Below are 56776 nucleotides of genomic sequence, written 5' to 3'. Positions count from 1 at the left end.
CGCCGTGCGGAAATTTTTATAAGCATTGTTCTGGTCGTTGCTACGATAATATGCTTCGCCAAGTGCAAGGTATGCCGGGGCATATTTAGCATCTTTAGCTACAGCCTTGTTAAGCACAGCAATTGCTTTTGCGTAATCAGGCGTATCAGCAGTGGTGTAAGCCTTACCTATGTATACAAGTTGCTCGACATCCTTCTTCTTAAGGTTTTTTTCAACCGCGTCAAATTTAGTTTGCGCAGCGGCGGCACTACCGTTGTTAAGGTCAATATGGCCAAGGCCTATAGTATTATAATCAGCATCGTTTTTAGCCTTAGCTCCTTTATTAAAATACATCGCGGCAGAATCCTGCTCCGTTTGGGTAAGATAAACTTCGCCTAATAAAAAGTAGTTTTTACCTTCATCCGGGTTTGAGCTTATCAGCGATTTTAATGTGGTTTTTGCTTTTTGGTACTGCTCAGCATCAATTGCTTTTTTGGCATCGTTAGCATCCTGGGCGTGTGCCATGCCAACAAGCATTAATGCTAAACCGAGGAATTTAAATTCTTTAATCTTAGTCATTTTAATTCTTCTTTTAATATTTAGTGTTTACTGTTTATCTAATCTCTATCTCCCTGTAGGGCATCGTTTCGGGTACCAGCCCCGACTTTAAAATAATACGCTGCCCCTCGGGTGCACTGATGTAATTTGCAAAACCCATGCCTAACGCCCTTTTTCCCTGATAATTTAACAAATAGAGTTTACGGGTAAAAGGGTATAAACCTGTGGCTATGTTGCTTTGGGAAGGCTTATAGTACTTGGCAGTATCCCCTTTCCCTTTAACATTATTAACGCTTAGCACGCGAATGTTTTCTACAAGCTTTGTCATATTGCCCGGGGTTTGCACAAGCCAGTTAACGCCAATAAAACCTACCGCATTAGGGTTGTTACTTACAAATGTAAGCACTTCAGCAGTATTTTTTAGCGCATAAACGTTTTTTAACGGGATTTTATCTACACCGGCTTTATCCATAATATAGCGTAATGTACTTGAACCGGGATTATCAAAAACCAGCTGTGTGCCGGGAACTGTAGAATCACCACGCATGATGCGGTAGATGTCCTCAATGTCGACGATAGTATCAGCAGCATTTTTAGCGGAAACAAGCGCAAGGGCGTCAGTAGCGAAAAGCGTACTGCGGGTTTGTATGCCCTTTTTGGCGAAGTGTGCCTCCTCACCCTTGGTAAGTTCACGGGTTAGCACGGCAACATCGGCAGAATCATGAAGGAGCGCGTTTACAATATCCGTTTCGCTACGGTTTATCTGCGTAATTTTTGCGTTTGTATATATGCTTTGAAACACAGCGGTAACATCTTCTGCAATGGGCTGCACGGTGTTATCCACCTGCAAGGTAACAGTGCCCGACGTTTCGGTTTCCGTCACTTCCTGAGTGCCGGAAGCTTGTTTACAGGCAATAAACGAAAAGATACTTATCACGGCCAGAAGAATAACTATGCGGATATATTTCATTTGGTATTCATTACTTTTTAAAGGATTTCCCCAAAATAGTTTCCGGTGGCAATTACACAATTATTTGCCTTACCTAAATTTTGATAGTACCGGAATACAACTCCCAGTGCCTATTGAAAAACCTGCTTGTGTTAATCTACTTCTTTAAATTTTTGCCATGACCGTATAAAACGCGTTATAGCATATATAATCATTATCGCGGCCATACCCAGCCTGCCATTGTAACTTATGTTGAGCTCTATGTGGCGGGCAAATATTAAAAACAACGCGAAGCCTATAAATGTAAGGATAATGCACAGGTGTAAAACGAACAGAAATCGCCTGTTGAGCGATTTCTGTGAGTCATAGCGCTGCGTCCTTCTTCTGTAAGATGATGCCATCGCCGTATTAATTTAAGACCTGATATTGATGGTAATAGGAAGGTTGTATTGTGCCCTTACCGGCTTACCATTCTGAATACCCGGAGACCATTTTGTTTTTAAAGATTTAAGCACACGCTCTGCTTCCTTACCAAGGCCAAAGCCCGGATCCCTAAGCACTTTAATAGCGGTAAGCGTACCGTCTTTCTCAACAACGAATGACACATATATCTTAGCTGTCATATCGTTATCTAATTCAGGAATCCTGAAGTTTTTGTTTACATATTTGTAAAAAGCCTCTATACCACCCGGATACTCAGGCTGTACCTGTAGTCCCGCAGAATTGTATACAGTAACATCGGGAGCCTCAACACCTTTATCAAGGTCGCCCGCAGGCTTGCCTATCACAATGTCTCCCATGTTAGGGTCAGCCTCTTTGTTACGTGAACTTGGGTCAGCTTCCTTAAACTGCTCTATCTTAGGAGGGTCTTCAGGAACTTCTTCTTTCTTAGCAGCTTCAAGCGGCTTAAATTTTACCTCATCCACTACAGATTTCGGCGCCTGGTATACCTCTTCCACCGGTGGTGGTGGTGGTGGTAGCGGTTCCTCTTCCTTTGGTGGCTCTACTATCTCGGCAAGTTCTACTTCCTTAACCTGCTCTTCGGCCACCTCACCCTTAGGTAGGCTGCTTATAATGATAGGCGCGGCAATAGCAAGCGAAAAAAAGATAGAACCGGCTATAAGGGCAAGAACGGTAGTCTTAGGGTTCTCTTTCCTAAGCGCATATGCCCCGTATAGTTTATTGCGGCCTTCGAAAACCATATCGATCCACTGGCCGCTAAAAATATTAATATTTGCCATAATTCATTCTTTATAGGTGGTTAGTACAGTCCTTTTTCCTTTAAAAGGTCTACTTCAGGCGTAGTAATATCGCCAATAGCGTATAACTGTACCTTATTAATAGCCATTTCATCAAGGATATCCACAAGGTTTTTGTAGTTAGACTTGTCGCTGGCTTTAATGTTCACAATAAGCCCTTCATCCGGTTTCTCCGCATGCTGTTTGGCATAGGCTGTATTCTGGATAATTACTTTCCTGATACCGTCTTTCCCATAGGCAGCCTCTGTAGGAGCCATCCTCGGTGTAGCAAACTGCCCCATATACCATATAAGCTTGTTGTCCTTACCTATCAGTATGGTCATCATCCTGTCTTCAGGAACTTTAGTGTCTGAATCAGGTTTATTCGGTTCATCAGTTTTATCCGGCATTGCCAAAGGCATCGACTGTGGTTTTGACAGCGTAGTGGTAAGCATAAAGAAGGTAATCAACAGGAACGCAAGGTCCACCATTGCGGTAAGGTCAACCCCGGGGTTGCTTTTCTTACTCCTTACCTTTTTACCATCGCCGCCACCGCCGCCGGTATTTAATTCTGCCATGTTATGTTATGGTTTAATACAGTTATTAAAAATCTTCGTTACGTAATCCTGTCACAAGAAAAAACCTGTTTTTATGTTGTGCCTGCAGGATGTCAATCACTCGCTTAATGGTAGGGTAGCTTTCTTTAGCATCCCCCTTAATAGCGATATCAAGGTCTTTAAATTTCACTTCGGTATCACCCGCTGCAATCTTATCGTTAAGATACTGCTTGTTAGCTTCCCTCGCCTGCTCTACCCACATACCTAACTGGTCGTTTATAGAGTCAAACGGTATACCTTCCTGTATACCCGGCCTGTTCCTTGCTTCACCTTTAAGCTCCAGCAGCGATTTTAGCTTGCCCAGCGGCACACCAAAACCTTCAAGGCCGTCAAACTTTTTATAGTCCGTCTCACTAAAAGAAACCTTTTTAAGGTCGGCTACCCTTTCAAGGGTACCTCTCCTGATGCTCCTGGGTATTGTAAAGAACACCGAGCTATCGCCCACGGTAATAACAGCCACTCCATCTTCCGGAAGCTTATCTATAACCGTAGAGGCAGGTGTATCTACCGGTTTGGGCTCAGGCTGCTTAGCGGTAGCCGTCATAACAAAGAAAGACAGCAAAAGGAATGCCACGTCGCACATCGCGGTCATGTCTATCCTGGTACTCTTTCTGGATATTTTATGTTTAGCCATTATTATTATGTTTTTCAGCTTACTGAAAGCATACCTTAAAGATATGCTTTCCCGCTGTATTATTTAAAACTTTTAACTCTTTAATTATGCGTTGTTTGCACGAGCCCTAAACCTTCTGTATGTTTGGGTAATTGCAAAACCAGCCTCATCGATAGAGTAGGTAAGTTTGTCAATTTTAGTTGTGAACAGGTTGTAAGCGATAATTGACACGGTAGAAGTACCGATACCTGTAGCCGTGTTAATAAGCGCCTCAGAGATACCTACCGCAAGCTGGGCTGAATCGGGAGTAGAACCTGCACCCATCGCAGAGAACGCCTTAATCATACCTGATACTGTACCAAGAAGGCCAACAAGTGTACCAATTGATACAAGTGTAGAAAGGATAACAAGGTTTTTCTCAAGCATTGGCATTTCAAGAGATGTAGCCTCTTCTATTTCCTGCTGGATAGCAGCTTCTGCCCTTTCACTATCAAAACCTTCGCGTTTTACTTCTTCATATTTAAGAAGGCCGGCTTTTACCACGTTAGCTACTGTACCTTGTTGCTTGTCGCACTCAGCAAGAGCCTGGTTAATATCGCCATTTTTAATCTGAGACTGTACTTTAGCTACAAAACCTTCAACATTGCCTTTACCACCTGCTTTAGAAATTACCATAAACCTCTCTATAGAGAACACAAGAGCCATTAATAATAAGCCTAAAAGTACGGCAACGATAGGACCACCTTTAAATACTGTACCTAAGAACCCTAGTGGATGCCCATCGGTAGTGCCACCCTCAAAATTGTTAGGGTTACCCATGATAAAATACCATACACCACCACCTACTAAAAGACATATAGCTATTGCGAGTCCTGCAAATATATTAGACCCCTTAGAAGCTTCTTTTTTTTCAACTTTCTGAACAGATGCGTTTGCCATTTTTTTTAAAATTTAGTTTTCTGATTTTTTAATAATAGTTCTTATTGTTAACTTTATTTCCATAAGATTGGCAAATTTATATTATTAGGTGGTAAAAAAAAACAAATTCTATTTTTTTATGCATCCTTAACAATAATTTGTTGGACTTTTTTGCCAACCCCTCCCTGCAACAGGGAGGATTTTTATTACGCAAATTCAATTTTTAGCAATATACCCCATTATCGATTAATAAATTATCCCTTTTACGTTTGTTTGCGTATAAATAACACAAAATGCATTGGTTTATTGTATAGCGCACACGATTTAGTAAAAATAACCTTTTATATTGGTAAAAGAGACTATAAGTACTCAAAAAAATCGATAAAGTGATGTTGATTGACGACGAAAAACTGCTAAAAAACGTTTGAGCAGCCCTTGTTTTTATTCCGGTGTCCCTACCGGGTCATAACCCTGCACTTCCCATGCCGGGTTAATCAGGTCTACATAATAGTAGTGCACGGCGTCGTTCTTATCAAAAGCTCCATTCTTGTTGATATCCTCAAGCGTGCGGAAATAAATGCGGCTTTGCGCCTCTACAAGGCTCCAGTCTACCAACTCCTGCACGTCGCCGCTTAGTTTTTTAAAGCCGGCCCCGCTGATGTTGCTTATGTAAAGCGACTTTATATCATTAGCATCTACTTTGCCATCCTTATTGGTGTCGCTATCTACAAGGGCATACAACAGTAATTGCCTGCCTGTTTTAGCTGCAACGGTGTTAAGGTAGGTTACCGTTTGTATCTGCACTTTCTTATCAGTAAGCGGGCGCAGCGCGGTACTGTCTGTATGCTGAAATTTAAGGTTCTGCAAGTACCCGGTTATCTCAAAGCGGTTGTAGTTAGATATGGCATAGCTTACCTGGCCGCCGGTACGGCTGCTACCATAGCTGCGGTTGCTGTCATCATATATACGGATGTCGCCCACAGGGTGTATAAGGTATTTTGTGCCTTCCATGTGCACGGGCAGGTCGGCCACTTTTATCTGGGTAGAATCCGGTTTTTTAGGCGCGGGGGTTTCCTTATCCTGGCTGTAGGCAACTTTAGGCTTGGGCTTTTCCTCCTTGCATCCGGTAAGGGAAAGGGCAGAAATCACGCACACTATAAGGCTGTATTTTTTCATAAGCATGGGTTGTGTACCAAAAGTAAGAAAAACTTTTACACTAACTATATTTTTGCCGACAGCTTAAGGCTGAAAACACGGCTGGTAAGGTAGTTTGGTATACCATAAGAAGCCTTAGTATATACGTCGCGCACCCAGGTGTTTGTTATGGCGTTCTGGTTATCAAACAGGTTAAATATTTCAAGCCCCAGCGTAAGCTGTTTAAAGCCTTTTAACCAGTTTGCTGTTTTTGGCGTAAGCTTATCATCATTACGGTCTATAATTACATACGAAAAACCGGCATCAGCGCGGCGGTAGGCATTAAGCCTGCTCTGGTACAGGTACGAATCCGCATACGATGGCGACCCGCCCGGCAGCCCTGTGTTGTATACCATATTGAGGTACACGCGCAGGCTGGGTATATTAGGCACATAATCCTGAAACAGTACCGCAAAGCGCAGCCTTTGGTCGGTAGGGCGTGCTATATAGCCTTTATCCCGGTAGTTTTCTTCGGTTTTCATATAGCCTACCGTAACCCAGGATTCTGTCCCCGGCACTAACTCACCGTTAAGGCGAAGGTCGGCACCATAGGCATAAGCGGTAGCGTCATTATTGGCGCGGTAGCGAATGCGCACGTTTTCGAGCGTATAGGTATTTATATTATCCATCATTTTATAGTAGGCTTCGGCTACCAGCTTAAACTTGCGCTGCTTACTGTTAGTAAAGCTATAATCGGTACCCGCCACGATATGGTAGGAGTTTTGTGCTTTTACATTTGGCTGTACCGTGCCTGTAGAGTCGCGCAGCTCGCGATAAAAAGGCGGCTGGCTGTATACCCCGCCCGAAAGGCGGAACAGCATATCCATATCCCAGTAGGGTTTCAGGGCAAGTTGCGCGCGCGGGCTTACCACCACCTGGCTCTTACCTTTCTCTGCGGCACCATCTACCTTCCATTGCTGTATGCGGGTGCCTGCATTTATAAACAACACTGCCTTGCCCACATCAAACCTCCTGCCCCACTGCGCGTAGCCAGAATAGCGGTTTGTGGTAACAAAATTTGTAGCCCGTGCACTCTGGTACGGCACCAGCGGCCCGGAGTAGGCATTATACGGCTGGTCGTTAGGTATGTAATCTATAACCGGCGGGCGTATTGAAAACCCTGCCGAATCTATCACCTCCCACTCTACCAGGCGGTCGCGGAAGTCTTCGCGGGTATACTTGGCACCCCACTGTATGTTATTTTTTCCAATTTTATGCTCGCCCTTTACTTCAAAATTATTAATAAGCCCATCGAGGTCGTTACGGGCATGGTTAAGCTGCGAGCCTACCGCACGGGCAAACTGTATATCCCCAAAGGTGTCGCTTCCTATATTCGTATCTACGTCGCCCAGCGCATACTGTGCAAGGATATCAAAATATTCCTGCTCCTGCGTATGGTAAACTGACGATATAAACTTGAGCTTTGACTTTTCAGAAAGGATGTATTCTGCCGTTAGTGCCCCGAAGAATGTACGGTATTCGTCTTTCTCCTGGCCATCATAAACAATCTGTAAGGCTATAGGTTCGGATATCGTACCAAAATTCGTCTGGCGGAAAAAGGGCTGGTAGTTATAGGTATTCTGCGAAATGTTGCCTATAAAATTAAATTCCCATTTTTTACCGGGCCTGTAATTTACAACGCTTTGCACATCGGCAAAGGTAGGCTTGTAGTTGCTCTCAGTCTGCTGGCTGTTAACCAGGAGGCTGTTGTTGCGGTAACGCCCACCCACCATAGCGCTCCATTTTTTATCTTTTGATATGGCATCAAAGGTAAGGCTCCCGCCAAGGAAGCTTGCTTCAAGCTGCGCGCCGTAACTGGTAGGGCGTCGGTAGGTAATATCTAAAACTGACGACATTTTGTCTCCATATTTTGCCTGGAAGCCCCCTGCCGAAAAGTCTACATTGCGTATCATAGCCGTATTAGTAAAGCTTAAGCCTTCCTGCTGGCCGCTCCTGATAAGGAACGGGCGGTATATTTCCACATCGTTTACATATACCAGGTTTTCATCATAGTTACCGCCGCGGACTGAGTATTGAGTACTAAGTTCATTACTTCCCGTTGCCCCACCCATCAGCTTTACAATATTTTCTACACCCTGGCTAAGCCCCGGAATATTCTCAATAACTTCACGGGGTATTATGCTAATACCTTCCAGTTCTTTCCTGCCGGTATCTCTGTCAATTATAACATCCTTCAGGATGGTCTCAGAACTAAAATTAAACTCAATTGCTTCGCCTTGCTGCATGTGTTCTAATTCTACGAAGAGTTCTCCCTTAAAAGATTTATGGGCAAACCAAACAACCACTTTCCGCTCTACCGGAAGGTCAAGTTTATAAAAACCGGTGCGGTCGCTGTAGGTTTCATGCCGGCCATCGACATCATCATAATATATTTTTGCCTGTTCCAGCGGCTGGTAGCTCTGGTCTACAGCTATACCGTAAATCATGGGTTGCCTTTGGGCTAAAGCTATACACGAGCATAGCAAAACGGTAAGCAGTAGTAGCTTATTTTTTATCGTCTTCAACAGGGTTAGTGTTTTGTGTTCTGAAAAAATGTGTTTCAAAGGTAGTGGAATTTCCAACATTATCGGTTACCACCACTTTTAATTCGTTGCGCCCCTCGCCTACTATGCCATCACTAAAGTGGTGCGAAAGGGTTTGCGTTTTATATTCGTAATGCATAAGCGCCCACTTGCCGTTTATAAAAGCATCGTAGGTGGCAATACCGCTAAGGTCGTCGCTAATTTTGCAGCCTATACTGTCTACGCTTGAAAGCCATGCGCCCTCTTTAAAGGTAAGCCCAAAAATGCGTGGCGCGGTGGTATCCTTAGCCAGCTTAAATTCTCCCATCGTTTTCACCTTGGCAGTAAGGCGGCCGTCTTCCATATAGCTGCTGTTGTAATTAAAGCGCTTGCCCGCATAGCCTGCTATAAAGGTTTTGCCAAGTTCCTCCTTACTTAAATGGCTCACATCAAAAGATACCTGCACATAAGAATGCACCGGTACCGTGGGGTGGTGCAGGTACAGCACAGAATCTTTAACATCAAAATCCATATAAAAATCATCATAAAAGGCACCGGCGGGCACAAACACAGAAACGCCGCCTTTAGTGTAATTATTGTCGTTGCCCACTTTTACATAATATGGAGTAATATGTTTTGGCTCTGCCACCGAGGCTGGGGCATCACTATATTGTATACTCCCGTTTACAATGGCCTTGTTGCCGTGGTAGTCGCTTACCTCTATACGGTAATTTTGCGTTTCGCCGGGTTTCACTTCATACTGCCCGTTACTACTATTGTGCTGCAGCAGCGAAAGCGGATAGGGCGTTTTTACAAAAAGGCGCTGGCAGCGCTGGCCCGTGCGGTAATAGCGCTCATAATCTATATATGCGTTTACATAGCGCGACTCACTAAACGCAAACGTGTTAAACTCGCAGCTAAAATGCGGGCTACCGTTAAAAAACGTCTCAGCCTTATAAATGCCGTTATTGCCGGAGCTCCCGGTAGAACTGTCGGTAGCATTAACCCCAAAGCCTATCTTGCCCCGGGCTACAATTTTATCGGCCAGGTAGGTGCCGTCTTTTTGTGGGTGCAGGTTTACCAGCATGGGTGTTTTGCTGCCGTCGGCCACGGCGTCATCACTTACAGGGTACACAAGCAAACTATATATCTTAGGTACCTTGGTATCCTTCATTTTTTTATTAAGGCCAAAAAGCAGGGGGTTGATAATCATCTCGGTCTTGGTATCGCGGTACTCAAAATGAAGGTGCGGCCCTCCTGAGCCCCCGGTATTACCCGAAAAGGCAACTGTTTCGCCCTGCGTTACGGGCAGCTCTCCCGGTTTGGGGAACAACTCGATTTCAAACGACTTTTTTTCGTACTGCTTTTGGCGCACATATTCCTCTATTTTAGGGCCATACTTTTTAAGGTGGCCGTATAAGGTAGTATATCCGTTAGGGTGGTCTATATATAAGGCAACGCCATAACCGTATGTAGACACTTTTATACGGGAAACATAACCGTCTGCCGCAGCAAATACCGGATAGCCCGTTTTTTGGTTGGTACGGTAATCAAGACCGGCATGAAAGTGATTAGTACGCAATTCGCCAAAGGTGCCCGATGGGTGTACGGGCAAATCGAGCGGCGAGCGGAAGTAATCCTGCGGGTATTTGTTTTGTGCTGAAAGGCTTAGGGTGGCTAATAAAAATATATAGTAAAGTCTCATGGGGCTAAAATAAAAAAATGTGCCAAACAATTAGCATCATTTAGCGTAATCTTAATAACTGTTGTTTGTAGCAAATAGTACGTTTTATTGAAAAAAACAGCAATTTTTTGCATTACCTATTGTTTGTAATTAAAGTAATATTAACTTTGTGGAATGATGTAATGAAAAAACGCTGCCATGGGTGCATTATCTGAAATTGTTGAATCTCTGGAAAGTAAACTTGCAAAGGTTCAATTAAAAATGGAAATGCTGCAAACAAAAAACCATGACCTTGAGCAGGCTGCAGCAAAAGCAGCCCATCAAATTAGCAGGCAGGATGAGGAGATAGCTGCTTTAAAACAGCAAAATGAATCTTTACGGATGGCCAATTCATTACTGGGCAGTGACGATAATACGAGGGAGACAAAACTCAGGATAAATTCATTAATCCGCGACATTGATTACTGTATAGCGCAACTTTCAGATTAAGGAAGTGATGGACGACAAGCTGAAAATAAAAATATCAATTGCAGACAGGGTGTACCCGCTAACGGTAACCCCGGAGCAGGAAGAAGGCCTGAGGGCCGCCTCAAAAAAAATTGATGCGATGATAAAACAGTTTGAAGAAAGCTACGCTGTGCGCGATAAGCAGGACGTTTTAGCAATGTGCGCTTTGCAGTTTGCGGCACAATCAGAACAAAAGGTGCTGGACCGCTCCGGTGAAATAGAAGACGCGGTGGCAAGGCTGAAACTGATGGATGAAAAACTGGGTAATGTCCTTTAAAAATATAATAAATACGTTCTTTACATAGTACACAATACTGCCTACATTAGTACCTATTTGATAAACTCAACGCCAATTCTTTAAAATGGGCGAATCGCCGCTACTATAGCATGCTGCCACGCCGCAGATCCTTGAACAGCGGGTTAGCCTAAAACTTGTCTTTTCGAGTTTATACAATACCCTCTAATGTAGGCTTTTTTATATACATACAACAACGAAAAATATGGACACAATACTACCAATAATTCTCGCAATCGCAGGCCTGGCAATAGGGTTTTTTATTGCAAAAACTCTTGAAAAGAAAAGCGCGGCGAGCCTTACCGCCGAGGCAAAGAAAGAAGCAGCATCTATTATTAAAGATGCCACAAACCAGGGCGAAAACCTTAAAAAAGAAAAAGAGCTGCGCGCTAAAGAGAAATTCCTGGAGCTAAAAGCAGAACATGAACAGGTAATACTTGCCAAGGACAGGAAAATTGCAGAAAGCGAAAAACGCGTTCGGGACAAGGAAAGCCAGGTATCGGGCGAGCTCGCTAAGAATAAAAAGCTTAGTGATGAGCTTGAACATAAAATTGCCGACTATAACAACCGGATTGAACACCTTGAGAAAAAACAGCTGGAAACAGACCGCCTGCACAAAAGCCAGGTAGAACAGCTTGAAGTGATATCAGGCCTTTCGGCAGAGGATGCAAAAAGCCAGCTGGTAGAAAGCCTTAAGGCAGAAGCGAAAAGCAGCGCCATGGCCCACATTCAGGACACAATTGAAGAGGCTAAGCTTACCGCACACCAGGAAGCTAAAAAGATAATCCTTAATACCATACAGCGTGTAGGCACCGAAGAAGCCGTAGAAAACTGCGTATCGGTATTCAATATTGAATCGGATGACGTTAAGGGGCGCATTATTGGCCGTGAGGGCCGTAACATCCGTGCCCTTGAAGCCGCTACCGGTGTAGAGATAATTGTAGACGATACGCCTGAGGCGATTATATTAAGCTGTTTTGACCCGGTACGCAGGGAGATCGCCCGCCTGTCATTACACAAGCTGGTAACGGATGGCCGTATTCACCCGGCACGTATTGAAGAGGTGGTTGCCAAAACCGCCAAGCAAATTGAAGACGAGATTATAGAAGTAGGTAAACGTACCGTTATAGACCTGGGCATACACGGGCTTCACCCGGAACTTATTAAGATAGTAGGCCGTATGAAATACCGCTCGTCTTATGGGCAAAACCTGCTGCAGCACAGCCGCGAGGTGTCCAAACTGTGTGGTATTATGGCTGCAGAGCTGGGGCTTAACGTTAAGCTTGCAAAACGCGCCGGACTACTGCACGATATAGGTAAAGTGCCAGACGCCGAGAGCGACCTTCCGCACGCATTACTTGGTATGCAGTGGGCTGAAAAATATGGTGAAAAAGAAGAGGTGTGCAACGCCATAGGCGCCCACCACGACGAGATAGAAATGAAATCGATGCTATCGCCTATCATCCAGGTGTGTGACGCTATAAGTGGCGCAAGGCCGGGTGCACGCAGGCAGGTGCTTGACAGCTACATACAGCGCCTCAAAGACCTTGAGGATATCGCTTATGGTTTCCAGGGAGTTAAAAGCGCCTATGCCATACAGGCAGGCCGTGAGTTACGTGTAATTGTAGAGAGCGAAAAAGTATCTGATGACTTAGCCGCAACGCTTTCTTTTGAAATATCGCACAAAATACAGACTGAAATGACCTACCCGGGACAGGTAAAAATTACTGTAATCCGTGAAACAAGGGCGGTTAATATCGCTAAGTAATCATGGTTATGGTTGTTTACCATCGGGGTATTTGATACTAAGGCTGCTTTTCGCAGCCTTTTTTTATTAGCTTTGCTTCAATCTAATAAGCCGCCTAAACCAAAATATGCTGTTTCACTCCATAGATTTTGCCTTTTTCATCCCGCTGGTTTTTTTCGGGTATTGGTTTGTTTTTAAAAACCTCAGGCCACAAAATGTTTTTCTGCTTGCGGCGAGTTACTTCTTTTACAGCTTTTGGGACTGGCGTTTTTTATTTTTATTGTTGTTCTCTACCCTGCTCGATTATTTTTCAGGAAATAAAATACAGTCGGCCCACGGTACCGGAAAAAAAATGTGGCTTACTATAAGCATTGTATGCAACCTTGGCTTCCTTTTCTTTTTTAAGTATTACAACTTCTTTGCTGAATCGTTCAGGGATGCCTTTTCGGTTTTTGGTTACAGGCCATCGCTGGCAACACTAAATATCATACTACCCGTAGGAATATCATTTTACACCTTCCACGGCCTTTCATACGTAATAGATATTTATAAAAACAGGATAAAGCCTGAAGCCAACTTTACAAATTATGCACTATTTGTTTCATATTTCCCGTTGCTCGTGGCAGGGCCTATAGAACGCGCTACACATTTGCTTCCCCAGTTAAAAAAGAAAAGGGTATTTAATTACGTGGTGGCTACCGATGGGTTACGGCAATTTTTATGGGGATTGTTCAAGAAAATGGTAATTGCAGATAATTGTGCACTATACGCCGATAAGGTATTTTTGCATCCTGAAGGGTTTAACGGAAGCAGCGCGCTGCTTGCTGCTTTTTTCTTTTCCATTCAAATTTATGCTGATTTTTCAGGCTATACTGATATGGCCTCGGGCGTTTCAAAACTATTCGGGATACAATTGCTCCGAAATTTTCATTACCCTTACTTTTCGGTAAACATAGCTGATTTTTGGCGTAGGTGGCATATTTCACTCTCCTCCTGGTTCAGGGATTATGTGTATATCCCATTAGGAGGGTCGCGCGGCAGCATGGTTAAAAAGCTGCGAAATGTATTTATCATATTCCTTCTGAGCGGCTTTTGGCATGGCGCTAACATTACTTTTATACTGTGGGGGTTTGTGCATGCATGCCTGTTTATACCATTGCTGCTATTGAACCGCAACAGGCAATCGGCCGGCAACACACCCGAACTGAAAGATGCTATACCTATATTATTTACATTTATACAGGTTAGCCTTGCATGGGTGTTGTTCCGCACCCTGAACTTGGGAGATGCAATGGTAATCTATAAAGAGATTTTCTCGTTATCATTATTCAGTTACCCTGAGTTCTTGCCAAAGAAATTCCTTATCATAATTACCATTTTCATGGCAGCAGAGTGGATGGGGCGGCGTAGTGAATACCCTTTGGCCGATATTGAAAAACGGCTGCCTCCTGTTGCCAGGATTTTGGTATATTATTTGTTAATTGCGTTCATCTTGCTGTATATGGGCAATGAGGCACAGTTTATTTATTTCCAGTTTTAGATGAAAAAATTTATACTGCGACTGTTATATTTCCTTTTACCCATTATTGTGGGGTGGATGGGTATTGAAGCAATGTACCGCTTTGTGCCAAATAATTATTCCGTAAAGTATGAAGGCTTGCGGAAGAATAAGGATGCCGAAGTTTTTATCCTGGGCAACTCGCACTCATTCTACGGCCTCTACCCAGAACTGATGAGCATTAAAACTTATAACGCGTCTAACATCAGCCAGCCGTTAATTTGCGATAAACTGCTTTTTGAGAAATATATAGCGAACAATACCAATGCAAAAGCAATTGTATTAACTATAGATAATTTTAGCTTTAGCGAAGGGATAGACGATGTTGAACTCTCGTGGAGGCGCTACTTTTACCGGGATTGCATGTATATTGATGTGCCGGGAACAAGCCATGCCGACCCAAAGGGATACAGCCTTGCACTTGCGCCACGGTTTAACATAACAATGGAAAGTATAAAACTTTACTTTAAAACAGGCACACTCGTGCAATGCAATGACCGTGGGGCAGGCCGAAACGAAGGTGTCAGCCCAGAGTTTAATAATGAAAAGATAGCCAAAATAATAGTGGGCAAACATTTATCAGCCGATGGAGAAATGGCCCCGAATATTAATATACTGGAGGAAATAATAACAACGGCAGCTGATAAAAATATTAAGGTGCTGATAATTACCATGCCGGTAACAAGTTATTATTCCCGGTTTTCCGATAAAAATAAAATGAAAAAAGTGAGTACAATCTGTACGCAGATGGAACAAAAGCACCCAAACGTTACTTACCTTAACCTTTTTACAGATTCACGCTTTAACAATAATGATTTTTACGACACAGACCACCTCAATGAAAGTGGGGCCCACAAATGTACTACCATTACAGACAGCACACTAAATGAAATACTTAAGCGTAAATGAACTACGTTTTAAGCTTCTTTTTCTTGGCTGCCGGAAACAGCACGTTGTTTAAGATAAGCCTGTAGCCGGGCGAATTAGGATGCAGATCCAGCACGGTAGGAGCGTCCCCTACCCTGTGTTGGTAATCTTCAGGGTCATGCCCTCCAAAGAAGGTAAACATTCCCTTACCTTTAGTACCGTGTATATAGCGCGCCTCGCTGTTCTGCTTGTTTTCACCCATCACCAGGATATTTGACTTTACCATACTACCTGCAAATGCCGTGGTTTGCCCCATAAATCCTTTAACCAGCTGGGTATGGTTTTGGCACAGCATAGAGGGTATAGGGTCCCACTTGGCGCTGTATTCCATCAATGTAAAATAGTCGTCATCCGGCAGTATACCGCGCTTTGTAGTGGTATCTATATCGCTAAACTCATAAACCACGGGGTTGCGCTCGAGCGTAAAATCCTTAAAGGCAAAGGTGTTGTTGTAATCTATTTTGCCCTGGTAGTTCGCATCGCTGGGGTCGTTGTCAAACATAGGTTCGCAAATGTCCACACCTTCCGCGGCAAGCGCTATGTCAAAACTATCCGTGGCCGAACACATGGCAAACATAAAGCCGCCACCCACTACAAAATTCCGTATTTTAAGCGCCACAGCCAGTTTTTCTTCAGAAACTTTGCCGTACCCCAGTTTTGTTGCTAATGCTTCCGCCTCGCGCTTCTGCTCTATGTACCAGGGTGCGTTGCGGTACGCCCCAAAGAACTTGCCATACTGGCCGGTAAAATCTTCGTGGTGCAGGTGCAGCCAGTCGTATAGCAGCAACTGGTCGGTAAGTACTTCTTCATCGTATATAGCGGTAAACGGAATCTCTGCATAGGTTAGTACCATAGTTACGGCATCGTCCCAGGGTTGTTTTCCTGGCGGCGTGTAAACGGCAATCTTGGGCGCTTTTTCAAGGAGTACGTTCTCCATGTTTTGTGACGGGCTGCTTATTTCATCCAATATACCATTGGCTGCGCCGTCGCTAAGTACCTCAAAACTCACACCTCGTATCTGGCATTCGCGCCTTATCTCCTGCGCATCGGGAAGCAGGAACGACCCACCGCGGTAGTTGAGCAGCCAGTTGGCTTTTATGCCTTTGTTAAGTACCCAGTAGGTAATGCCATAGGCTTTAAGATGGTTTTGCTGGCTAACATCGTCCATGGGCAATAAGATCATCGAGGCCCTGGCCCCAAACGAACTTATCAACAGCAACAGTATATAGATTTTTTTGAACTGCATTGTAATGTAACTTTTATCCAAAGATAACGAATAATGTGCCAAAGTGGTATATTGTCAGATGGTAAGTATACCAGAATTTTAGGCTCTATGGTTATAACCTTAACTACCATGTAAAATATCAGTATCTACTATAAGAGCTTAAATTTTCATCTTTACCTGCCCATCGTGTAGCATATACAGCTTGGCACAGGCACGCGCGTCGCTAAGGGCTTCGTGGTGGTTAAGGGAAATACCGTTGCGGTCAGCGCAGTATTTAAGGTTGGCTTTAGGGTAGCCTTTTGAGCGGTAAATTTTTACGGTACATTCCCAGCGGTCGGCTATTTCGAGTTCGTCATAATATAAGCCGTACCAACGCATGGTTTTTGCCAAAACATTACGGTCGAAGCTCTCGTTATGGGCTACAACCTTTCTGCCAAAAAGCCGCCTATGTATCTCAGGGAAGAGGCCGTCAAAAGTGGGGATATTAAGCGTATCGGCCGGTTTTATGCCGTGTACCATAATGTTGCGGTACCAGTATTCATTGTCCGGCGGCTGTATCAGGGTGTGGAATTCTTCGGCAATTATGCCATCTTCAACCGTAATGATACCTACTGCACAGGCACTGTGGGAGTGTCCGGTTGCGGTTTCAAAATCTATGGCGGTGAAGTTCATAATCAATATAGAGATATTTGCTTAAGTTATAGCACAGAGATACTCGGAGCACACACAGAGATGCACAGAATTTATGAAAATTTAGAGATTACGCCTATAGCGTGAGATAACAGAGGTGTAGGCTTAGCTCTGTGGTCTTGCACCTAAGGTGCTACCTCTTTTTTCCGTGTGCCTGCCTCTGTGTGTCCTCCGAGTATCTCTGTGCTACAGCCCTTACCCCCCTAAGGCCTATTTTATCGAGCTGATAATATCGTGTTTTGTAATAATATGGTATTTGCTTTCGCCAAGGTCAACGAGTACGGCCTGGTTGTCTTTGCCTATCAGCTTAGAAATTTCTTCCAGCGATGTAGTGGCTTTTACAATTGGGTACGGCCTGCCCATTACATCCTTAATAGGCTTATCGGCAATATCTTTATCTTCCACGTAACTGCGAAACAGGTCGGTTTCATCAACCGAACCCACAAACCCGCTGATATCTACCACCGGAATCTGCGAAATTTTATATTTTCGCAGGCGGTCTATTGCGTGGCTTACCAGCTCCTCCGTACGCACGGTAACCAGCGGCTTGTCGCTGTGGTCTTTTATCAGGTCGGCAGCAGTGGTTATTTCGTCGTCCAGGTAACCGCGCTCACGCATCCAGTCGTCGTTAAACATTTTGCCTACATAGCGGCTGCCACTGTCGTGAAACAGCACCACAACCACATCTTCCGGACTAAAATGTTCCTTTAGCTGTAACAAACCTTTGATGGCCGCGCCGGCGGAGTTGCCTACAAAAATACCTTCTTCCAGAGCGAGCCTGCGGGTATAGACTGCGGCATCCTTATCGGTAACTTTAGTAAACCCGTCTATAAGGGAGAAGTCAACATTTTTAGGCAGGATATCCTCCCCTATGCCTTCGGTAACGTAGCTGTAAATTTCATTTTCATCGAAAATTCCCGTTTCGTGGTATTTTTTAAAAACCGAACCGTAGGTGTCTATCCCCCAAATTTTTATATTAGGGTTTTGTTCTTTTAAGTATTTGGCAACGCCGGATATCGTTCCGCCGGTACCCACCCCTACTACAAAGTGGGTAATTTTACCTTCGGTCTGTTCCCATATTTCAGGTCCGGTTTGCTCGTAATGGGCAGCCGTATTGCTCAGGTTATCGTACTGGTTCACATACCAGCTGTTCGGCGTTTCATCGGCCAGGCGCTTAGAAACCGAATAGTACGAACGTGGGTCTGTAGGCTCCACGTCGGTAGGGCATACTACCACGCGCGCGCCTACGGCACGCAGTATGTCCATCTTTTCTTTGCTCTGCTTGTCTGATATTACACAGATAAGCTTATATCCTTTTACAATAGCACCCAGTGCAAGGCCCATGCCTGTATTGCCCGACGTACCCTCTATAATGGTACCGCCCGGTTTAAGTCGGCCATCTGCCTCGGCATCTTCAATCATTTTTACAGCCATACGGTCTTTAACCGAGTTGCCGGGATTAAAAGTTTCTACCTTGGCAAGCACCAGGGCATCGATTCCGGCTGCCAGCTTATTTATTTTTACCATGGGCGTGTTGCCTATGGTTTCGAGTATATTTTTAGCGTATTTCATTTAGTATGATTTGATGCAATGGTTGCATTACAAAGATATTCCGAATTGTTGTAACCCGCAAAAAACAGCTACGAGAAGAAATTCCAGATTACCCCAAAGCGAAACGTAAAATCGCGGTACGGGTAGCTGGGCGCGGAATAATAATTATAGCCCGACATGCTCGAATTAAAATGCTCTGCCTTAAGGAAGAGACGGAACTCCTGTATCTTCATGTTCACGAAAAAATCGAGCAGCGGAAATCCACCCAGCTTTTTAGTTTCCTGTATGTAAAACTCACCTATAAGCGGGTTGTAATCGTTTTGATAATATTCGGTAAAGTACTGAAAGGTAACCCCTGTTTGCACTTCTAACGCTTTTTTAAACCACTTATCGGTATAATACAGCGTATTTCGGGTTATGAATGAAGGCACATTAACTATGTTACCTGATTGCTGCACATTTTGGTACAACAATGTATTGTCAAGCCCAAACCTCCAGAATTTAATTTCCTTATGTGCCTTTAGCGACAGGTAATTTATGGTTTTATCATACTGCTTTGGCGTTACCCTCAGGGTATCAAACACTGTACCGCCGCCCTCGGCAGGGATAAAATCATTGCTAAAGTAGAGGTGGTCGTTAAGGATTGTATATTGCAGCGAAGCATCAGCCCACTTGGTGTTAGCTTCAAACTCAAAATTGTTTATTTTTTCATTTTTAAAGCTATTCTCCCAGTTGTACCATTTATAATCGCTTTGATACAGCTGGTAATTAAGGTCGGGCAGCTTGTTCATGTTCCTGTAGTGCGCTGAAACACTATTTTTATCATCAAATTTATACCTTGCCTGCAGGTTAATATCTGCCAGCGACTGGTTTGTAATACTGTTTGAAACCGATGCCGTGGCTATAAGGTTATTTTTATAATAGGTATACTTAGCGCCGTAGGTAGCTATCCTGTCGTTAATGGAGTTGTGTATGGCCGGCTCCCCGGATTGGCTTGCGTTATCAAAAATTACCGTCCTGTAAAAATAATTATAATTGTAATCTTCAACATAAAACTCCAGGTCGCCTATAGTTTTGTTAGAATAAGCCGCGCCTATAAGGTTGTACATCCGGTTGTAGCGGGTTTTATCGTGAATGGATGAGGTATAGGCGTTGCCGATACCGCCAAATTTTGCGTTTGCGGCGGTTTGCGTAAACTCGTAAAACTTGTTTTCGTAGTTAAACTGATGGTGCACCACTATACTGTTCGGGTTTTCTTTGCTAAGCCTGAAGGTATGGTCAAAGAAATAGCGGTTGCCCTTCATGAGCGAAGTAGCATCGTCAAAATATACCTCTATGCGTTCGCGGTTATTATAGGGATCTTCGCTTGACTCAAATTGCGACAAATCAAGTATACCGCCATTTTCCTGATTAGAAAAGTCCTGGCCGGTAAAATGAAATTTGACCATGTACCGTTTGCTTGTAGTATTATAGCTACCGCCAATGCGGAAAATACCATTACTTGATATAGAATTTACATATTTACCAATAGAGCGCAATCCCTTGTAGCCCACAAAAAGGTTTAAGTTTTCTGAGGTATTTACGGCAATAAGCGCATCAAGTATCTGGCCCTGTGTTTGGGTAGAGCGGTACATTAAATCGGTATACGGTGTTGCCACATTATAATACCGGACATCGTCAGGCTGTATATAGGCAAAGTGCTTGCTGCTAAACCCAAATTCCGGAAACGGGTTGTATTTAACCAGGCCAAAATGCAGTACATTGTAGCTTTGTCCATCATTTGCCATGGGCAGCAGGCCAAAATTATCTTTACGGAGGTAGTTTACCTCATAATATTTTTTAAGGGTCAGGGCGGTATCTACAAGGGTAGTATCCCGTTGCAGGGTTACTATTTTATACATATCTATAGTTGCAAGGGTATCGGCAACTTTGGCCGGGCCGTTAAATCTGTTAACCGTATCATTATCGGGTCTTGACTCGCTGGTGGGTGCTCCCCTAAGCCTGCCTCCCATCCTGTTTTGGGCAACGGCAATAACCGGAATTATAAGCATTAAAAACAGTATACTTCTTTTGAGCATGCTTTTAAAAAGTTTAGGACAAAGGTACTTATTTTTATAACTCAAAAACACTAAAAATAGTGTAAACAAAAGGGCTTTCCCGATTTAGGAAAGCCCTTTGATATTCTATAATAAAAAAAATAATTATTCTATTACAACCTTTTTGCTTAACGATTTATTGTCGCTGTTAACATTCAGCATATATACCCCTTTTGAAAAACCGGCGGTATCAATTGTTATGTTAGCGTCGTTTCCGGCTTTAGCCTGGTATACTACCCTGCCTGCTATATCAACAAGGGCAATATTGGCATTCTCTAGCGGTTGCGCAAAATTAACATGCAGTACCTCTTTAGCAGGATTAGGCCATACAATTACATCACGAAACTGGTGTTCGTCTTCGCCAAGTATAACATTTGCACCAGAAAGTATCAATGAATACTGCTGCGGGCCGCTCACAAGTGTGCCTTTGTGCGACACGGTAAGGGTATACTGCCCGGGCTCTGCCACATCTATATCTACACGTTCTACGTTATCTACTAAATTATCACCTTTTATAGCCCCTGAGTTAAGGTCAGCCATATTTAGTTTCCAGGGATAATAGGTAGTAGTGCCGTTTGTAATCCTTAAATCAAGGTCGTTTACAAGCGCCGGTACAGTGCTGTTAAGCTGGTCGTCCTGCGCGTTTCCTGCCGGGTCTGTCCAGCATAGTGTAGCTTTTAGAGGGCCTGCGGCACCTACGGTAAAGTTAAATACATAAGTACTGTTTGCACCGGTATTTGTAAGAGCGTTAGTATCATCAGTCTGCCTTATTACGGCCTGGTTGCCGTTAGCGTCATTGCTGATAATAGTAGCTGAGGCAGCTGAGTCCATCACCCCCCAACCAAATCTTGGGTCCGGGCCCGGATAGTCGTTATCGTCAAGAGCGGTATGGCAAATAAGCCCTTTTACTGTGGCCGACCTCATAAAGTTACCGGAATGCAGGTTTCTATAATGCTCTTGCAGCAGGACAATACTACCGGTTATTCCAGGAGAAGCCATTGAAGTACCGGTTGCCTCATCATAAGCAGTATTGTTTACCTCCGCGGTAGAAGTAACATCGGTACCATCGGCTGTAATGTCCGGTTTTATCCTGCCATCATCTGTAGGCCCCTGGCTACTTGAAAGGTTAATAGAAAGATTGGTAAATGCGCCGGTTATAGGATGTGTGCTTGTATCGGCATTTGCAACAACAAGTACGTTTTTAGAAGTAGCAGTATAGGTCAGCTTATCGAGCCCAGGTTGAAAACCGCCTTCGTAAGATGAAACACCGTCGTTACCCGCAGCTTTTACAGGCAGATAGTATGGAAAATTAACCGCTATCATATCCCAGCCCCTTGCAGAAGAATTATAGCATCCCATAATCCATGAAGGTATGGCTACGCCCTCATTAACAACATAAACACCATATGAATGGTTAGACACCAAAAGGCCCTGCCCGGCCTCAAACATCATTTCAGAATTGTCATCACCCAAGTCGTATTGCTTAACATTCACTTTGGGTGCCATACCCTTAGCATTTGAAACAATTCCCTTTGCAGCAACCGTACCTGCTACGTGCGTAGGGTGAAATTTAAGATCTGCATCAGTATCCAATACACTAACACGGCTAACTGTACCGTTTTGAAACTCCTGATGGGTAGCCAATGGAAGGCCAACATCCCATATCCCCGCTGTCATGCCTTCACCTTCGAGGCTTAACCCTAAAGTACCATTAGGATACAGCCTATTTGTTCTTATCGCCCTAGCTTCCGAAGCGTTATCCGCGCCTATGTATATGGGTTTACCATTAACAACATCATACAGGCGGCGCTCACTGCCATTAAATGTGTATTGAGGTTTAGCAGTGTTGTTTTCTGATAAATATTTAGCAACACGGGCTCTTCTCTCATTTTCCTGAGCACGTAATTCGTTTTTTAAAACCTCTATAGCAGCTTTATCCTGCACGCTTTGAATCTTTAGGCGTTCTTTTGCATTTTGCGCGGCCACATTAGCAACTACCGAAAGCGCTACTATTTGAAATATGGTAATTTTCATTTTATATTAACATTATATTAAGAAAGCAAATATACCGATTATTAACTATCCATCAAAGAATGAATTAAATAATGATATAATATACAATAAACTTTAACAATTGTAGCGGATATAAAAAAACCGCCCATTTCTGAGCGGTTTTATAATATAAATACTTATACTTATGGTATTTCAAATTCTACAATTTCATCGTCTGTAAACTGTCCGCCGGTGGCTATCACTACTTCATTGCCATCGTCATCAAGCTTAACCAGCCTGTAAAAACCATCTTCTCCCATACCATCTCCTTCTGTATCAGTTATAACAAACGTATACGCGCCATCTTCAAGACAGAAGAACCTAGTCTCACCGCCACCGGCGAGATTAGCATACGGCCCTCCACTGTCAATCAGGTTAAGTGCACCATCATATAACTCCCATTCTGTTTCAGAGCCCCATGCATCGGTAGAAATTTGCAGAGAAACAGAGGTTAAAAGGCAAGCACGCCTTGCAGTAATAACGAGCCTGTCATTAATAATCTCATAAGAGCCGGTTGCAATATTACCTACTGTGCTCATTGCTATATCAATACCCGCCTGTGGTACAAGGCCAATAACAACCTTTTTGCCGGAGTAACCCAAGTCAATATCTGTGAGTGTAACTTGAAATGTACCTACTTTAGATCCGGCAGGGATAGTAACAGTTGAAGGTATAGCATACTCATCAGAATCCGCTGTAGTTACATCAACCACATCCGTTTCTGTTACGTCATTGTAATTAGACTCTAAAATCGGGGCAAGGCTAATAACCCTGTCTACGCCAGAAACATGGCCCACGTAAACTTCAGCTTCTACAGTAACGGTCTCTCCTTCCGGCACATCAACCGGCTTAGGCATGTCTGCAACCGAAACAAAATCTTTGTTCGTTTGATTTTCAGTTGCCGATTCATCTTCACACCCTACCAGCATACCTACAGTAAATACTGATAAAGCAGCATAAGATAGTATTTTGTTAAATTTCATAATTTTAATTTGCTTTAAAAATTAGTTCTGCTCTGTGATAGCCGGATTGTTGTTTATTTCAATCTGAGGAATCTGGAATGACATTTCATCCTGGTCATAAGAAAATGATTCACCCGGACGGAAAATATGGTTTGTACCTCTTGTAACTGTGGCACGGTTACGCTTCATAGCAAGGTAGCTTTTGCCTTCACCCCACAACTCAATACGGGTTTGCAGGTAGATGGCATCCTTAAGTGTCTGTCCTGCTAATGGGGTTACATAATTTTGTAAATTTGTGGTAGTGTTATAACGTGCTGTTAGCAGTTCTGTAAGCCTGTTTTTAGCAGCGGCGTCATCGCCCAAAGCAGCAGAGGCTTCGGCGCTTAGCAGGTAAAACTCATCAACACGCATAAAGATATAATCTGTATCAATATAATATTGCTCTCCGGGTACCCTTGCCTGGTCAAAAAACTTATTTATAGGCATTAAAGCAGTAGTCGCCGGAAATACGCCACCAAATTGTGATTTCCTGATATCAGTAGAGGGAATTTGCGCATATAAAGCATTATCAATTGCTTTTTTATCTCCCGCCCATGCATAGCTATAACTAAAATAGTCAACCTGACCCCACCAGTTTACCAGCTGCATGCCCATACTTTCAGTAATATCATAGCCCCAAATCCATGAACCGGTATTAGCATCATTAAAGCCCGAACCTTGACCAGGATTAGCCAACTGCGCCCTTGTAGTTAAAGGAAACTGGCCAGAAGTTATAATAGCCTCCGACATCGTACGCGCATTTTGGTAGTCTCCCATGGCGGCATAGGTATAAGCTAATAAACCCTGGGCAACCGGCTTATTCATTTTATGCTTCAGGTCACGGCTGTAATCATTGAGCAATTCAATAGCAACATTAAGGTCGCTGATAATTAACGAGTAGATTTGCGAAGCAGGTACTTTTGCATTACTCTGGGTATCTAAATCATCATACGGCAATATCGCCTGATCGGGATTATAACCCCTCTGGAACAACTGGGCAAGGTAAAAATAACCATATGCACGCAGTGCTCTTGCCTGGCCCATAATATGGCGTGTTTCGTCTGTTTCAAGTACAGCGTCATTTCCACCTAACGACTGAATTACACCATTAGCCGACCCTATTATGTTGTAATAATACCTCCATATAATCCTGTTTTCCGTACGGGTAAGGTCAACCGTAGAAAGCAAGTTAGCCGTATTGTCATACCAGCCATAAGCACTTGCAGAAAGCGCCATATCACCACATACAATATCCGTCCAGATGTCTACGCCTTTTTGGCCTATATCATAGTGGGCGTTAGCCACGTTTGCCATAGGATCTATCATATAACTATAAATACCATCGAGGGTGCCCTTAACCAAATCAGGGTTTTGATCTACATTTTCAGCAATATCGCGTGACGTAAGCACCGATGTATCCCTTGCAGGTTCTAAGAAATCGTCGCTACATCCCACAGCAATTAAAGACGCGGCAACAAGTGAATAAATTAAACTTCTTTTCATATCATTTTTTTTTAGAATTCAATTTTTGCACCAACACTAAATGTAGTCATTGGCATATAAATACCCGAGTTTGAAGTCGCAATTAATGTCTGTGGATTTAAACCTTCCCTTGCACTAATCATCATCAGGTTGTCCCCTGTTACATATAAGTTAACCCTGCTTACGTGAAGCCTTTCCATATATGCCTGCGGAATAGTATACCCAAGCCTAACGTTATTAAGCGACAGGTAATCCGCTTTTGTTAACCAGCGTGTAGAAGCAGATGTAAAATTACTGTCAGAACCAAACTGGCCGGATAGCCTTGGCACATTTGTAACATCTCCGGGCTCCATCCACCTGTTCCTTATGTCAGTATGGAAGTTATTTGTACCAATAAGATTTCCTGTACTCATAAGTGTAGCATAACCATTATCATAAATATAACCTCCTACACTATAACCAAACTGGGCGGTAAAATCAAAGTTCTTAAACCCTGCGTTTACACGGAATGAACCGCGAACTTTAGGAATGGCCGATTTACCTGAATACGTTTGGGTTGCCTGAGAGTAATTGTCAGTCGTTGTTTTTTTAATATTAGCACCAGGATTTCGCTTTTCAAATGTTGTAAGATACTGAGCCCCAGCAGATGTGTCACCTCCGTCAAATATTCCATTATCATTAGCATCAATATAGTACATATTCCATAAACCAACACCTGTTGCCGGATCTACACCAGCCCATTCGCGAAGGTTCCAGTCGTATATAGAATGGCCTTCAGACCAGCCAAAGCTACCATCTTGCTGTACATACTCATTTTCAGATAAAGGAAGGCTTAATAGCTTATTTTTAAACATTTCTCCGTTTACACCTACAGAAAGGCTAAGGTCTTCGGCTTTTTTTGCTTTAATTAGGTTGGCCTGTACATCAAACTCTAAACCTTTATTTTGAAGTTTACCTTTATTAACTTGCCTAAAAGTATAAGGCGTATGTGGTGCCAACTGCTCATCGAAAAACAGGTTTGTAGTGTTTTTAACATAGAAATCTACGTTAATATCTAACAGATTATCAAACCATGTGCTTTCAAGCCCTACCTGGCTAATTTTAGAGGTTTCCCATGTTAAATCAGGGTTAGCCTCTTCAGAACTACGGGTAAATGAATAGCTCCCATCAGAAGTCTGTTGAATTTGATAAACCTGGAAACCATACATAACTGAGTTACCTCCCTGGGTTGTAGCGCCACCCCTCCTGTTATTAAGACCCATGTCGCCAATAATACCGTAACTTGCCTTTAATTTCAAGAAATCGATGAATGTAGCTTTTTCAAGAAATTTTTCTTTAGATACAATCCATCCTAAACCTACAGAACCAAAGGTTCCCCATTTGTTGTTGATGAAGGTCGAAGTACCGTCACGCCTTACAGAAGCAGTAAGGAAATATTTATCTGCATAATCATAGTTTAACTGTGCAAAATAACTTTCAAGCGCCCAGGTTCTTGTGAAAGAATTAGGCCTGCCTACTATTGTAGTGTACTGGGCTAAGTCTAAAGTATTAGGTAAAATAGCGCGAGATGCAGAGGCATAAAATTCTTTAAACCTAAACTCTGTTGATTCGTGCGCCACAAACGCCTCCACACTATGTTCGCCAAATGTATTTTGGAAACGCAGCAATTGTAGAAAGTTCTGATTGGTAGATTTAGAAATATCTTTTGTAAGGAACCCGCCTGAAGCCTGCCCTGATCCATAGTAAGGATTTTGCCTGTCTACATAGTCAAAATTATCAAACTGGCCGCTATAACGTGTTTCAAATGACAACCATTTTGTAAAATCCACATCAAAGTTAAAATTACCTAATAATGTTGTACCATCATTCCTGGTTAAATCATAAGTAGCATCGCCTATAGCATTCGTACCGTTCCAAGCCCTCCTGTTATACGGAGAGTTACCATAGTCAAATTGAGAACCGCCATAACGTGGATCTTCTACAAGATTACCATCAGTATCACGAAGGTATACATCATAAATAGCAGGAGTAGTGCTTGTTAGGGCAAAAACGTTACCTGAACTTGCTTCATCACCTTCAGCACTTGATGAATTTCGGTATTTACTGCCAGTATAGCCGATATTACCCGCAACAGTTAACCATTCTTTTGGTTTATGCTCAAGGTTTATCCTCGTTGTATAACGTGTATAGCCTGAATTTATCGTAAAACCTTCATCATCAAGATAACCAAATGAGGTAGAATATTTTGTTTTATCTGAACCTCCGCTAAATAACAGGTTAGCCTCTTTCCTTATACCGGTTCCAAAGGCAGCATCAGACCATTTTGTTGGCGTAAATTTACGGGTAACACCAGCCCTTACCTGTCCGGTAGTAGGGTCAATGAGCTGTGAACCTTCAACATTCCATATGTTATAAGCAGGATCTATACCTACGCCGCCACCATATAAGTTAGCACTTGCATAACCTGCAGGGTTTGCTAACCCATTAAGTGTAGCATTCATTTTTAGTTCGCTCCACTCAATACCTATATATTCTTCCGGAGATTCTATAGCATCATAAGTTGGCAATAATTGGGTATTGATACTCGTTTTAAAGTCAACACTAATAACAGATTTACCAGCTTTACCCTGTTTTGTAGTAATAAGGATTACACCATTCGCACCCCTTGAACCGTAAATAGAAGTAGCAGCAGCATCTTTAAGCACTACAATACTACCTATATCGTTAGGGTTAATAGCGCTGATATCACTACTAAAAGGCGCTCCGTCAACAACATATAACGGACTTGTGTTACCATTTACCGAGCCAAAGCCCCGGATGCGGATAACAGCATCACTACCAGGTGCACCATTGTTTGTAATAACATTTACACCGGCAACCTCACCCCTAAGTGCCTGCGAAATGTTAGAAACTGTTTTAGCTTCTAAATGCTCTGCATTTATTTTAGTCGCCGTACCAGTAAAAGCCTCCTTGGTGGTTTTACCATATCCCACGACAACCACTTCTTCCAGCGTAGTACTTTCCAGCGATACGTTTATAACGCTGTCTGCACCTACTTTTTGTTCTGTAGTTTCAAAAGAAACATACGAAAATTGTAAAACAGCACCCTGAGGGGCTTCGATTGAATACTTACCATCAACGTCTGTTGATACACTTGTGGTAGTACCTTTAACAGTTACAGTTACTCCCGGCAATGGAAAATTATCCACGGCAGCTATAACTGTACCTGTTATGATTTTGCCCTGTGCGAATGCCTGTGACATCACGAAAAGCGCAAAAAGCGAAAAAATCCAAGTAAACTTCGATCTCATATTAAAATTATTTGAGTTAGTTAACGGCAAACTTCTTAATAATTTCGTAAATAAACAAATATTACTTAATATTAATACTGTTAAATATAATTACAAAAATTTCTAAATCAAATGCCATTCCTTTAATAGATGCACGAAATAAGTATTAGTTGCGTGGATTTTTTTCTTTTTTTACTGAAAAATAAAAAAAATAAAAATAGGTGTATTTTTTGTTGATATTAACATTATTTTTCATTAAAATTTACAATTCATTAATCTTGAAGTTATTTTAAAATAATCTTGAGAAGAAAATTATAAAAGGCATTTATATTAATACCGATGATTTCTCATCTAAAAGTGTTTATATTATATCATCCAAAATTAAATAAGCGGGTTACTGATTATTAAAAATTTAAATTATCTCATACTATGGAGAAAAATCAAAAAAAAGATTAGGTGTTAGCTTTATTTTAAAACCTTATTTATGCTATATTTTAAAAATTTGAGGTTTCTAAGTTTATAGTAAACCATTATATTTACCATGTTATTAGTTTGAAATATGCTTATATTAAAACATTCCATTTACCGTCATGAAACCGGCACCGATGAAGCCGGGCGCGGCTGCCTTGCGGGACCGGTAACTGCCGCGGCCGTGATATTGCCCGATGATTTTAAACTGGATTTACTTAACGACTCTAAGCAGCTTTCAGAAAAAGTACGCGAAGCATTGCGCCCGCTGATTATAGAAAAAGCCCTTTGCTACCATGTGGCGCATATAGAACCCACAGTTATCGACGAGATAAACATACTAAACGCCTCGATACAGGCAATGCGCGAATGTATTATAAGCCTTAAGACCAGGCCGGAATATATTATTGTAGACGGCAACCGATTTAAAGCGGTAGAGGATATACCCCACAGCTGCATAATAAAAGGAGACAGCAAGTACCTGAGCATTGCAGCCGCATCGGTATTGGCAAAAACCTATCGTGACGATTATATGAACCGCCTGCATGAAGAATATCCCATGTACAACTGGAAGAATAATAAAGGCTACCCTACCAGGGAGCATCGCGAGGCCATACGTAAGTACGGGCTTACACCACACCACCGCCTGTCGTTTAGGCAATTGCCAGAGCAGCTGGAAATTGAATTTTAAACATTTAAGCAATTAGCACAAAATCCGTACGCTTTAGTCCGCCAATAGTGGCTTTTCTAAAACCACCTCCGCTTCAAAAAGCTGCGAAAAATACTTCAGTATTTTTTCGCGCACTTCATCCTCATCTACCTCCCTGTTTAGCTCGGCGTGCATAGAAGTAACTGCTTTGCCGCGTATACCACAAGGAATAATATTATCAAAATATCCCAGGTTAGCATTTACATTAAGCGCAAAGCCGTGCATGGTTACCCAGCGTGATGCCCTAACGCCCATAGCGCATATCTTTCGCGCAAAGGGCGTACCTACATCCAGCCATACACCGGTTTCGCCATCACTACGTGTACCGGTAAGGCCATAATCGGCAAGTACCATAATCATGGCCTCTTCCATCAGTCGCAGGTACTTGTGTATGTCGGTGAAAAAATTCTCCAAATCTAAAATGGGGTAGCCTACAATCTGGCCGGGGCCGTGGTAGGTAATATCCCCTCCTCTGTTTACCTTGTAGTATTTTGCCCCTTTTTCCTCAAGCTGTTTTTCATTGATGAGCAGGTTGCTAAAATCGCCACTTTTGCCAAGCGTATATACATGAGGGTGTTCTACAAACAGAAAGTGGTTAGGCGTTTCGGTTTGGGTACCATCTTTCCTGTCGGCTATTTTAATGTCTATGGTTTGCTGAAAAAGCTGCTCCTGGTATTCCCACGCTGCTTTATAATCCATCTCCCCCAGGTTTTGTACATATATCTTTTTATTCATAATGGCAATCCCTAAATTATGGCACAAATTTACGAAACTAATGCACAGGTTATACAACCTTTATCATTATCGATACTGCTGTAAATTGCCGATTGCTTATTACCTAATAATCTTTATCTTTGCAGGCTTAAAAACATAAATAATAATCATGCAGCTTTCAGAACAAGAAATTATCCGCAGAGAAAAACTGGACGCGCTGAGGAACCTCGGCATCAATCCGTATCCCGCTAACCTGTTTCCGGTAGACCATACCAGCAAGCAGGTAAAGGAAAACTTCTCTGAAGGCAAGAAGGTGGTTATTGCCGGCCGCATCATGTCGATACGCGATATGGGGAAGGCATCGTTTGCCGAAATTCAGGACAGCGAAGGCCGTATACAGGTGTATGTGAACCGCGACGAGATATGCCCCGGCGAAGACAAAACAAAATATAAAGAACTGTTTAAAAGGCTGATAGACCTTGGCGACTTTATAGGCATAGAGGGTACACTGTTTACCACGCAGGTAGGTGAAAAATCGGTACGCGTGAGCGATTTCCAGCTATTGAGCAAAACACTCCGCCCGCTGCCACTGCCAAAAACCGATGCAGATGGCAACACTTTTGATGGCTTTACCGACCCTGAGCTGCGTTACCGCCAGCGCTATGTAGACCTTGTGGTAAACCCCCAAGTTAAAGAGGTGTTTGTAAAACGAACAAAGTTGTTTAATGCCATGCGTAGCTTTTTTAACGACAAAGGCTATTTTGAGGTAGAAACGCCCGTATTACAGCCCATACCGGGTGGTGCCGCCGCACGCCCGTTTGTAACACACCACAACAGCCTTGATATTCCGCTATATATGCGCATTGCCAATGAGCTGTACCTGAAACGGCTTATTGTAGGCGGGTTTGACGGTGTGTATGAATTTAGCAAAAACTTCCGTAATGAGGGTATGGACCGCACCCATAACCCTGAGTTTACGGCCATGGAAATATATGTAGCCTATAAAGACTACAACTGGATGATGGAATTTACCGAAAACCTGCTGGAGCATTGCTCCATTGCGGTTAACGGTACGGCTGATGCTACTTTTGGCGCGCACCAGGTAAGCTTTAAAGCGCCCTATGCCCGCGTAACCATGACGGATGCCATTAAGCAATTTACAGGCTTTGACATTACAGGCAAGACTGAAGAAGAATTGTTTGAAGCCGCACGCGGTATGGGCATTGCCGTAGATGAAACCATGGGTAAAGGCAAGCTTATCGACGAGATCTTTGGCGAGAAATGTGAGGGAAATTTTATACAACCTACGTTTATTACCGATTATCCTAAAGAGATGAGCCCGCTTTGTAAGGAACACCGCGACAACCCGGAACTTACCGAGCGTTTTGAACTGATGGTATGTGGTAAAGAGGTAGCCAACGCATACAGCGAGTTAAACGACCCTATAGACCAGCGTGAACGCTTTGAAGCCCAGCTGAAACTTAGTGAGCGTGGCGACGTAGAGGCTGCCCAGTTTATTGATAACGACTTTTTAAGGGCATTAGAATATGGCATGCCGCCTACATCGGGCTTGGGTATAGGGATGGACAGGCTTATTATGTTCCTTACCAATAACGCGAGCATACAGGAAGTGCTTTTCTTCCCGCAGATGCGCCCGGAGAAAAAAGGCCCTGAGCTTACCGACGATGAAAAAGCCATAGCCGAACTTGCTAAAGCAGCAGGGCAACTTGCCCTTGATGCCCTTAAGCAGCAGGCAGGTCTTAGCGGCAAGAAATGGGATGCTGCCATGAAAGGCCTTGCTAAACACGGACTTGTAAAAATTACTGTTGATGGCGACCTTAAAACGGTAGCGTTTAAAGGGTAGGCCTCCTTATTTATATAAAAGCAACAGCCCCCGCACTGCGGGGGCTGTTGCTTTTATAATGGTATTGAAAACACTATTCTTTCATTACTTTTTGTACGCTAACGCCTTTTTCGGTTACCACTTTTATAAAGTACATTCCCGCGGCACGCGATGTAAGGTCGATGCTTACCGCGACATCGTTAACAAGGCGTACTTCCAGCTGCCTGCCCTGCACATCATATAGTATTACCTGTTTTATAAGGCTTTCGGCTGTAATTTTGGTACTGTTTATAACCGGGTTAGGAGTTATAATAACCGTAGCATCTTTTTCAAAATTGCCCGTGTTGAGTGTTCCAAACGTAGTGTCGGCACTGTTTGTCTGTACCGGCGCTGCAAAATCAAAGAACATGGCTGCCTGTCCGGAAACCGTACTGTTTGCCTGCAAACTATGCTTGGTTTTAAGCTTAAATAAAACACTGCCATGCCCATTGCCGTCTACTACATTTGCCCCCGCCATGGTAAACTCAGCAACATTACCACTTACCCGCGCTGTCATGCTGTGTGAGCTGTTTAAAACTTCGAGGGTGCTTATGTCAAACTGTGCGGGGTCAAAATTCTGTGTAATTACCACATTGTTTATCGTTTCGGTGCCGGTGTTGGTAAAATTAACCTGATAGTGCAGGTAATCGCCTATGGCACTTGCAGGAGCTGTATCGCCCTCTACACAAACTATAAAATTATCCTGATAGGTTGCTTCCATTTCCTGCGAATAGGTAAAGGTGTTATCCTGGCTTATAACATCGGTACCCGAATCTATATTAGCATTAGCTACAAAAGGCACTACATCGCCTACATTTACCACAAACTGGTTGAGCGTAAAAGTCATTGTTATCTCACGGCTCTCAAAGGGCCTGAGGTTATAGTAATACCAGTCATAATAATCTTCAACCGCATTAGTGGGCCAGGGCGAAATATTTACCAGGTTTGAGATAATATCTGTATCCCATACACAGCTTATCGTGCCGCTTGTTATGGTAGTGTTACCTTTATTTTTATACACTATCTTATAGGTGGCATCCCCTCCGGGCACCGCGGTGGTTATGGGTACCATTACTACTTCCACGTCATTTTGCGCCCCATTTGCGGTAACGCAAAAATCCTGTGAAAAGATGTTGCCATTGGTATCGGGAAAATCGGCACTCCCCGCTGTGGGGAACGCCGTATAAAAGGATTCATTTTCAAAATCGGGTGTTACGGTATACGTACCTGCGCCTGTATAAAAGTTGTACTCGCCGGCAGTATTAGTGAAAGTATAACAGTCTGCAAAACCGTCGTACAATTTTAATTTTACAAAAGCCTGCGCAGGGTCTGTAATATCACATCCGTTATTGGCATTGTCAAACAACAGTTGCCCGGCAATGGTATTGTAGTCTCCTCCCGGCGTAAAGGTGCAATAACTGTTCACGTTTACAGAAGTATATCCGTTAAGCGCAATCAGGTTGTTAATGTAATCTACTTCTGCTTCATCTGCACATATATACTGCAGCATCGGATTATTTTCCCATATGTTTTGCACATAGCCACCTGCCTGGTCTGTGCCATTTTTTATATTTATATAAGTTAGCTGGTTGTTGGCGCACATCAGGCTTGTTAAAACAGGGCAGTCAGAAAGGTCAAGTTCCGTAAGGGTATTATCTGCGCAGCTAAGGCTTTGCAGATATTCTAGATCCGCAAGGTTTAGGTCTGCCAGGTTATTTCCGGTACAGTTAATCATTTCCAGGTGCTGTAATCCCGCCACGTTTAGTGTAGCAAGGTTATTACCCGCACAGTTTAAATCCCGAAGGTCTTCAAGCGCGGTAACATCTAAGGTGGTAAGGGTATTTCCTGTACAGGTAAGCACCCTGAGGTTAGTAAAGCCCTCTATACCCTCAAGGCTGGTTATCCCGGCACTGTCTAAATGCAGCTGCCGCACTTCGTCTGCTTCATCCTGCTGTATAAGGCCATCGCCGTTAGCATCAACAGCTATTGCATCGCCACTGCTGTTTACCGCTACACCGTTTGTGGTGCCTGAACTTAACAGCGCCGTGTTAAAAGCACTGTCAGTTATAGTTAATGTTTGCCCCTGTGCAAAAGCAGCAATAAATAAAAGGAGGCAAAATAATTTCTTTTTCATTATTAATCAGTTTAGGCGAAACTACAAAAATAGCAATACAATTAAGGATTGCAAGGGGCGTTTAGAATTTGCCGTATATCATTTAGAATTTGGTTATAATGATTTGAGCAGTTCCTGTAGCCTTTCTTTTTTACGCTGGCTTATGGGCAGGTTGCTGTTATCGGCCATTACCGCATATCCGCCGTCTTTTTTTATATAAGATTTTAAATAGGCCAGGTTTATCAGGTGGCTTTGATGGATGCGCTCAAACCCCTGTTCAGAGAGCATATCTTCATACTCCTTAAGCGTTTTAGCTATAAGTACGGGCTTATGGTTGCGTATATAAAACTTTGTATAGTTATCCTGAGACTCCAGCCTTATAATATCGCTAACCTCAAAAAGGTGTATACCGTCTGACGTGGAAAGCGCTATACGCTTAAACTTATCAACCTTTTTTCGGATGTTTTCAAGCAGCAAATCGATGTGCGCAAAATTACTGTTTGGCGTTATGGTTTTGTTTATTTTTTCTACCACTTTACGCAGCTCCTCCGGGTCTACCGGCTTTAGTAAATAATCGAGCGCGCTAAACCGGAACGCCTTAAGCGCGTACTGCTCGTGTGCGGTTATAAACACCACGTTTGATGCCAGGCTGCCGTGCTTAAGGGCATATTGCTCGATTATATCAAAACCGGTGCCGTCGCCCAGCTGTATATCCAGGAAAATTACATCAGGCCTGTAGAGTTCTATGGCTAAAATGCCGCTGCCCACGCTGTCTGCCTCTCCCAATATACGTATTTCTGGCGCATACAGGGCAAGCAGGCCTTTCATGGCGTTACGGAGGTTTTTATCGTCGTCTATTAATACTGCTGTTATCATTATGTGCCTGATAAATATTGTACGGGTAAATATAAGGTAATTTTTGTACCGATGCACTTACCACTTTCATTTTCAACATCTTCTATATTAACATTTGTCTTTTTGGCGGTATACGCTTCAATAACCTCAAGGCGCTTACGGGTTATTTCGAGCGCCATAGATTTGTGCACCGTAACCGAGTTTTCCTTCAGGCTCCTGCTTTTCTCCAGGCCTATGCCATCATCAGTAATGGTACACACAAGCGTATTGCCTTCAATAGTAAAATTGATACCTATTGCACCTTTATCCAGTTTCGGTACAATACCATGTATTATGGCGTTTTCTACAAAAGGTTGTATGAGCAGCGGCGGCAGTGCCACATCATCTTCAATAGAAGAGTCTTTGGTTATTGTAAAATCAAAGATATGGTTAAAGCGCAACTGCTCCAGTTCCAGGTAATTTTTCAGGCTCTCTATCTCTTTGTCTATCGGTATAAGCGACTCTTTACTGTACTCGAGCGTAAGGCGCATAAGCTTACTGAACTTAGCAAGGTATTTAAGGGCGGAATCAGTACCGTTTTGCACAATAAAGCCTGATATGGCTCCCAGGCAGTTAAACACAAAGTGCGGGTTCATTTGCAGGTGCAGCGCCTTTTGCTCATATTCGGCAAGGTCGCGCTGCAGTGTGAGTGTTTTTTTAATCTGCCTGCGGTTGTATACTAAAAATATAAAACCTAACGCCAGCATTACAATCACGCCGCCAAAAATTGTCTGCAGGCGATGTCTCTTAACTTTTTCGTTATATAATGCCTGCTTTTTTTCTATTTCCAGCTTCCGCTGTTCATCCTTGCGCTCAAACTCAAAATTCATTTCTTCCCGCACCAGCGCCTTTATGTTATCGCTACCTATAACACTGTCGTTTGCAACACTGTATTTTTTGTAATGCTCATACGCCTCCTTATATCTCCCCTGCTTTTCATACAGGTCGCTCAGCGCTTTTTCAGAATCTTTTACTTGCCCGTTTGCACCTACCAGTGTTGCGTTTTCTGATGATTTATTGTAATAATTTATAGCTTCTGCGTAGCGGTTTTCTTTTTCGGCTATGCGCCCTAAATACTCCTGGGTTGCCGACGCTCCAAATAAGTAACCTGTTGAAGTAAAAATTTCTAATGCCTTTTTGTAATAATCAGCACTTTTTTTTAAGTCACCTTTTTTACGGTAGTAATTGCCATAATTATTATACAGTTCGCCCAGTACACGTGCATTGGGCTGGGCGCTCAATATTTTCTCAGCACTTTTATACGCTGAAAGCGCTTTATCATCTTTGTTAAGCGCTAAATATACGTTACCCAGATTACTATATGTTGCAGGAAAAACCTCGTCGTCGGTATTTTGCTTTAACGCCAGCGATTTATTATAATAAAAAAGTGCTTTATCATAATCTTCTTCCGATTCATATACCACACCTATACCGCTGTAAATACGTGCAGCAATATCTTCTTGCTTAGAATCGCGGTACAATTTAAGCGCTTTAAAAAAATATTCAAGCGCCTTAGGGTAGTTATTTTGTTCGTTACATACTACACCTATACTGCCATAAGCCCTTGCAAGCCCGTCTGTAATAACCTGGCGCTTATCGGTCTTAAATAAATTTTCATAAATACCCTGGGAATTAGAAAAGCATTTGATAGCATCGGCATACTTACTCAACAAAATATTGCCATTGCCTACATTAAACCAGGCATCAGCCTCATGTTGTTGCAGTTTGTACTTTTGCGCAAGGGCAAGCCCTTTGTTACCGTATTCTATTACCTTTGCAGGGTCGCTGCCGGTATACTCGCTGGCAATAAGATTTATGAGCCGCACACGGGTGCTGTCGTTTTTCTCGGCCTTTAGCTTGTTAAAAAGGCTGTCGAGTACCTTATCCTGCGAAAAAGCCGGCTGCAACACACATAAAAACAATAGTGCCGGCAATATCTTTAAAAGCTTCATATACACTTTCTTAATTAGTGCAAATGTATAGCTTATTTTTAAATGCACTAAAACGGTTTAGAATTCGGCGTATATCGTTTAGAATTTGATGTAGAATAGCACCCGAAATAAAAGGCTCAGCCCCCCGGTTATTAACTATACGATAATTAGCTGCATATCAAAACACTTCAAATACAAAATACCCTACTTTCTGGCTTCTAAAAAATAATGCAATATCGCCGTTTGCCCTAAAAAAGTAAAAAAAATGCCCCACTTGTCAGCAGGGCATTTTAGTTATGTAAAAAACTTAATTAAGCTTTTATCTTAAAGGCTTTTACACCGGGGAAGTAAGCTACGTCACCCAGTTCTTCTTCGATACGAAGCAGCTGGTTATACTTCGCCATACGGTCTGAACGTGAAGCCGAACCTGTTTTAATCTGGCCACAGTTAAGCGCCACTGCAAGGTCCGCAATGGTATTATCTTCAGTTTCGCCCGAACGGTGCGACATTACTGATGTATAACCGGCGTTGTGCGCCATGTTTACCGCAGCGATAGTCTCTGTGAGCGTACCTATCTGGTTTACTTTGATAAGGATTGAGTTAGCAATACCTTCGTTAATGCCCCTCTCAAGGCGCTCTACGTTAGTTACAAATAAATCGTCACCTACAAGCTGTACTTTATCACCTATTTTCTCGGTAAGCAGTTTCCAGCCCGCCCAGTCGTCTTCATACATACCATCTTCAATTGAGATGATAGGGTATTTAGCGGCAAGCTCGGCAAGGTACTCTACCTGCTCTTCAGACGTACGGATTTTTCCGGTTTCGCCCTCAAATTTAGAGTAGTCATATTTACCGTTTACATAGAACTCAGAAGCAGCACAGTCAAGCGCGATCTTAACATCCTCGCCAAAAACATAGCCTGCTTTTTCTACAGATAGCTTGATGGTATCAAGTGCATCCTCTGTACCACCGGCAAAGTTTGGTGCAAAACCACCTTCGTCGCCTACAGCGGTGCTAAGGCCACGGTCGTGAAGCACTTTTTTAAGGTTGTGGAATATTTCGGTACCAATTTTCATGGCGTGTGTAAAGTCTTTAGCCTTAACCGGGAAGATCATAAACTCCTGGAAAGCAATAGGCGCGTCTGAATGCGAACCACCGTTAACGATGTTCATCATCGGTACCGGAAGCGTATTGCCCGATACACCACCAACGTAGCGGTACAGTGGCAGGCCAAGCTCGTTTGCGGCAGCCTTAGCCACGGCAAGAGAAACACCCAGGATGGCGTTAGCGCCCAGGTTGCTCTTGTTAGCGGTGCCATCAAGTTCTATCATTACTTTATCTATAGCGTTTTGCTCAAATACTGACAGGCCAACTACGGCAGCGGCTATGGTAGTGTTAACGTTCTCTACGGCTTTAAGAACGCCTTTACCCATATAATCTTTACCGCCGTCGCGAAGCTCTACTGCCTCGTGCTCACCGGTTGAGGCGCCTGAAGGCACTGCTGCCCTGCCCAGGATACCGTTTTCTGTAATTACGTCAACTTCAACTGTAGGGTTACCACGGGAATCCAGTATCTGCCTGGCGTGTACTTTGATAATAATACTCATAATTGCTTTCGGTTGTTTTAAAAGTTACTAATTATTATGTTTACCTTTTTCAATATTTTGAATGAACTGGTCAAACAGGTAAGTACTGTCATGAGGGCCGGGGCTCGCTTCAGGGTGGTACTGTACTGAGAAGCAGTTTTTATTTTTCATACGCATACCGGCTACTGTACCATCGTTTATATGAACGTGGGTAATTTCAAACTCCGGGTGCGCCTCAAGCGCCTCCCTGTTTACGGCAAATCCGTGGTTTTGCGACGTTATTTCGCCTTCGCCGGTAAGCACATTCTTTACCGGGTGGTTAATACCCCTGTGCCCGTTAAACATCTTATAAGTAGGTATGCCATTGGCAAGCGCCAAAACCTGGTGGCCCAGGCAGATACCAAAAACAGGTTCGCCTTTTGCCAGAATCTGGCGGGCGGTTTCCTGCGCTACCACAAGTGGCTCAGGGTCGCCGGGTCCGTTTGAAAGGAAATAACCATCGGGGTTAAAGCCGCTCAGTTCCTCATAGGTAGCATCATAAGGGAAAACTTTTATGTAGCAGTCCCTTTTTGCAAGGTTGCGCAGTATGTTTTTCTTAATGCCCAGGTCGAGCGCGGAGATTTTATATTTTGCATCGGGGCTGCCGATGAAGTAAGGCTCAGTAGTAGATACCTTGCTGCTCAGCTCCAGCCCGTGCATATCGGGTACCTCGGCAAGGCGTTTCTTAAGCTCTTCAATATCGCAGTCTTCGGTGCAGATAGCGGCATTCATGGCACCGTTATCGCGGATATAGCTTACCAGTGCGCGGGTATCTACATCAGATATTGCCACCAGGTTTTGTGCTGTAAAATATGCTTTAAGCCCTTCGGTGCTGTTAACCCTGGAGTGGTTAAAGCTAAAGTTTTTACATACCAGCCCTGATATCATTATTTTATCAGCCTCCACTTCCTGTTCATTAGTGCCGTAGTTGCCTATATGGGCGTTAGAAGCCACCATTATCTGGCCAAAGTAAGAAGGGTCGGTAAATATTTCCTGGTAGCCCGTCATGCCCGTATTAAAGCATACTTCGCCAAAAACCGTACCCTCAAGCCCAATGGATTTTCCGTAAAAAACCGTACCGTCTGCAAGTAAGAGTATCGCTTTATCTCTGCTTTTGTATTTCATTTAAGTAGTCTAGATGTTGTTGTGTTGCGCACAAATTTACTTTAAATTTTCGTGATAGTAAAATTGCTAAATATTTTTACATTTACCTTAGCCTAAAACGGTTAAGGATTGCAAAAAAAAAGGACAAACTATTAAGTTTATCCTTTTTTATATTGAAAAATCAGTTTATCATGATTATTCAGTAGCTTCAGTGTTTTCTGCAGTATCAACAGCAGGAGCCTCGGCTACAGGTGCGGCAGCGTCTGCTTTCTTGGCAGAGCGGCTACGGCGTGTAGTTTTCTTAGCTTCTTTTTGTGTTGCGTTATACAGTTCGTTAAAGTCTACAAGCTCTATCATCGCCATATCAGCGTTGTCACCAAGGCGGTTACCAAGCTTGATAATACGGGTATATCCACCCGGGCGGTCGCCTACTTTAGCGGCTACCTCGCGAAAAAGCTCGGTAACTGCATATTTATCGCGAAGATAAGCAAATACAATACGCCTGTTGTGCGTAGTATCGTCTTTAGATTTTGTTACTAAAGGCTCTATATATTGTTTAAGCGCTTTAGCTTTTGCCACAGTGGTATTAATACGCTTGTGGGCTATAAGCGAGCAGGCCATGTTAGCCAGCATCAGTTTCCTGTGGCCGGATTGCCTGCTTAAGTGGTTTACTTTTTTACCGTGTCTCATTGCTTTGTAATTTACCTACACCCTAATACGGGAAATAGATTATTCCTTATCTAATTTGTATTTCGTTAAGTCCATCCCGAAATGCAGGTTTTTAGAAGCAACAAGCTCATCAAGCTCAGTTAGCGACTTCTTACCAAAGTTACGGAACTTCATCAAGTCGTTTTTATTAAACGATACCAGGTCTCCTAATGTATCAACTTCAGCCGCTTTTAAACAATTTAGCGCCCTAACAGAAAGATCCATATCTACCAGTTTGGTTTTTAGGAGCTGCCTCATGTGAAGTGATTCTTCATCATAAGATTCTGTTTGTGCAATTTCGTCGGCCTCAAGTGTAATCCTTTCGTCAGAGAACAGCATAAAGTGGTGTATCAGTGTTTTTGCTGCCTCTGTAAGTGCATCTTTAGGGTGGATAGAACCATCAGTAATGATTTCAAAAACCAGCTTTTCGTAGTCGGTCTTTTGCTCCACACGGAAGTTTTCTATTGTATATTTTACATTCTTTACCGGGGTAAAGATTGAGTCTGTAAAAATAGTTCCTATAGCTGCGTTTTGCTTTTTATTTTCCTCTGCAGGAACGTAACCACGGCCTTTTTCAATTGTAAGCTCCATGTTTACATTAATGCTGCTGTCCATATTACAGATAACAAGCTCCGGGTTTAGCACCTGGAATCCTGAAATAAATTTCTGGAAATCGCCGGCAGTAAGCTGGTCTTTCCCTGAAAAAGATATCGATACACTTTCGTTATCAACGTCCTCTATCTGGCGCTTAAAGCGTACCTGCTTAAGGTTCAGGATAATTTCTGTAACATCTTCAACAACACCCGCTATGGTAGAAAACTCATGCTCTACACCTTCTATGCGAACGGATGTGATAGCATAACCTTCCAGCGAGGATAGCAAAACTCTTCTAAGTGCGTTACCAACAGTCAACCCATAACCCGGCTCCAGGGGACGGAACTCAAATTTCCCCTGAAAATCGGTAGAATCGATCATGATAACTTTATCGGGCTTCTGAAAATTAAATATTGCCATATTGTCGACTAATGTCAATTATTATTTGTTATACAACTCAACGATTAGTTGTTCTTTAATATTTTCCGGTATCTGGATCCTGGCAGGTACACTTACAAAAGTACCTTCCTTAAGTTCGTTGTTCCAGGTAATCCACTCATAAGTATGAGAAGAGTTTGATAAAGAATTTGTGATAGCATCAAGAGATTTTGATTTTTCACGTACGGCAACTTTATCGCCGGGTTTAAGGTGGTAAGAAGCGATGTTAACCACTTCGCCGTTTACCGTAATATGCCTGTGGCCTACTATCTGGCGGGCAGCTCTGCGAGAAGGCGCAATACCCATCCTGTATACCACATTGTCAAGCCTTGCCTCACACAGCTGCAAAAGTACCTCGCCGGTTACGCCTTTAGTGGCAGCGGCTTTTTCATACATGTTCCTGAATTGTTTTTCAAGGATACCGTAAGAGTACTTTGCTTTTTGCTTTTCCATCAGCTGAACAGCATATTCAGATTTTTTACCCCTTCTTTTTGCCTGGCCATGTTGTCCAGGAGGGTAATTTCTTTTTTCGAAGGATTTGTCTTCCCCGAAGATCGCCTCGCCAAATTTACGGGCGATTCTAGTTTGTGGACCAGTATATCTTGCCATTTCTAAAAATTAAATGAACAGGGGATTATGAATTCAGGTCTCATCCTCCGATAATCCGTTAACCCTGTTCTTATTATACTATTAAATAAAAAAAAATTAAACTCTCCTTCTTTTTGGAGGACGGCAGCCGTTGTGCGGCATTGGTGTAACGTCGATAATTTCTGTTACCTCGATACCACCATTGTGTAGGGACCTGATTGCAGACTCCCTGCCGTTTCCTGGACCTTTAACGTAAACTTTTACCTTTCTAAGGCCAGCTTCAATAGCTACTTTGCTACAGTCTTCGGCAGCCATCTGGGCAGCATATGGGGTGTTCTTTTTAGAGCCCCTGAAGCCCATTTTACCTGCTGATGACCAAGATATAACTTCGCCTTTCTTGTTAGTTAAAGAAATGATGATGTTATTAAAAGTGGCACTTATATGAGCCTCACCTGTAGACTCAATAATAACTTTACGTTTTTTTGTACTCGCTTTAGCCATTACTTACTATTATTTAGTTGCTTTTTTCTTGTTAGCAACAGTTTTTCTCTTACCTTTTCTTGTCCTTGAGTTGTTCTTGGTACGCTGGCCACGTAATGGAAGGCCTGAACGGTGGCGGATGCCCCTGTAACAGCCAATATCCATTAAACGTTTGATGTTTAATGAAATTTCTGAACGAAGCTCACCTTCTATCTTGAAGTAAGAAACAGCATCACGGATGGCGCTTATTTCGTCGTCATTCCATTCCTGTACTTTCTTATCTTCGCTAACCTGTGCTTTAGCCAGTATTTCCTGTGCCCTGCTGTTACCAATACCAAAGATATAGGTTAAAGCAATAACTCCTCTTTTGTTTTTAGGTATGTCTACCCCTGCAATTCTTGCCATAATTATCCTTGTCTTTGTTTAAATCTAGGATTCTTTTTGTTAATAACATATAACCTGCCTTTTCTGCGAACGATAACGCAGTCGGCACTTCTTTTCTTAACTGATGCTCTTACTTTCATTTTAGTATTTAGCTTTAGTATCTATAAGTAATTCTTGCTTTAGACAAATCGTAAGGGCTCATTTCCAGTTTTACCTTGTCGCCCGGAAGCAACTTGATGTAGTGCATACGCATTTTTCCTGAAATGTGAGCAATTACAATATGCCCGTTTTCTAATTCAACACGGAACATGGCATTTGAAAGTGCCTCTATTATCGAACCGTCTTGTTCTATTGCTGATTGTTTTGCCATAAAAATTATTAAGCTACTGCTTTTCTATTCTTACCACCCTTCATCAAACCGTCATAATGCCTGTTTAACAGGTATGAATTGATTTGCTGGATCGTATCGATTGCAACCCCAACCATGATCAGCAGTGATGTACCGCCATAAAACAATGCCCATTGCTGCGACTGTACGCCAAGGTTATGCACCACAGCCGGGAACACGGCAATAAATGCAAGGAATAGCGAACCGGGGAAGGTAATAAGCGACATAATCCTGTCGAGGTAATCGCCGGTTTCTACACCCGGCCTTACACCCGGTATAAAACCTCCGCTCCTTTTAAGGTCGTCTGCCATCTTATTAGTAGGCACCGTAATTGCGGTGTAAAAGTACGTAAAAATTATAATTAATAACGCAAATACCAAATTGTACACTAAACCAAACACATCCTGAAACTGGGCCGTTATAGTTTGTGCCGCAAGATTTTCTTTTGCCATACCCGCTAAAGCAGCAGGGATAAACATGATAGCCTGCGCAAAGATTATAGGCATTACGCCACTCGCGTTAAGCTTAAGGGGTATCCACTGCCTATTTCCGTCAAACATGTCCTGCTCAAAATCTCCTGATGCTGTGCGCCTTGCATACTGCACCGGTATCTTTCTTACAGCCATAACCATGAGGATACACGCTATAATTACACCAAGCCATACTACTACTTCAAGAAGCAATAATAACGGGCCGCCTTTGTCCTGCGTAACCACTAAAGAAAACTCCTGTATAAATGCTGTAGGGAGCCTTGCTATAATACCTACAAGGATAAGCAGCGATATACCGTTGCCAATACCTTTATCTGTAATTTTTTCACCCAGCCACATAGCAAATATTGTACCGGTGGTAAGTATTAATACAGATGAGAAAAGGAACTGGAATGAGGTAGACGGCATAAGGAAAGCATCTGCAGGCAAGGTGCTGTGCAGGTTATAGATATAACCCGGGCCCTGTACCAGCGTAATTACAATTGTTAGCCAACGTGTAATCTGGTTGATGGTTTTCCTGCCGCTTTCGCCTTCTTTTTGCAGTTTCTGCAGGTATGGCACTGCAATACCCATAAGCTGCACCACGATAGATGCAGATATGTAAGGCATGATGCCCAATGCAAATACAGATGCCTGCGAAAACGCACCACCTGTAAATACATCTATAAGCCAGCCGATACCGCCCTGTGCCTGTTTGTTTAAGTTTGTAAGCCCTGTAGCATCAATACCGGGAAGTGTTACATGCGCACCAAAACGGTACACAAGCAATAATCCCAAAGTAACTAAAATTCTGTTTTTCAGTTCTTCTATCTTCCAGGCATTTCTCAATGCTTCAATAAATTTCTTCATAAGGCTTTTTAGATTATATACTTACAGCTTCTCCGCCGGCAGCTTCAATAGCAGCTTTAGCGGCAGCAGTAAATTTGTGGGCACTAACTTTAAGTTTCGCGGTTAGCGCTCCTCTTCCCAGTATTTTTACCTCTTCGTTTTTAGTAGCCAGGCGGGTATCTACAAATAATGCAAAATCTACAGTATCTGTAACAACGCCATTATCTACCAGGGACTGAAGGGTATCAAGGTTTACACCGGCATACTCCTTACGGTTGATGTTTTTAAAACCAAACTTAGGAACACGCCTTTGAAGTGGCATCTGCCCACCTTCAAAACCTATCTTCTTAGAGTAGCCTGAGCGCGACTTAGCTCCTTTATGGCCACGGGCAGATGTACCGCCTTTACCAGAACCTTCGCCACGGCCTACCCTTTTGTTTTTATTGTGAACCGAACCTTCAGCCGGTTGCAAGTTACTTAAATCCATTTCCTGTAATTGTTAGTTAGCTTCTTCTACAGAAACCAGGTGTTTAACTTTGTTTACCATTCCAAGGACAGCAGGTGTAGCATTGTGCTCAACAGACTGGCCCAGCCTGCGAAGGCCAAGCGACTCTAGAGTTAGCTTTTGAGTTTGAGGGCAGTTTATCTGGCTCTTAACTTGTTTTACTATAATTTTTCCCATGATTTCCTTTGAATTAACCTTTAAATACTTTATCTAAAGAAACGCCCCTTTGTTTTGCAACAGTTGCAGCGCTACGCATTTGAAGCAGTGCGTCAAAAGTAGCTTTAACAACGTTGTGGGGGTTAGATGAACCCTGAGACTTAGAAAGTACATCGTGTATACCTACTGACTCAAGTACCGAACGTACGGCACCACCGGCAATAACACCTGTACCGTGAGAAGCAGGCATAAGCAGCACGCGTGCACCGCCAAATTTACCTTTTTGCTCATGAGGAACAGATTGTCCGCTTAGGGGTATCCTTACAAGGTTTTTCTTAGCATCTTCAACTGCTTTGGCAATAGCCTCAGACACGTCTTTAGATTTTCCAAGGCCGTGGCCTACTACACCGTTTTCATCACCTACCACTACAATTGCAGAAAAGCCAAATGCCCTACCACCTTTAGTAACTTTAGTAACACGGTTAACAGCTACCAGGCGGTCTTTAAGTTCAAGTCCGCTTGGTTTTACTAGTTCTACGTTTTTATAATTAAGATACATAATTTCTCTTAGAATTTAAGTCCGGCTTCCCTTGCGCCTTCAGCTAATGATTTAACACGTCCGTGGTAAAGGTAACCGCCCCTGTCAAAAGCGATGGTTTCTATACCTGCCTGTAGCGCTTTTTGAGCGATAAGCTTGCCTACTGCTGCTGCAGTTTCAATGTTAGTACCTTTTTCAACACCGTTATCGCGGGATGAAGCTGCTGCTAAGGTTACACCGTTTACGTCATCTATGATTTGGGCATAGATTTCTTTGTTGCTCCTGAAAACAGAAAGTCTTGGTTGAGCCGCAGTTCCGCTTACAATCTTCCTGATCCTGTATTGTATCCTTTGTCTTCTGTCAGATTTGTTTAATGCCATGATCTTTTAATTTTTAAGCTGATTTACCTGCTTTTCTCCTTAATACTTCACCCACAAACTTAACACCTTTTCCTTTGTAAGGCTCCGGCTTACGGAAAGAACGAATCTTTGCCGCCACCTGACCTAACAGTTGTTTATCAAAAGATTTAAGTTTGATGATAGGGTTTTTACCCTTTTCACTTACTGTTTCAACAGTTACTTCAGGTACTACATCTAAAACAATATTGTGTGAGAAACCTAAAGCTATATCCAGTTTTTGACCCTGGTTAGAAGCCCTGTAACCTACACCTACAAGCTCAAGCTCTTTTGTAAAACCTTCTGAAACGCCTGTAATCATATTGTTAATCAACGACCTGTATAATCCGTGTTTAGCACGCTCATCTTTATGATCAGTGAACCTTTCCACTATTACCTGGCCATCCTCTATTTTAACAGATACATCTGAAAATTCCTGAGTTAGCTGGCCATTTTTTCCTTTTACCGTAATTACGTTACCGTTAACTTCTACAGTTACACCGGCAGGTATTGCGACTGGATTTTTACCTATTCTTGACATTGTATAAGTCTTTTTATTAGTATACGTAGCAAATTACCTCACCACCTACGTTTTGTTGTTTTGCCTGTTTTCCGGTCATCAGTCCTTTTGATGTAGAAACAATGGCAATACCTAATCCGTTAAGGATGCGCGGTAGGTTAGTAGCACCTGCATATTTACGTAAACCCGGTTTACTAATTCTCTGGATATCTTTTATTACCGGCTCTTTAGTTTCTTTATCATACTTAAGAGCTATTTTGATGGTACCCTGTACAGCGTTGTCATCAAATTTGTAGCTAAGGATATAACCCTGATCAAATAGAATCTTGGTGATTTCCTTTTTTAGGTTAGATGCAGGGATTTCCACCACTTTGTGGTTTGCCCTTACAGCATTTCTAATCCTGGTTAAATAATCCGCGATAGGATCTGTATACATAATACTTAGTTTGCGGTAACGGTTTTCGGGGGTTCTTTAGCCCCGAACCTGCTACCAATTTATATTTCTTTAATTACCAGCTTGCCTTTTTAACACCCGGTATAAGGCCGTTGTTTGCCATTTCACGGAATGTTACACGTGATATACCAAACTGGCGCATATAACCGCGGGGCCTGCCTGTAAGCTTGCAACGGTTGTGCACACGTACAGGAGATGCGTTTTTAGGCAGTTTTTGCAGGCCTTCATAATCTCCGGCCTCTTTTAGGGCCTTCCTTTTTTCAGCATACTTAGCTACCGTAGCAATCCTTTTTACCTCACGGGCTTTCATTGATTCTTTAGCCATGTCTTAGTTCTTTTTAAAAGGTAAACCTAGTTCTGTTAATAACGACTTCGCTTCTTTGTCAGTCGCGGCCGAAGTTACAAAAGTAATATCTAAACCCGAAATTTTATTTACTTTGTCAATATCAATTTCTGGGAAAATGATTTGCTCGGTAATACCCAGGTTATAATTGCCCCTGCCATCAAAGCCTGTAGCCTTAATTCCGCTAAAATCACGCACTCGTGGAAGCGAAGCAGTTATAAGCCTGTCAAGGAATTCATACATCCTTTCGCCACGAAGTGTTACTTTAGCGCCAATAGGCATACCTTTCCTTAGTTTAAACGTAGCAACGTCTTTCTTAGAAATGGTACTAACCGCTTTTTGGCCGGTAACTTTTGTAAGTTCATCTACTGCATAGTCGATAAGTTTTTTATCAGATACAGCGGCGCCTACACCACGGCTCAAAACGATTTTTTCAAGTTTAGGAACCTGCATTACGTTTTTATAGCCGAACTCTTCTTTAAGGGCAGGGATAACCCGCTCCTTATATTCTTGTTTTAATCTTGGTATATAAGCCATTACTATAGTACTTGATTAGATTTTTTTGAAAATCTCACGTTCTTATCTCCTTCTTTCCTTACGCCTGTTTTTGTAGCAACGCCTTTGGCATCTACAAGAACAAGGTTAGAAATGTGTATAGGAGCTTCTTTTTTAACGATACCACCCTGAGGGTTTTTAGCGCTTGGTTTGGTGTGTTTGCTCACCAGGTTAAGGCCTTCTACTACCGCTTTGTTTTTTTCACGAAGTACACGCAGTACTTTACCTTCTTTAGCTTTGTGGTCGCCGGCAATTACCCTTACGGTGTCTCCTGATTTTATTTTTAGCTTTGTCATCTTTTATAACAATTAAAGCACTTCAGGTGCCAGTGATACAATTTTCATGAATTGTTTTTCACGAAGTTCCCTTGCTACAGGACCAAAAACACGTGTACCCCTCATTTCACCGGCAGCGTTCAACAACACGCAAGCGTTGTCATCAAACCTGATGTATGAGCCGTCGGCACGACGCACTTCTTTTTTGGTACGTACAACAACTGCGGTACTAACGGCGCCTTTTTTAACGTTTCCGTTAGGCGTTGCGTCTTTTATTGCCACCACAATTTTATCTCCAACAGAGGCATAACGACGTTTCGTTCCTCCTAAAACACGGATGGTTAAAACTTCTTTAGCTCCCGTGTTATCTGCTACTTTTAGTCTCGATTCCTGTTGTACCATAATTACTTCGCTCTTTCAATGATTTCAACTAACCTCCAACATTTTGTTTTACTTAAAGGCCTTGTTTCCATGATCTTTACAGTATCTCCTATGTTACAGTCGTTCGTTTCGTCGTGTGCTACAAACTTCTTAGTTTTTAGTACGAACTTGCCATATAATGGGTGTTTTACTTTCGTAGTTTGGCTAACCACTATTGATTTTGCCATCTTGTTACTGGTAACAACACCTATACGCTCTTTTCTTAAATTTCTTTTTTCTTCCATCTTTCAGCAGAATACAATTATTGTAACTCTCTTTTGCTTAGCTCAGTGGCTACTCTTGCGATACTCCTGCGTACAAACTTAATTTGTAGTGGGTTCTCAACTGGTGAGATAGCGTGGGCTGATTTTAGGTCGGCATATGTTTTCTGTAATTCACCAAGCTTACTTTGTAACTCAGCTGCAGATAGATCTTTAATCTCTGATTGTTTCATAATAAAAATAGATTATACTTCGAAATCTCTCGCAACAATAAATTTAGTTTTTACAGGTAGCTTTTGAGCTGCAAGGCGTAATGCCTCTTTTGCTACTGACAAAGGTACTCCGCCCACTTCAAACATTATGCGTCCCGGTTTTACAACAGCTGCCCAGTATTCTACGGCACCTTTACCTTTACCCATACGTACCTCAAGAGGTTTTTTGGTTATAGGCTTATCCGGGAAAATTTTAATCCACAATTGACCTTCCCTTTTCATAAAGCGGGTTGCGGCAATACGCGCAGCCTCAATTTGACGGGAAGTGATAAAAGACGAATCTAAAGATTTTATACCAAACATACCGTTAGAAAGCTCGTGCCCCCTTTGAGACACGCCCTTCATCTTACCTTTCTGTACCTTACGGTATTTTGTTCTTTTAGGCTGTAACATTTTTCTTTAGTTTAAAGGTAATTACTTTCTTTTGCGCTGGTTTTGGTTTGGCTTACCATCGCCCCTGTTTGGCCTTCCGCCTTGAGGGCGATCATTACGGTCTTGAGATCCTGAAGGTTTAGACTGTTTTTTGTCCATTCCTACTAACGGGGAAAGATCTCTTTTACCATAAACCTCACCTTTCATTATCCATACTTTGATACCCATCCTACCGTAAGTAGTGTGGGCTTCAGCCAAAGCATAGTCAATGTCTGCCCTGAAAGTTGATAGAGGAATCCTGCCTTCTTTGAACATTTCAGAACGTGCCATCTCAGCACCGTTTAAACGGCCAGAGATCATCACTTTTACACCTTCTGCATTCATGCGGATGGCGGCAGCGATAGCCATTTTAATAGCCCTCCTGTAAGAGATACGGCTTTCAATCTGGCGGGCAATACTTGTACCTACAAGGTAAGCGTCAAGTTCCGGCCTTTTAATTTCAAAGATGTTGATTTGAACCTCTTTGTCTGTAAGCTTCTTAAGTTCTTCTTTTAGCTTGTCTACCTCCTGGCCACCTTTACCGATAATAATACCGGGACGGGCAGTGGTGATAGTAACGGTTACAAGCTTAAGCGTCCTCTCGATGATTACTTTACTTACACTAGCTTTAGATAAACGGGCATGGATATACTTCCTGATTTTATAATCTTCAGCAATTTTATCGCCGTAATCATTTCCACCATACCAGTTAGAATCCCAACCCCTGATGATACCAAGGCGATTTCCTATCGGATTTGTTTTTTGTCCCATACTGTTTATGAATTGCTTTGTGTATTATTGTTTGCAGCTCCAAGCACGATTGTTACGTGGTTAGAACGTTTTCTTATCCTGTGGGCGCGGCCCTGTGGTGCCGGCCTAAGCCTTTTTAGCATCATTCCGCCGTCTACCCTTATTTCTTTTACAAAAAGGGCCGCTTCTTCAAGGCTTTCTTCTGCATTTTTTTGCTGCCAGTTGTTAATGGCGCTTAAAAGCAGTTTCTCTAGCTTGCGAGAGGCTTCTTTACTGTTAAATTTCAATATATTAAGGGCTAATTCTACTTTCTGTCCCCTTACCAGGTCAGCTACAATGCGCATTTTCCTTGGTGAGGTAGGGCAGTTGTTCAATTTTGCAAAAGCAATTGACTTATTAGCCTCTTTTCTTGCATCTGCTGCTTCTCTTTTACGAACTCCCATTGCTATTATTTTTTACCTTTGTTTTTAGCACCAGCGTGGCCCCTGAAAGAGCGTGTTGGTGAAAATTCTCCTAATTTATGACCTACCATGTTTTCTGTAACATAAACCGGTACGAATTGACGACCGTTGTGTACTGCGATAGTTTGCCCAACAAAATCCGGGGTAATCATAGAAGCGCGAGACCAGGTCTTAACCACACCTTTGTTACCTTTTTCGATATTTTCCTGAACTTTCTTATCTAGCTTATAGTGTACGAAAGGTCCTTTCTTTAATGAACGTGCCATATCTTACTTATTATTTCTTTCTACGTTCTACGATATACTTACTACTAGGGTTAACTTTAGAACGAGTCCTGTATCCTTTAGCCGGAAGACCTTTCCTAGAGCGTGGGTGTCCGCCCGAAGAGCGTCCTTCACCACCACCCATCGGGTGATCTACCGGGTTCATGGCTACTGGCCTTGTCCTTGGCCTACGGCCTAACCAACGGCTCCTACCTGCTTTACCGCTTACGATAAGCTGGTGGTCTGAGTTAGAAACAGCTCCTATGGTTGCTGAACAGGTAAGAAGGATTAACCTTGTTTCGCCTGATGGCATTTTGATAGTAGCATATTTTCCGTCCCTTGCCATAAGCTGGGCAAATGTACCTGCACTACGTGCAATTACAGCTCCCTGGCCCGGGCGTAGTTCGATGCAAGATATAACAGTTCCCAAAGGAATTTTACTTAGCGGAAGGGTATTACCTATTTCCGGAGCAGCATTCTCTCCTGAAGTTACGGTTTGCCCTACCTGAAGTCCGTTTTGTGCAATTACATAAGTTTTAGCACCATCTGCATAATATAAAAGCGATATAAATGCAGAGCGGTTAGGATCATACTCTATTGTTTTAACCGTAGCAGGGATACCCGCTTTTGTACGTTTAAAATCAATAAGGCGATACCTTTGTTTGTGACCACCGCCTGTATAACGCATGGTCATTTTTCCTTGACTATTTCTACCTCCAGAGTTATTTTTCGGTGCGAGTAATGAACGCTCCGGCTTATCAGTTGTAATAGTGTCAAAGCTATTCACAACTCTAAATCGCTGACCCGGGGTAATAGGTTTTAATTTTCTAACTGACATGTCCTATTAGATATTATTGTAAAAATCTATCGTTTCTCCTTCTTTTACCTGAACAATTGCTTTTTTATAAGCGCTTGTTTTTCCTGAGATTAAACCACTCTTAGTGTATTTAACCGATCTATCAGCCCTGTAGTTCATGGTATTCACTTCAGTAACAGATACTCCGTAAGCAGCCTCAACGGCATTCTTAATTTGTATCTTGTTTGCTTTTTTGTTAACCACAAAACCAAAACGGTTAAATATTTCGCCGTCTTTAGTTATTTTTTCAGTGATGATAGGTTTAATTATGATGCTCATAGCCTATTATTTGCTTAAAGTTTCTTCTATTCCTGCTAATGAACCCTCTAAAAGCACTAAGCTGTTTGCGTTAAGAACGCTGTAAGTGCTTAATTCTGAAGAAGTTATAACACTGGTAGCCTTCAAATTGCGTGAGGACAAATATACATTTTTATTTGTATCTCCCAACACAAATAAAGATTTTTTGTTATCTAACCCTAAAGCTTTCAAAACGTTAATGAAATTTTTAGTGCTTGGAGCGTCAAACTCGAAGTTCTCAACCACTACTAAATTTGATTCTTTCGCTTTTAGTGCCAGTGCCGATTTACGGGCAAGGCGCTTAAGGTTTTTGTTAAGCTTAAAGCTGTAGCTCCTTGGCCTTGGGCCAAAAATAGTACCACCACCTTTAAACAATGGGTTTTTAATAGAACCCGCACGGGCAGTACCAGTACCTTTTTGTTTTTTAATCTTGCGTGTACTACCTGTTACTTCAGCTCTTTCTTTAGCTTTGTGGGTACCCTGGCGCTGGTTAGCAAGATATTGCTTAACATCAAGGTAAACAGCGTGCTTGTTAGGCTCAATTGCGAATACTGAATCAGAAAGGGTTACCGTCCTGCCAGTTTCTTTTCCGTTGATATTTAATACTTTTACTTCCATTACTTCTGAATGATTACGTAAGAGTTTTTGTGTCCTGGTACAGCACCTTTTATTACTAAAAGGTTTTTATCAGCAACCACTTTTAAAACTCTAAGGTTTTGCACTGTTACATTGTCTCCTCCTGTTCGCCCAGCCATGCGCATTCCTTTAAATACCCTTGATGGATAAGAAGATGCACCTACTGAACCCGGGGCCCTAAGACGGTTGTGCTGACCGTGTGTGGCCTGGCCTACACCGCCAAATCCGTGGCGTTTTACAACACCCTGGAAACCTTTACCTTTAGACACTCCCTGAACATCTACAAATTCGCCTTCTGCGAACAAATCTACAGTGATAACATCACCAAGTTTGTACTCTGTTACAAATTCTTTGAATTCAACGACTTTTTTCTTAGCAACAGTACCTGCCTTTTTAAAGTGGCCGGCTTCCGATTTTACGGTTTGCTTTTCTTTTTTGTCATCGAAACCAAGTTGTAACGCTTCATACCCGTCAACCGCGTTGGTTCTGACTTGGGTAACAACGCATGGGCCAGCTTCGATTACCGTACACGGGATGTTTTTCCCGTTTTCGTCGAAAATACTGGTCATGCCGATCTTTTTACCAATTAACCCAGACATAGATTATTATTATTAATTAATGAAACCCCTTCAATTTGAAATAACGGAATACTCCAAACAGGGGTGCAAAAGTAATTATTATATTGAGATAATCAAACACTTACAAAAAAATAAATGCAAAATATTTGATATTCTGCAAATAAGGGCTGTTGCATTACCCTAAAAATGATTTTTGTGGGGTAAATAAAAAATCTCCGAAGTAGTTAACTTAGGAGATTAAATATGAGCTATAAGAAGTTACAGCTTATTGCTAATGCCCGCGGGTTTCATTTCTACCTTATGCGCATACAGGACAATAGCGGGAGCAACGAGGTCGCTTTTGTGAGGTGTGGTAAAAAACATAGTAGCAAAGTCAAAAGTAAGCCATTCATTCATGTTAATCATATCTTTACTAAGCTCCTTAGTATTCAAATCCCTTGTTTTTGAATAGAAACTAGATTTTTCAGATAGTTGGAATTTAAGCTTCGTACGGTTATCGTCTTCAGGAACTACAACTGCCCCGCCCGCATCATAGTAACTTAATAACTGCACCCAGACAAACAGTTTTTTAGTCGCGGCCAGGTAAAACGCCTCCGGTAAAACCACCTCTACCCTACCTTTATCTTTTGGATTAAGGTATAGCGTATCGGTTGCATATACTATATCACCGGCTTCTGCAAACTCACGCCCTTCAGCAACAGGATGTTCGCGAAATTCAGTAAAATTTATTCTATAGGCTGTTTTAAACTTTACCTTCTCTACATAAAAAGCCACTTTATCCAACATCAGCTTTTGTGGTGAGCCATTTGCAATAACAAGCCCATATTCTAAATCGCTACTCAATTGGCGCGACCTGCGTTTCACAAACCGATTGGTTTCACCTAAAATAACTTCTTTATCTTTCTTCCTTCCTATTACTACCTCGTCAAGATAAATGGTTTTCTTAGACAGGAAGACTACAGAATCCCAATGCTTCCTCAAAAAGCCTTTGCTCTCATAATCTACCCTTGAGAACGCGATGGAATCAAACTCCGTTTTTTCATCTACAAAGGTCGCGGTGTCTTTTGAGGTGATGCCACTAAGCACTACTTGCTTATCTTTATAGAGCGCATAATTAACATTCTCTACAATTTCGAAGGTGTCATTATCGACGGTTACAAACGCCTGGCTAAAGGCAAAACCACGTATAAGCAGACATAAAAACAACAGGCGGGCGGGAATCTTCATTACTTAATTAAAGTTGGTTGACCGCTAAAATACATAATTTTTTAAACGCCTGAATATCCGAAACAAAAAAACCCCACGCAAATTGCATGGGGCTCATTTATATAAGGCGATATTATCACACTTTTATCTCTACTTCTACACCACTTGGTAGCTCTAATTTCATTAGGGCATCGATGGTTTTAGAAGATGAACTGTAAATGTCAAGTAGCCTTTTGTAAGAGCTAACTTCAAACTGCTCCCTAGATTTTTTGTTTACGTGCGGAGAACGCAGTACGGTAAAAATCTTTTTGTGGGTAGGCAACGGAATAGGACCCGTTACTACAGCGCCTGTACTTTTTACAGTCTTAACAATCTTCTCGGCAGATTTGTCTACCAGGCTGTGATCGTATGATTTTAATTTTATTCTTATCTTTTGACTCATTGTTGTTGTAAATTAAGCGTTTCCTTTAGCTTTTTTGATAACTGCCTCTGAAATGTTAGAAGGTGTTTCTGTATAGTGAGAGAACTCCATTGTAGAAGTAGCCCTTCCTGAAGAAAGCGTCCTTAGCGTAGTTACATAACCAAACATCTCTGATAGTGGAACAAAGGCTTTGATGGTTTTAGCACCGGCCCTGTCGCCCATATCATTAACCTGGCCACGACGACGGTTAAGGTCACCTACGATATCACCCATATTCTCTTCCGGAGTAATTACTTCCATTTTCATTATCGGCTCAAGGATAACAGCACCGGCAGCACGGCCAGACTCTTTGTAACCCATTTTAGCAGCTAATTCAAAAGAAAGCGCATCACTATCCACCGGGTGGAATGATCCGTCAAGAAGTGTTACTTTAAGGCTGTCTACTTCATAACCGGCAAGAGGGCCTTGTTTCATAGCAGCTTTAAATCCTTTCTCGATAGATGGGATATATTCTTTAGGAACGTTACCACCTTTTACCTCGTTGATGAACTGAAGCCCAACAACACCTTCGTCTGCAGGTTCGATCCTGAACACGATATCAGCAAATTTACCACGTCCACCAGATTGTTTTTTGTAAACTTCCCTGTGTTGTGCAGCCCTGGTAAACGCTTCTTTATATTCAACCTGGGGCTCGCCCTGGTTTACTTCAACTTTAAATTCACGACGCATCCTGTCTACAAGGATATCAAGGTGAAGCTCGCCCATACCAGAAATAATGGTTTGGCCAGACGCCTCATCTGTTTTAACCTGGAAGGTAGGGTCTTCCTCTGCAAGTTTTGCAAGGGCCATACCCATTTTATCAACGTCTGCTTTAGTTTTAGGCTCAATTGCGATACCAATTACCGGAGCAGGGAAATCCATACTCTCCAGTACAATTGGGTTTTTCTCATCGCAAAGGGTATCACCTGTTTTGATATCTTTAAAACCTACCGCTGCACCAATATCACCTGCCTCGATATACTCGATAGGGTTTTGCTTGTTAGCGTGCATCTGGTAAATACGGGATATACGCTCTTTGTTGCCACTACGTGTGTTAAGCACATAAGAACCTGCATCAAGACGGCCAGAGTAGGCACGGAAGAATGCAAGGCGGCCCACATAAGGGTCGGTAGCAATTTTAAACGCAAGTGCAGCAAATGGCTCTTTAACGT

General features: G+C 42.6%; 62 protein-coding genes and 1 other RNA gene (2 of these 63 only partly in view). 8 read left to right on the top strand and 55 right to left on the bottom strand.

Going from position 1 to position 56776, the window contains the following annotated elements; translation table 11 throughout:
* The 10 genes from ACLI09_RS04060 to ACLI09_RS04015 form a co-directional block, all read right to left on the bottom strand.
* Window positions 1–558: the start of a tetratricopeptide repeat protein gene (locus ACLI09_RS04060; protein ID WP_411418303.1), read on the bottom strand. It extends 1146 nt beyond the left edge of the window; the window shows 558 of its 1704 coding nt (coding positions 1–558); the start codon lies at window positions 556–558; its stop codon lies beyond the left edge, outside the window.
* Between the two features lie 34 nt (window positions 559–592).
* Window positions 593–1507 (bottom strand): PstS family phosphate ABC transporter substrate-binding protein, encoded by a 915-nt coding sequence (locus ACLI09_RS04055; protein ID WP_411418302.1) that lies wholly within the window; start codon window positions 1505–1507, stop codon window positions 593–595.
* A 131-nt stretch (window positions 1508–1638) separates the two neighbouring features.
* Window positions 1639–1887 carry a hypothetical protein gene (locus tag ACLI09_RS04050; RefSeq protein WP_411418301.1) on the bottom strand — a complete coding sequence of 83 codons (249 nt, stop codon included), beginning with the start codon at window positions 1885–1887 and terminating at the stop codon, window positions 1639–1641.
* A gap of 12 nt (window positions 1888–1899) precedes the next feature.
* Window positions 1900–2727, bottom strand: coding sequence for an energy transducer TonB (locus tag ACLI09_RS04045; RefSeq protein ID WP_411418300.1), 828 nt, complete (start codon window positions 2725–2727; stop codon window positions 1900–1902).
* Between the two features lie 20 nt (window positions 2728–2747).
* Window positions 2748–3302 (bottom strand): ExbD/TolR family protein, encoded by a 555-nt coding sequence (locus ACLI09_RS04040; RefSeq protein WP_411418299.1) that lies wholly within the window; start codon window positions 3300–3302, stop codon window positions 2748–2750.
* A 25-nt stretch (window positions 3303–3327) separates the two neighbouring features.
* Window positions 3328–3975, bottom strand: coding sequence for an ExbD/TolR family protein (locus ACLI09_RS04035; RefSeq protein ID WP_411418298.1), 648 nt, complete (start codon window positions 3973–3975; stop codon window positions 3328–3330).
* 84 nt (window positions 3976–4059) lie between these two features.
* Window positions 4060–4893: a MotA/TolQ/ExbB proton channel family protein gene (locus tag ACLI09_RS04030; RefSeq protein ID WP_411418297.1), complete on the bottom strand. Its 834-nt coding sequence runs from the start codon at window positions 4891–4893 to the stop codon at window positions 4060–4062.
* Between the two features lie 420 nt (window positions 4894–5313).
* The gene (locus tag ACLI09_RS04025) at window positions 5314–6048 is read right to left on the bottom strand and encodes a hypothetical protein (RefSeq protein ID WP_411418296.1); all 735 of its coding nucleotides are present in this window, start codon (window positions 6046–6048) and stop codon (window positions 5314–5316) included.
* A gap of 44 nt (window positions 6049–6092) precedes the next feature.
* Window positions 6093–8591 carry a TonB-dependent receptor plug domain-containing protein gene (locus ACLI09_RS04020; protein ID WP_411418295.1) on the bottom strand — a complete coding sequence of 833 codons (2499 nt, stop codon included), beginning with the start codon at window positions 8589–8591 and terminating at the stop codon, window positions 6093–6095.
* Entirely contained in the window at window positions 8572–10293 is a 1722-nt protein-coding gene (locus ACLI09_RS04015; RefSeq protein ID WP_411418294.1) for a M23 family metallopeptidase, read from the bottom strand. Before ACLI09_RS04015 ends, ACLI09_RS04020 begins: the two co-directional genes overlap by 20 nt.
* Before the next feature lie 177 nt (window positions 10294–10470).
* Here ACLI09_RS04015 and ACLI09_RS04010 point away from each other — a divergent pair, with 177 nt between their 5' ends.
* The 6 genes from ACLI09_RS04010 to ACLI09_RS03985 all read left to right on the top strand — a co-directional run bounded on the left by ACLI09_RS04010 (window position 10471) and on the right by ACLI09_RS03985 (window position 15288).
* Complete coding sequence (locus tag ACLI09_RS04010; protein ID WP_411418293.1) at window positions 10471–10761, top strand: hypothetical protein; 291 nt, start codon at window positions 10471–10473, stop codon at window positions 10759–10761.
* Window positions 10762–10768: 7 nt separating this feature from the next.
* Window positions 10769–11056 carry a cell division protein ZapA gene (locus ACLI09_RS04005; protein WP_411418292.1) on the top strand — a complete coding sequence of 96 codons (288 nt, stop codon included), beginning with the start codon at window positions 10769–10771 and terminating at the stop codon, window positions 11054–11056.
* Window positions 11057–11120: 64 nt separating this feature from the next.
* Window positions 11121–11227, top strand: a non-coding RNA gene (ssrS, locus tag ACLI09_RS04000) — 6S RNA.
* A 52-nt stretch (window positions 11228–11279) separates the two neighbouring features.
* Window positions 11280–12842, top strand: a complete 1563-nt coding sequence (gene rny / locus ACLI09_RS03995) for a ribonuclease Y (protein WP_411418291.1) — start codon at window positions 11280–11282, stop codon at window positions 12840–12842.
* Between the two features lie 106 nt (window positions 12843–12948).
* Entirely contained in the window at window positions 12949–14361 is a 1413-nt protein-coding gene (locus ACLI09_RS03990; RefSeq protein ID WP_411418290.1) for an MBOAT family O-acyltransferase, read from the top strand.
* Window positions 14362–15288 (top strand): hypothetical protein, encoded by a 927-nt coding sequence (locus tag ACLI09_RS03985; protein WP_411418289.1) that lies wholly within the window; start codon window positions 14362–14364, stop codon window positions 15286–15288.
* A 1-nt stretch (window position 15289) separates the two neighbouring features.
* On the opposite strand, the gene ACLI09_RS03980 is transcribed toward ACLI09_RS03985, so the two are convergent.
* The 8 genes from ACLI09_RS03980 to ACLI09_RS03945 all read right to left on the bottom strand — a co-directional run bounded on the left by ACLI09_RS03980 (window position 15290) and on the right by ACLI09_RS03945 (window position 28714).
* Window positions 15290–16552 carry an asparagine synthetase B gene (locus ACLI09_RS03980; RefSeq protein ID WP_411418288.1) on the bottom strand — a complete coding sequence of 421 codons (1263 nt, stop codon included), beginning with the start codon at window positions 16550–16552 and terminating at the stop codon, window positions 15290–15292.
* Window positions 16553–16690: 138 nt separating this feature from the next.
* Window positions 16691–17203: a 3'-5' exonuclease gene (locus ACLI09_RS03975; protein ID WP_411418287.1), complete on the bottom strand. Its 513-nt coding sequence runs from the start codon at window positions 17201–17203 to the stop codon at window positions 16691–16693.
* A 228-nt stretch (window positions 17204–17431) separates the two neighbouring features.
* Complete coding sequence (locus ACLI09_RS03970; RefSeq protein ID WP_411418286.1) at window positions 17432–18793, bottom strand: pyridoxal-phosphate dependent enzyme; 1362 nt, start codon at window positions 18791–18793, stop codon at window positions 17432–17434.
* 68 nt (window positions 18794–18861) lie between these two features.
* Complete coding sequence (locus tag ACLI09_RS03965) at window positions 18862–20850, bottom strand: putative porin (RefSeq protein ID WP_411418285.1); 1989 nt, start codon at window positions 20848–20850, stop codon at window positions 18862–18864.
* Between the two features lie 123 nt (window positions 20851–20973).
* A complete protein-coding gene (locus ACLI09_RS03960; RefSeq protein WP_411418284.1) occupies window positions 20974–22902 on the bottom strand; it encodes a S8 family serine peptidase in 1929 nt (642 codons plus the stop codon).
* A 161-nt stretch (window positions 22903–23063) separates the two neighbouring features.
* On the bottom strand, window positions 23064–23903 hold the full coding sequence (locus tag ACLI09_RS03955) for a hypothetical protein (protein ID WP_411418283.1): 840 nt from the start codon (window positions 23901–23903) through the stop codon (window positions 23064–23066).
* 21 nt (window positions 23904–23924) lie between these two features.
* Window positions 23925–25424, bottom strand: coding sequence for a RagB/SusD family nutrient uptake outer membrane protein (locus ACLI09_RS03950; protein ID WP_411418282.1), 1500 nt, complete (start codon window positions 25422–25424; stop codon window positions 23925–23927).
* Window positions 25425–25435: 11 nt separating this feature from the next.
* On the bottom strand, window positions 25436–28714 hold the full coding sequence (locus tag ACLI09_RS03945; protein ID WP_411418281.1) for a SusC/RagA family TonB-linked outer membrane protein: 3279 nt from the start codon (window positions 28712–28714) through the stop codon (window positions 25436–25438).
* A gap of 538 nt (window positions 28715–29252) precedes the next feature.
* On the opposite strand from ACLI09_RS03945, the gene ACLI09_RS03940 reads away from it, so the two are divergent.
* Complete coding sequence (locus ACLI09_RS03940; RefSeq protein WP_411418280.1) at window positions 29253–29852, top strand: ribonuclease HII; 600 nt, start codon at window positions 29253–29255, stop codon at window positions 29850–29852.
* Between the two features lie 33 nt (window positions 29853–29885).
* Here ACLI09_RS03940 and lipB read toward each other — a convergent pair whose 3' ends face one another.
* Window positions 29886–30605, bottom strand: coding sequence for a lipoyl(octanoyl) transferase LipB (gene lipB, locus ACLI09_RS03935; RefSeq protein WP_411418279.1), 720 nt, complete (start codon window positions 30603–30605; stop codon window positions 29886–29888).
* A 148-nt stretch (window positions 30606–30753) separates the two neighbouring features.
* Between lipB and lysS the strand changes: the two genes are divergently transcribed.
* Complete coding sequence (gene lysS / locus ACLI09_RS03930; protein ID WP_411418278.1) at window positions 30754–32448, top strand: lysine--tRNA ligase; 1695 nt, start codon at window positions 30754–30756, stop codon at window positions 32446–32448.
* Between the two features lie 73 nt (window positions 32449–32521).
* Here lysS and ACLI09_RS03925 read toward each other — a convergent pair whose 3' ends face one another.
* The 36 genes from ACLI09_RS03925 to fusA all read right to left on the bottom strand — a co-directional run.
* On the bottom strand, window positions 32522–34600 hold the full coding sequence (locus ACLI09_RS03925; RefSeq protein WP_411418277.1) for a T9SS type A sorting domain-containing protein: 2079 nt from the start codon (window positions 34598–34600) through the stop codon (window positions 32522–32524).
* A gap of 93 nt (window positions 34601–34693) precedes the next feature.
* The gene (locus tag ACLI09_RS03920; protein ID WP_411418276.1) at window positions 34694–35455 is read right to left on the bottom strand and encodes a LytR/AlgR family response regulator transcription factor; all 762 of its coding nucleotides are present in this window, start codon (window positions 35453–35455) and stop codon (window positions 34694–34696) included.
* Window positions 35455–37425, bottom strand: a complete 1971-nt coding sequence (locus ACLI09_RS03915) for a tetratricopeptide repeat protein (protein WP_411418275.1) — start codon at window positions 37423–37425, stop codon at window positions 35455–35457. Before ACLI09_RS03915 ends, ACLI09_RS03920 begins: the two co-directional genes overlap by 1 nt.
* 290 nt (window positions 37426–37715) lie before the next feature.
* Entirely contained in the window at window positions 37716–39011 is a 1296-nt protein-coding gene (gene eno, locus ACLI09_RS03910; RefSeq protein WP_411418274.1) for a phosphopyruvate hydratase, read from the bottom strand.
* Window positions 39012–39038: 27 nt separating this feature from the next.
* Window positions 39039–40154, bottom strand: a complete 1116-nt coding sequence (gene carA, locus ACLI09_RS03905) for a glutamine-hydrolyzing carbamoyl-phosphate synthase small subunit (protein WP_411418273.1) — start codon at window positions 40152–40154, stop codon at window positions 39039–39041.
* Between the two features lie 174 nt (window positions 40155–40328).
* Complete coding sequence (gene rplQ / locus ACLI09_RS03900) at window positions 40329–40823, bottom strand: 50S ribosomal protein L17 (RefSeq protein ID WP_411418272.1); 495 nt, start codon at window positions 40821–40823, stop codon at window positions 40329–40331.
* A 39-nt stretch (window positions 40824–40862) separates the two neighbouring features.
* A complete protein-coding gene (locus ACLI09_RS03895; protein WP_411418397.1) occupies window positions 40863–41855 on the bottom strand; it encodes a DNA-directed RNA polymerase subunit alpha in 993 nt (330 codons plus the stop codon).
* Window positions 41856–41876: 21 nt separating this feature from the next.
* Complete coding sequence (rpsD, locus tag ACLI09_RS03890; protein WP_411418271.1) at window positions 41877–42482, bottom strand: 30S ribosomal protein S4; 606 nt, start codon at window positions 42480–42482, stop codon at window positions 41877–41879.
* Between the two features lie 96 nt (window positions 42483–42578).
* Entirely contained in the window at window positions 42579–42962 is a 384-nt protein-coding gene (gene rpsK, locus ACLI09_RS03885) for a 30S ribosomal protein S11 (RefSeq protein ID WP_411418270.1), read from the bottom strand.
* A gap of 9 nt (window positions 42963–42971) precedes the next feature.
* Complete coding sequence (rpsM, locus tag ACLI09_RS03880) at window positions 42972–43346, bottom strand: 30S ribosomal protein S13 (RefSeq protein ID WP_411418269.1); 375 nt, start codon at window positions 43344–43346, stop codon at window positions 42972–42974.
* A 2-nt stretch (window positions 43347–43348) separates the two neighbouring features.
* Window positions 43349–43465 carry a type B 50S ribosomal protein L36 gene (gene ykgO, locus ACLI09_RS03875; protein ID WP_114676954.1) on the bottom strand — a complete coding sequence of 39 codons (117 nt, stop codon included), beginning with the start codon at window positions 43463–43465 and terminating at the stop codon, window positions 43349–43351.
* Between the two features lie 14 nt (window positions 43466–43479).
* The gene (gene infA, locus ACLI09_RS03870; RefSeq protein ID WP_007136545.1) at window positions 43480–43695 is read right to left on the bottom strand and encodes a translation initiation factor IF-1; all 216 of its coding nucleotides are present in this window, start codon (window positions 43693–43695) and stop codon (window positions 43480–43482) included.
* Window positions 43696–43703: 8 nt separating this feature from the next.
* Window positions 43704–45053 (bottom strand): preprotein translocase subunit SecY, encoded by a 1350-nt coding sequence (gene secY / locus ACLI09_RS03865; RefSeq protein ID WP_411418268.1) that lies wholly within the window; start codon window positions 45051–45053, stop codon window positions 43704–43706.
* Between the two features lie 13 nt (window positions 45054–45066).
* The gene (gene rplO, locus ACLI09_RS03860) at window positions 45067–45519 is read right to left on the bottom strand and encodes a 50S ribosomal protein L15 (protein ID WP_411418267.1); all 453 of its coding nucleotides are present in this window, start codon (window positions 45517–45519) and stop codon (window positions 45067–45069) included.
* A 12-nt stretch (window positions 45520–45531) separates the two neighbouring features.
* On the bottom strand, window positions 45532–45714 hold the full coding sequence (gene rpmD, locus ACLI09_RS03855; protein ID WP_411418266.1) for a 50S ribosomal protein L30: 183 nt from the start codon (window positions 45712–45714) through the stop codon (window positions 45532–45534).
* A 13-nt stretch (window positions 45715–45727) separates the two neighbouring features.
* The gene (gene rpsE / locus ACLI09_RS03850; protein WP_411418265.1) at window positions 45728–46252 is read right to left on the bottom strand and encodes a 30S ribosomal protein S5; all 525 of its coding nucleotides are present in this window, start codon (window positions 46250–46252) and stop codon (window positions 45728–45730) included.
* Window positions 46253–46260: 8 nt separating this feature from the next.
* A complete protein-coding gene (gene rplR, locus ACLI09_RS03845; protein WP_411418264.1) occupies window positions 46261–46611 on the bottom strand; it encodes a 50S ribosomal protein L18 in 351 nt (116 codons plus the stop codon).
* 13 nt (window positions 46612–46624) lie between these two features.
* Window positions 46625–47167: a 50S ribosomal protein L6 gene (rplF, locus tag ACLI09_RS03840; protein ID WP_411418263.1), complete on the bottom strand. Its 543-nt coding sequence runs from the start codon at window positions 47165–47167 to the stop codon at window positions 46625–46627.
* Between the two features lie 16 nt (window positions 47168–47183).
* Window positions 47184–47582, bottom strand: coding sequence for a 30S ribosomal protein S8 (gene rpsH, locus ACLI09_RS03835; protein WP_411418262.1), 399 nt, complete (start codon window positions 47580–47582; stop codon window positions 47184–47186).
* 73 nt (window positions 47583–47655) lie between these two features.
* A complete protein-coding gene (gene rpsN, locus ACLI09_RS03830) occupies window positions 47656–47925 on the bottom strand; it encodes a 30S ribosomal protein S14 (RefSeq protein WP_411418261.1) in 270 nt (89 codons plus the stop codon).
* A gap of 3 nt (window positions 47926–47928) precedes the next feature.
* Window positions 47929–48480: a 50S ribosomal protein L5 gene (gene rplE / locus ACLI09_RS03825; RefSeq protein WP_411418260.1), complete on the bottom strand. Its 552-nt coding sequence runs from the start codon at window positions 48478–48480 to the stop codon at window positions 47929–47931.
* A gap of 2 nt (window positions 48481–48482) precedes the next feature.
* Window positions 48483–48794 carry a 50S ribosomal protein L24 gene (gene rplX, locus ACLI09_RS03820; RefSeq protein ID WP_411418259.1) on the bottom strand — a complete coding sequence of 104 codons (312 nt, stop codon included), beginning with the start codon at window positions 48792–48794 and terminating at the stop codon, window positions 48483–48485.
* Window positions 48795–48806: 12 nt separating this feature from the next.
* Window positions 48807–49175 carry a 50S ribosomal protein L14 gene (gene rplN, locus ACLI09_RS03815; protein WP_014166275.1) on the bottom strand — a complete coding sequence of 123 codons (369 nt, stop codon included), beginning with the start codon at window positions 49173–49175 and terminating at the stop codon, window positions 48807–48809.
* 2 nt (window positions 49176–49177) lie between these two features.
* On the bottom strand, window positions 49178–49438 hold the full coding sequence (gene rpsQ / locus ACLI09_RS03810) for a 30S ribosomal protein S17 (RefSeq protein ID WP_411418258.1): 261 nt from the start codon (window positions 49436–49438) through the stop codon (window positions 49178–49180).
* 17 nt (window positions 49439–49455) lie between these two features.
* A complete protein-coding gene (rpmC, locus tag ACLI09_RS03805) occupies window positions 49456–49647 on the bottom strand; it encodes a 50S ribosomal protein L29 (protein ID WP_411418257.1) in 192 nt (63 codons plus the stop codon).
* Between the two features lie 12 nt (window positions 49648–49659).
* Window positions 49660–50079, bottom strand: coding sequence for a 50S ribosomal protein L16 (rplP, locus tag ACLI09_RS03800; protein ID WP_411418256.1), 420 nt, complete (start codon window positions 50077–50079; stop codon window positions 49660–49662).
* 21 nt (window positions 50080–50100) lie between these two features.
* Window positions 50101–50868, bottom strand: a complete 768-nt coding sequence (rpsC, locus tag ACLI09_RS03795; RefSeq protein WP_411418255.1) for a 30S ribosomal protein S3 — start codon at window positions 50866–50868, stop codon at window positions 50101–50103.
* Window positions 50869–50873: 5 nt separating this feature from the next.
* On the bottom strand, window positions 50874–51290 hold the full coding sequence (gene rplV, locus ACLI09_RS03790; protein ID WP_411418254.1) for a 50S ribosomal protein L22: 417 nt from the start codon (window positions 51288–51290) through the stop codon (window positions 50874–50876).
* Window positions 51291–51295: 5 nt separating this feature from the next.
* A complete protein-coding gene (gene rpsS / locus ACLI09_RS03785; protein WP_014085019.1) occupies window positions 51296–51574 on the bottom strand; it encodes a 30S ribosomal protein S19 in 279 nt (92 codons plus the stop codon).
* 10 nt (window positions 51575–51584) lie between these two features.
* Window positions 51585–52409: a 50S ribosomal protein L2 gene (gene rplB, locus ACLI09_RS03780; protein ID WP_411418253.1), complete on the bottom strand. Its 825-nt coding sequence runs from the start codon at window positions 52407–52409 to the stop codon at window positions 51585–51587.
* A 6-nt stretch (window positions 52410–52415) separates the two neighbouring features.
* Window positions 52416–52706 (bottom strand): 50S ribosomal protein L23, encoded by a 291-nt coding sequence (rplW, locus tag ACLI09_RS03775; RefSeq protein ID WP_411418252.1) that lies wholly within the window; start codon window positions 52704–52706, stop codon window positions 52416–52418.
* A 6-nt stretch (window positions 52707–52712) separates the two neighbouring features.
* A complete protein-coding gene (rplD, locus tag ACLI09_RS03770; protein WP_411418251.1) occupies window positions 52713–53342 on the bottom strand; it encodes a 50S ribosomal protein L4 in 630 nt (209 codons plus the stop codon).
* Entirely contained in the window at window positions 53342–53959 is a 618-nt protein-coding gene (gene rplC, locus ACLI09_RS03765; RefSeq protein ID WP_411418250.1) for a 50S ribosomal protein L3, read from the bottom strand. The genes rplD and rplC overlap by 1 nt, the downstream gene beginning before the upstream one ends.
* Window positions 53960–54196: 237 nt before the next feature.
* A complete protein-coding gene (locus ACLI09_RS03760; RefSeq protein ID WP_411418249.1) occupies window positions 54197–55165 on the bottom strand; it encodes a hypothetical protein in 969 nt (322 codons plus the stop codon).
* A 115-nt stretch (window positions 55166–55280) separates the two neighbouring features.
* The gene (gene rpsJ / locus ACLI09_RS03755; protein ID WP_020213633.1) at window positions 55281–55586 is read right to left on the bottom strand and encodes a 30S ribosomal protein S10; all 306 of its coding nucleotides are present in this window, start codon (window positions 55584–55586) and stop codon (window positions 55281–55283) included.
* A 12-nt stretch (window positions 55587–55598) separates the two neighbouring features.
* Window positions 55599–56776, bottom strand: the 3' portion of a protein-coding gene (gene fusA, locus ACLI09_RS03750) for an elongation factor G (protein WP_411418248.1). It continues 946 nt past the right edge of the window; the window shows 1178 of its 2124 coding nt (coding positions 947–2124); its start codon lies off the right edge, out of view — the gene reads right to left on this strand; the stop codon is at window positions 55599–55601.

It is taken from the genome of Flavobacterium sp. RHBU_24 (genome assembly GCF_046613695.1).
Lineage (GTDB): Bacteria > Bacteroidota > Bacteroidia > Flavobacteriales > Flavobacteriaceae > Flavobacterium.
This window is presented reverse-complemented; position numbering and strand designations above follow the sequence as displayed.

Excerpts from the sequence above, each read along its gene's own strand:
- ACLI09_RS04055 (WP_411418302.1), bottom strand. The coding sequence starts at position 1,507 with ATGAAATATATCCGCATAGTTATTCTTCTGGCCGTGATAAGTATCTTT.
- ACLI09_RS04050 (WP_411418301.1), bottom strand. The coding sequence starts at position 1,887 with ATGGCATCATCTTACAGAAGAAGGACGCAGCGCTATGACTCACAGAAA.
- ACLI09_RS04045 (WP_411418300.1), bottom strand. The coding sequence starts at position 2,727 with ATGGCAAATATTAATATTTTTAGCGGCCAGTGGATCGATATGGTTTTC.
- ACLI09_RS04040 (WP_411418299.1), bottom strand. The coding sequence starts at position 3,302 with ATGGCAGAATTAAATACCGGCGGCGGTGGCGGCGATGGTAAAAAGGTA.
- ACLI09_RS04035 (WP_411418298.1), bottom strand. The coding sequence starts at position 3,975 with ATGGCTAAACATAAAATATCCAGAAAGAGTACCAGGATAGACATGACC.
- ACLI09_RS04030 (WP_411418297.1), bottom strand. The coding sequence starts at position 4,893 with ATGGCAAACGCATCTGTTCAGAAAGTTGAAAAAAAAGAAGCTTCTAAG.
- ACLI09_RS04025 (WP_411418296.1), bottom strand. The coding sequence starts at position 6,048 with ATGAAAAAATACAGCCTTATAGTGTGCGTGATTTCTGCCCTTTCCCTT.
- ACLI09_RS04015 (WP_411418294.1), bottom strand. The coding sequence starts at position 10,293 with ATGAGACTTTACTATATATTTTTATTAGCCACCCTAAGCCTTTCAGCA.
- ACLI09_RS04010 (WP_411418293.1), top strand. The coding sequence starts at position 10,471 with ATGGGTGCATTATCTGAAATTGTTGAATCTCTGGAAAGTAAACTTGCA.
- ACLI09_RS04005 (WP_411418292.1), top strand. The coding sequence starts at position 10,769 with ATGGACGACAAGCTGAAAATAAAAATATCAATTGCAGACAGGGTGTAC.
- rny (WP_411418291.1), top strand. The coding sequence starts at position 11,280 with ATGGACACAATACTACCAATAATTCTCGCAATCGCAGGCCTGGCAATA.
- ACLI09_RS03990 (WP_411418290.1), top strand. The coding sequence starts at position 12,949 with ATGCTGTTTCACTCCATAGATTTTGCCTTTTTCATCCCGCTGGTTTTT.
- ACLI09_RS03985 (WP_411418289.1), top strand. The coding sequence starts at position 14,362 with ATGAAAAAATTTATACTGCGACTGTTATATTTCCTTTTACCCATTATT.
- ACLI09_RS03980 (WP_411418288.1), bottom strand. The coding sequence starts at position 16,552 with ATGCAGTTCAAAAAAATCTATATACTGTTGCTGTTGATAAGTTCGTTT.
- ACLI09_RS03975 (WP_411418287.1), bottom strand. The coding sequence starts at position 17,203 with ATGAACTTCACCGCCATAGATTTTGAAACCGCAACCGGACACTCCCAC.
- ACLI09_RS03970 (WP_411418286.1), bottom strand. The coding sequence starts at position 18,793 with ATGAAATACGCTAAAAATATACTCGAAACCATAGGCAACACGCCCATG.
- ACLI09_RS03965 (WP_411418285.1), bottom strand. The coding sequence starts at position 20,850 with ATGCTCAAAAGAAGTATACTGTTTTTAATGCTTATAATTCCGGTTATT.
- ACLI09_RS03960 (WP_411418284.1), bottom strand. The coding sequence starts at position 22,902 with ATGAAAATTACCATATTTCAAATAGTAGCGCTTTCGGTAGTTGCTAAT.
- ACLI09_RS03955 (WP_411418283.1), bottom strand. The coding sequence starts at position 23,903 with ATGAAATTTAACAAAATACTATCTTATGCTGCTTTATCAGTATTTACT.
- ACLI09_RS03950 (WP_411418282.1), bottom strand. The coding sequence starts at position 25,424 with ATGAAAAGAAGTTTAATTTATTCACTTGTTGCCGCGTCTTTAATTGCT.
- ACLI09_RS03945 (WP_411418281.1), bottom strand. The coding sequence starts at position 28,714 with ATGAGATCGAAGTTTACTTGGATTTTTTCGCTTTTTGCGCTTTTCGTG.
- ACLI09_RS03940 (WP_411418280.1), top strand. The coding sequence starts at position 29,253 with ATGCTTATATTAAAACATTCCATTTACCGTCATGAAACCGGCACCGAT.
- lipB (WP_411418279.1), bottom strand. The coding sequence starts at position 30,605 with ATGAATAAAAAGATATATGTACAAAACCTGGGGGAGATGGATTATAAA.
- lysS (WP_411418278.1), top strand. The coding sequence starts at position 30,754 with ATGCAGCTTTCAGAACAAGAAATTATCCGCAGAGAAAAACTGGACGCG.
- ACLI09_RS03925 (WP_411418277.1), bottom strand. The coding sequence starts at position 34,600 with ATGAAAAAGAAATTATTTTGCCTCCTTTTATTTATTGCTGCTTTTGCA.
- ACLI09_RS03920 (WP_411418276.1), bottom strand. The coding sequence starts at position 35,455 with ATGATAACAGCAGTATTAATAGACGACGATAAAAACCTCCGTAACGCC.
- ACLI09_RS03915 (WP_411418275.1), bottom strand. The coding sequence starts at position 37,425 with ATGAAGCTTTTAAAGATATTGCCGGCACTATTGTTTTTATGTGTGTTG.
- eno (WP_411418274.1), bottom strand. The coding sequence starts at position 39,011 with ATGAGTATTATTATCAAAGTACACGCCAGGCAGATACTGGATTCCCGT.
- carA (WP_411418273.1), bottom strand. The coding sequence starts at position 40,154 with ATGAAATACAAAAGCAGAGATAAAGCGATACTCTTACTTGCAGACGGT.
- rplQ (WP_411418272.1), bottom strand. The coding sequence starts at position 40,823 with ATGAGACACGGTAAAAAAGTAAACCACTTAAGCAGGCAATCCGGCCAC.
- ACLI09_RS03895 (WP_411418397.1), bottom strand. The coding sequence starts at position 41,855 with ATGGCAATATTTAATTTTCAGAAGCCCGATAAAGTTATCATGATCGAT.
- rpsD (WP_411418271.1), bottom strand. The coding sequence starts at position 42,482 with ATGGCAAGATATACTGGTCCACAAACTAGAATCGCCCGTAAATTTGGC.
- rpsK (WP_411418270.1), bottom strand. The coding sequence starts at position 42,962 with ATGGCTAAAGCGAGTACAAAAAAACGTAAAGTTATTATTGAGTCTACA.
- rpsM (WP_411418269.1), bottom strand. The coding sequence starts at position 43,346 with ATGGCAAGAATTGCAGGGGTAGACATACCTAAAAACAAAAGAGGAGTT.
- ykgO (WP_114676954.1), bottom strand. The coding sequence starts at position 43,465 with ATGAAAGTAAGAGCATCAGTTAAGAAAAGAAGTGCCGACTGCGTTATC.
- infA (WP_007136545.1), bottom strand. The coding sequence starts at position 43,695 with ATGGCAAAACAATCAGCAATAGAACAAGACGGTTCGATAATAGAGGCA.
- secY (WP_411418268.1), bottom strand. The coding sequence starts at position 45,053 with ATGAAGAAATTTATTGAAGCATTGAGAAATGCCTGGAAGATAGAAGAA.
- rplO (WP_411418267.1), bottom strand. The coding sequence starts at position 45,519 with ATGGATTTAAGTAACTTGCAACCGGCTGAAGGTTCGGTTCACAATAAA.
- rpmD (WP_411418266.1), bottom strand. The coding sequence starts at position 45,714 with ATGGGAAAAATTATAGTAAAACAAGTTAAGAGCCAGATAAACTGCCCT.
- rpsE (WP_411418265.1), bottom strand. The coding sequence starts at position 46,252 with ATGTATCTTAATTATAAAAACGTAGAACTAGTAAAACCAAGCGGACTT.
- rplR (WP_411418264.1), bottom strand. The coding sequence starts at position 46,611 with ATGGCATTAAACAAATCTGACAGAAGACAAAGGATACAATACAGGATC.
- rplF (WP_411418263.1), bottom strand. The coding sequence starts at position 47,167 with ATGTCAAGAATAGGTAAAAATCCAGTCGCAATACCTGCCGGTGTAACT.
- rpsH (WP_411418262.1), bottom strand. The coding sequence starts at position 47,582 with ATGTATACAGATCCTATCGCGGATTATTTAACCAGGATTAGAAATGCT.
- rpsN (WP_411418261.1), bottom strand. The coding sequence starts at position 47,925 with ATGGCTAAAGAATCAATGAAAGCCCGTGAGGTAAAAAGGATTGCTACG.
- rplE (WP_411418260.1), bottom strand. The coding sequence starts at position 48,480 with ATGGCTTATATACCAAGATTAAAACAAGAATATAAGGAGCGGGTTATC.
- rplX (WP_411418259.1), bottom strand. The coding sequence starts at position 48,794 with ATGACAAAGCTAAAAATAAAATCAGGAGACACCGTAAGGGTAATTGCC.
- rplN (WP_014166275.1), bottom strand. The coding sequence starts at position 49,175 with ATGGTACAACAGGAATCGAGACTAAAAGTAGCAGATAACACGGGAGCT.
- rpsQ (WP_411418258.1), bottom strand. The coding sequence starts at position 49,438 with ATGGAAGAAAAAAGAAATTTAAGAAAAGAGCGTATAGGTGTTGTTACC.
- rpmC (WP_411418257.1), bottom strand. The coding sequence starts at position 49,647 with ATGAAACAATCAGAGATTAAAGATCTATCTGCAGCTGAGTTACAAAGT.
- rplP (WP_411418256.1), bottom strand. The coding sequence starts at position 50,079 with ATGTTACAGCCTAAAAGAACAAAATACCGTAAGGTACAGAAAGGTAAG.
- rpsC (WP_411418255.1), bottom strand. The coding sequence starts at position 50,868 with ATGGGACAAAAAACAAATCCGATAGGAAATCGCCTTGGTATCATCAGG.
- rplV (WP_411418254.1), bottom strand. The coding sequence starts at position 51,290 with ATGGGAGTTCGTAAAAGAGAAGCAGCAGATGCAAGAAAAGAGGCTAAT.
- rpsS (WP_014085019.1), bottom strand. The coding sequence starts at position 51,574 with ATGGCACGTTCATTAAAGAAAGGACCTTTCGTACACTATAAGCTAGAT.
- rplB (WP_411418253.1), bottom strand. The coding sequence starts at position 52,409 with ATGTCAGTTAGAAAATTAAAACCTATTACCCCGGGTCAGCGATTTAGA.
- rplW (WP_411418252.1), bottom strand. The coding sequence starts at position 52,706 with ATGAGCATCATAATTAAACCTATCATCACTGAAAAAATAACTAAAGAC.
- rplD (WP_411418251.1), bottom strand. The coding sequence starts at position 53,342 with ATGGAAGTAAAAGTATTAAATATCAACGGAAAAGAAACTGGCAGGACG.
- rplC (WP_411418250.1), bottom strand. The coding sequence starts at position 53,959 with ATGTCTGGGTTAATTGGTAAAAAGATCGGCATGACCAGTATTTTCGAC.
- ACLI09_RS03760 (WP_411418249.1), bottom strand. The coding sequence starts at position 55,165 with ATGAAGATTCCCGCCCGCCTGTTGTTTTTATGTCTGCTTATACGTGGT.
- rpsJ (WP_020213633.1), bottom strand. The coding sequence starts at position 55,586 with ATGAGTCAAAAGATAAGAATAAAATTAAAATCATACGATCACAGCCTG.